40 protein-coding genes and 5 pseudogenes (1 of these 45 running past the window's edge) are annotated in these 57,671 nt (G+C 50.1%); 19 read left to right on the top strand and 26 right to left on the bottom strand.

Going from position 1 to position 57,671, the window contains the following annotated elements; translation table 11 throughout:
• On the top strand, positions 1-838 hold the 3' portion of the coding sequence (locus BZG72_RS12995) for a hypothetical protein (RefSeq protein WP_077666967.1). The gene continues 68 nt to the left of window position 1, outside the view; 838 of the gene's 906 nt are visible here — the last part of the coding sequence; its start codon lies beyond the left edge, outside the window; the stop codon is at positions 836-838.
• 316 nt (positions 839-1,154) lie between these two features.
• Positions 1,155-2,603, top strand: a complete 1,449-nt coding sequence (dgt, locus tag BZG72_RS12990; RefSeq protein ID WP_198930072.1) for a dGTPase — start codon at positions 1,155-1,157, stop codon at positions 2,601-2,603.
• A 44-nt stretch (positions 2,604-2,647) separates the two neighbouring features.
• Here dgt and BZG72_RS12985 read toward each other — a convergent pair whose 3' ends face one another.
• From BZG72_RS12985 to eutB, 5 genes are all read right to left on the bottom strand, one after another.
• A complete protein-coding gene (locus BZG72_RS12985; RefSeq protein ID WP_077666966.1) occupies positions 2,648-3,892 on the bottom strand; it encodes a dicarboxylate/amino acid:cation symporter in 1,245 nt (414 codons plus the stop codon).
• 248 nt (positions 3,893-4,140) lie between these two features.
• Entirely contained in the window at positions 4,141-4,545 is a 405-nt protein-coding gene (locus tag BZG72_RS12975) for a hypothetical protein (protein WP_046075156.1), read from the bottom strand.
• Between the two features lie 13 nt (positions 4,546-4,558).
• On the bottom strand, positions 4,559-6,466 hold the full coding sequence (locus BZG72_RS12970) for a S8 family serine peptidase (protein WP_198930071.1): 1,908 nt from the start codon (positions 6,464-6,466) through the stop codon (positions 4,559-4,561).
• A 266-nt stretch (positions 6,467-6,732) separates the two neighbouring features.
• Entirely contained in the window at positions 6,733-7,680 is a 948-nt protein-coding gene (locus BZG72_RS12965; protein WP_077666965.1) for a cyclodeaminase, read from the bottom strand.
• A 38-nt stretch (positions 7,681-7,718) separates the two neighbouring features.
• Positions 7,719-8,699 (bottom strand): hydroxyectoine utilization dehydratase EutB, encoded by a 981-nt coding sequence (eutB, locus tag BZG72_RS12960; protein WP_077578333.1) that lies wholly within the window; start codon positions 8,697-8,699, stop codon positions 7,719-7,721.
• Between the two features lie 166 nt (positions 8,700-8,865).
• On the opposite strand from eutB, the gene BZG72_RS12955 reads away from it, so the two are divergent.
• Positions 8,866-9,762 (top strand): sterol desaturase family protein, encoded by an 897-nt coding sequence (locus tag BZG72_RS12955; protein ID WP_077666964.1) that lies wholly within the window; start codon positions 8,866-8,868, stop codon positions 9,760-9,762.
• Positions 9,710-10,225 carry an inosine/xanthosine triphosphatase gene (gene yjjX, locus BZG72_RS12950; RefSeq protein ID WP_046075152.1) on the top strand — a complete coding sequence of 172 codons (516 nt, stop codon included), beginning with the start codon at positions 9,710-9,712 and terminating at the stop codon, positions 10,223-10,225. Before BZG72_RS12955 ends, yjjX begins: the two co-directional genes overlap by 53 nt.
• A gap of 40 nt (positions 10,226-10,265) precedes the next feature.
• Here yjjX and BZG72_RS12945 read toward each other — a convergent pair whose 3' ends face one another.
• The 3 genes from BZG72_RS12945 to sltY form a co-directional block, all read right to left on the bottom strand.
• The gene (locus tag BZG72_RS12945) at positions 10,266-10,910 is read right to left on the bottom strand and encodes a hypothetical protein (protein ID WP_046075151.1); all 645 of its coding nucleotides are present in this window, start codon (positions 10,908-10,910) and stop codon (positions 10,266-10,268) included.
• 128 nt (positions 10,911-11,038) lie between these two features.
• Positions 11,039-11,359 carry a trp operon repressor gene (trpR, locus tag BZG72_RS12940; protein WP_046075150.1) on the bottom strand — a complete coding sequence of 107 codons (321 nt, stop codon included), beginning with the start codon at positions 11,357-11,359 and terminating at the stop codon, positions 11,039-11,041.
• Positions 11,360-11,400: 41 nt separating this feature from the next.
• Positions 11,401-13,407 (bottom strand): murein transglycosylase, encoded by a 2,007-nt coding sequence (gene sltY / locus BZG72_RS12935; protein ID WP_077639200.1) that lies wholly within the window; start codon positions 13,405-13,407, stop codon positions 11,401-11,403.
• 225 nt (positions 13,408-13,632) lie between these two features.
• Here sltY and ettA point away from each other — a divergent pair, with 225 nt between their 5' ends.
• The 3 genes from ettA to BZG72_RS12920 all read left to right on the top strand — a co-directional run bounded on the left by ettA (position 13,633) and on the right by BZG72_RS12920 (position 16,968).
• Positions 13,633-15,300, top strand: coding sequence for an energy-dependent translational throttle protein EttA (ettA, locus tag BZG72_RS12930; protein ID WP_077458796.1), 1,668 nt, complete (start codon positions 13,633-13,635; stop codon positions 15,298-15,300).
• Between the two features lie 233 nt (positions 15,301-15,533).
• Positions 15,534-15,914 (top strand): PilZ domain-containing protein, encoded by a 381-nt coding sequence (locus BZG72_RS12925; RefSeq protein WP_046075147.1) that lies wholly within the window; start codon positions 15,534-15,536, stop codon positions 15,912-15,914.
• Between the two features lie 49 nt (positions 15,915-15,963).
• Positions 15,964-16,968 (top strand): M23 family metallopeptidase, encoded by a 1,005-nt coding sequence (locus BZG72_RS12920; RefSeq protein WP_046075146.1) that lies wholly within the window; start codon positions 15,964-15,966, stop codon positions 16,966-16,968.
• 94 nt (positions 16,969-17,062) lie between these two features.
• On the opposite strand, the gene radA is transcribed toward BZG72_RS12920, so the two are convergent.
• On the bottom strand, positions 17,063-18,439 hold the full coding sequence (radA, locus tag BZG72_RS12915) for a DNA repair protein RadA (RefSeq protein WP_046075145.1): 1,377 nt from the start codon (positions 18,437-18,439) through the stop codon (positions 17,063-17,065).
• Positions 18,440-18,562: 123 nt separating this feature from the next.
• Between radA and BZG72_RS12910 the strand changes: the two genes are divergently transcribed.
• Positions 18,563-20,920, top strand: coding sequence for a PilZ domain-containing protein (locus BZG72_RS12910; protein WP_046075144.1), 2,358 nt, complete (start codon positions 18,563-18,565; stop codon positions 20,918-20,920).
• A 125-nt stretch (positions 20,921-21,045) separates the two neighbouring features.
• Here the strand turns inward: BZG72_RS12910 and serB are convergent, their stop codons facing one another.
• Positions 21,046-22,017 carry a phosphoserine phosphatase gene (gene serB, locus BZG72_RS12905; RefSeq protein WP_077666963.1) on the bottom strand — a complete coding sequence of 324 codons (972 nt, stop codon included), beginning with the start codon at positions 22,015-22,017 and terminating at the stop codon, positions 21,046-21,048.
• Positions 22,018-22,147: 130 nt separating this feature from the next.
• Between serB and BZG72_RS12900 the strand changes: the two genes are divergently transcribed.
• Positions 22,148-22,732 (top strand): AhpA/YtjB family protein, encoded by a 585-nt coding sequence (locus BZG72_RS12900; protein WP_077578328.1) that lies wholly within the window; start codon positions 22,148-22,150, stop codon positions 22,730-22,732.
• A 110-nt stretch (positions 22,733-22,842) separates the two neighbouring features.
• On the opposite strand, the gene BZG72_RS12895 is transcribed toward BZG72_RS12900, so the two are convergent.
• The 8 genes from BZG72_RS12895 to prfC form a co-directional block, all read right to left on the bottom strand.
• A complete protein-coding gene (locus tag BZG72_RS12895) occupies positions 22,843-24,063 on the bottom strand; it encodes a phosphopentomutase (protein WP_077606454.1) in 1,221 nt (406 codons plus the stop codon).
• Between the two features lie 11 nt (positions 24,064-24,074).
• Positions 24,075-25,406: a thymidine phosphorylase gene (gene deoA / locus BZG72_RS12890; protein WP_077666962.1), complete on the bottom strand. Its 1,332-nt coding sequence runs from the start codon at positions 25,404-25,406 to the stop codon at positions 24,075-24,077.
• Between the two features lie 65 nt (positions 25,407-25,471).
• Positions 25,472-26,248, bottom strand: a complete 777-nt coding sequence (gene deoC, locus BZG72_RS12885; RefSeq protein ID WP_046075139.1) for a deoxyribose-phosphate aldolase — start codon at positions 26,246-26,248, stop codon at positions 25,472-25,474.
• Between the two features lie 366 nt (positions 26,249-26,614).
• The gene (locus tag BZG72_RS12880) at positions 26,615-26,785 is read right to left on the bottom strand and encodes a XapX domain-containing protein (RefSeq protein ID WP_046075138.1); all 171 of its coding nucleotides are present in this window, start codon (positions 26,783-26,785) and stop codon (positions 26,615-26,617) included.
• A 157-nt stretch (positions 26,786-26,942) separates the two neighbouring features.
• The gene (locus BZG72_RS12875; protein ID WP_046075137.1) at positions 26,943-28,229 is read right to left on the bottom strand and encodes a NupC/NupG family nucleoside CNT transporter; all 1,287 of its coding nucleotides are present in this window, start codon (positions 28,227-28,229) and stop codon (positions 26,943-26,945) included.
• 209 nt (positions 28,230-28,438) lie between these two features.
• Entirely contained in the window at positions 28,439-29,209 is a 771-nt protein-coding gene (locus tag BZG72_RS12870) for a TatD family hydrolase (RefSeq protein WP_046075136.1), read from the bottom strand.
• Complete coding sequence (locus BZG72_RS16250) at positions 29,202-29,348, bottom strand: hypothetical protein (protein ID WP_158075476.1); 147 nt, start codon at positions 29,346-29,348, stop codon at positions 29,202-29,204. Before BZG72_RS16250 ends, BZG72_RS12870 begins: the two co-directional genes overlap by 8 nt.
• 153 nt (positions 29,349-29,501) lie before the next feature.
• Positions 29,502-31,091 carry a peptide chain release factor 3 gene (prfC, locus tag BZG72_RS12865; protein ID WP_046075135.1) on the bottom strand — a complete coding sequence of 530 codons (1,590 nt, stop codon included), beginning with the start codon at positions 31,089-31,091 and terminating at the stop codon, positions 29,502-29,504.
• A gap of 416 nt (positions 31,092-31,507) precedes the next feature.
• Between prfC and pnp the strand changes: the two genes are divergently transcribed.
• Entirely contained in the window at positions 31,508-33,646 is a 2,139-nt protein-coding gene (gene pnp, locus BZG72_RS12860) for a polyribonucleotide nucleotidyltransferase (protein ID WP_046075134.1), read from the top strand.
• A gap of 68 nt (positions 33,647-33,714) precedes the next feature.
• Positions 33,715-34,593 (top strand): lipoprotein NlpI, encoded by an 879-nt coding sequence (gene nlpI / locus BZG72_RS12855; protein ID WP_046075133.1) that lies wholly within the window; start codon positions 33,715-33,717, stop codon positions 34,591-34,593.
• 87 nt (positions 34,594-34,680) lie between these two features.
• On the opposite strand, the gene BZG72_RS12850 is transcribed toward nlpI, so the two are convergent.
• Positions 34,681-36,789, bottom strand: a complete 2,109-nt coding sequence (locus BZG72_RS12850; protein ID WP_077666961.1) for a sensor domain-containing protein — start codon at positions 36,787-36,789, stop codon at positions 34,681-34,683.
• 334 nt (positions 36,790-37,123) lie between these two features.
• Between BZG72_RS12850 and BZG72_RS12845 the strand changes: the two genes are divergently transcribed.
• The 3 genes from BZG72_RS12845 to rimI are packed head-to-tail and all read left to right on the top strand — an operon-like array spanning position 37,124 to position 38,388.
• Positions 37,124-37,528 carry a GNAT family N-acetyltransferase gene (locus BZG72_RS12845; RefSeq protein ID WP_131825923.1) on the top strand — a complete coding sequence of 135 codons (405 nt, stop codon included), beginning with the start codon at positions 37,124-37,126 and terminating at the stop codon, positions 37,526-37,528.
• A gap of 13 nt (positions 37,529-37,541) precedes the next feature.
• Positions 37,542-37,934, top strand: a complete 393-nt coding sequence (locus BZG72_RS12840) for a DNA polymerase III subunit psi (RefSeq protein ID WP_046075130.1) — start codon at positions 37,542-37,544, stop codon at positions 37,932-37,934.
• Entirely contained in the window at positions 37,927-38,388 is a 462-nt protein-coding gene (gene rimI, locus BZG72_RS12835) for a ribosomal protein S18-alanine N-acetyltransferase (RefSeq protein ID WP_077666960.1), read from the top strand. The genes BZG72_RS12840 and rimI overlap by 8 nt, the downstream gene beginning before the upstream one ends.
• Here the strand turns inward: rimI and BZG72_RS12830 are convergent.
• From BZG72_RS12830 to BZG72_RS12805, 6 genes are all read right to left on the bottom strand, one after another.
• Complete coding sequence (locus tag BZG72_RS12830; protein ID WP_077666959.1) at positions 38,385-40,319, bottom strand: bifunctional diguanylate cyclase/phosphodiesterase; 1,935 nt, start codon at positions 40,317-40,319, stop codon at positions 38,385-38,387. The genes rimI and BZG72_RS12830 overlap by 4 nt on opposite strands.
• Positions 40,320-40,356: 37 nt before the next feature.
• Entirely contained in the window at positions 40,357-40,959 is a 603-nt protein-coding gene (locus BZG72_RS12825; RefSeq protein WP_077666958.1) for an OmpA family protein, read from the bottom strand.
• Positions 40,956-42,338, bottom strand: coding sequence for a TolC family outer membrane protein (locus tag BZG72_RS12820; protein WP_077666957.1), 1,383 nt, complete (start codon positions 42,336-42,338; stop codon positions 40,956-40,958). Before BZG72_RS12820 ends, BZG72_RS12825 begins: the two co-directional genes overlap by 4 nt.
• Positions 42,339-42,370: 32 nt before the next feature.
• Positions 42,371-43,765 (bottom strand): HlyD family type I secretion periplasmic adaptor subunit, encoded by a 1,395-nt coding sequence (locus BZG72_RS12815; RefSeq protein WP_241832552.1) that lies wholly within the window; start codon positions 43,763-43,765, stop codon positions 42,371-42,373.
• On the bottom strand, positions 43,765-45,927 hold the full coding sequence (locus BZG72_RS12810) for a type I secretion system permease/ATPase (RefSeq protein ID WP_077666956.1): 2,163 nt from the start codon (positions 45,925-45,927) through the stop codon (positions 43,765-43,767). The genes BZG72_RS12815 and BZG72_RS12810 overlap by 1 nt, the downstream gene beginning before the upstream one ends.
• Before the next feature lie 64 nt (positions 45,928-45,991).
• Complete coding sequence (locus BZG72_RS12805) at positions 45,992-52,453, bottom strand: Ig-like domain-containing protein (protein ID WP_077666955.1); 6,462 nt, start codon at positions 52,451-52,453, stop codon at positions 45,992-45,994.
• Between the two features lie 266 nt (positions 52,454-52,719).
• Between BZG72_RS12805 and BZG72_RS12800 the strand changes: the two are divergent.
• A pseudogene (locus BZG72_RS12800) lies at positions 52,720-53,667 on the top strand (IS30 family transposase); the annotation flags it as partial.
• Between the two features lie 98 nt (positions 53,668-53,765).
• Here the strand turns inward: BZG72_RS12800 and BZG72_RS12795 are convergent.
• Positions 53,766-54,515, bottom strand: coding sequence for a substrate-binding periplasmic protein (locus BZG72_RS12795; protein WP_077666954.1), 750 nt, complete (start codon positions 54,513-54,515; stop codon positions 53,766-53,768).
• A 217-nt stretch (positions 54,516-54,732) separates the two neighbouring features.
• Here BZG72_RS12795 and BZG72_RS12790 point away from each other — a divergent pair.
• The 4 pseudogenes from BZG72_RS12790 to BZG72_RS12775 form a co-directional block, all read left to right on the top strand.
• Positions 54,733-54,972: pseudogene (locus BZG72_RS12790) on the top strand (transposase); the annotation flags it as partial.
• Between the two features lie 33 nt (positions 54,973-55,005).
• Positions 55,006-55,936: pseudogene (locus BZG72_RS12785) on the top strand (IS5 family transposase).
• Between the two features lie 351 nt (positions 55,937-56,287).
• A pseudogene (locus tag BZG72_RS16465) lies at positions 56,288-56,500 on the top strand (transposase); the annotation flags it as partial.
• Positions 56,479-57,267: pseudogene (locus BZG72_RS12775) on the top strand (IS5 family transposase); the annotation flags it as partial. The pseudogenes BZG72_RS16465 and BZG72_RS12775, both read left to right, overlap by 22 nt.
• Positions 57,268-57,671 lie beyond the last annotated feature (404 nt).

Below are 57,671 nucleotides of genomic sequence, written 5' to 3'. Positions count from 1 at the left end.
TGGAGAGCTCGGTTCACTGACTAGTGAAGTCAAGATTAATGATTATGAAAAAGGCCTCACTAAAACCGAAGTCACTATTGGTAAAGGGTCTTATAAACTCAGCGACGATTACAGCTTTCTTTTTGATGTCGACAAAGACTTCATTAAAAATGAAGGTGAAGCAAGAAAAGAAGGTTGGGATACCCAATTTGGCTTAGCACAAGGTGCAGGAAGTGTCGGAAGTTTTGATGCAACCATGTATTATTTATTCCGCTACGACGCATCATGGAAAGCCAGTGATGAGTCCGACTCTTCAGATACTAAACAATATATTATTGCACCTTACTTCAGTAAAGATGTCACTCTGGGTGGAAAAGATTTTTCATTCGGTATCGAATTATGGGCGCAGCTTGGTAACGAAAATGATGATAGCTTGAAAAACAAAAGTGGCGTCGAAACTAACTTTTACCTATCCGGCGATCTGTCTAAGCACTGGAACCTCGAACTCGCTTGGTATAACTTCGATTACTACGACACAGAGGAGGAAGAGTACGACTATCAGATTGGTACCGAAAACTATCTAACTTACTCGCTACCACTTCCTGCTGGCTTCATGTTTAATATCGAGAACTATGTTGAGGCCTATCATACGCCAGACTCAGATACAACATTGGCCTATGCGCATATCCAGCCTGAATTAGAATTTAAAAAAGCGGTAAATGAACATTTCTCTTGGCATGCAGGTGTTTCCTATGAAGCATTTAACTGGGAATTCAAAGATGCCCAAGGAAATGAAAAAGACAAAGATATCTTCGATAATAACGAGTTCCAAGCTTATTTAGGCTTCACCATCAAGTAAACGCTATACACTGCAGGCAAATTCACTGCCTTTTGCCTGCAGTGCTTCTTTTCTCCTCTACCAACAACACATTTGATAAGTCAGTCAAACTATCGATTTTTACCAAGTGTGATATTTCTTCGAGACTCAATATTTCTCTCTCTCCTAATCATTAAATAAATACATTATAAGCACACCCAATAACCCGGAGGCTCACAATGAAAAAGTCCCTCTATGCATTAATCTATGTCGCCGCCGTCTTGCTATGCCAAGCGGCGGATTGACAGTCAGTGAAATCCGCCGCACTCTATCTTAAAAAGTGGACAAGCTGAGTGTCATGATGACTGTGAATTTTAAGCAAAAAATCCGTCCAGATCGGCCTTTTAGAACGCAAACAAACGGCGATTTGATGAAGCAGTTTGAAAGCGATCGTGGACGGATCATTAACTCTGCTGCCGTGCGCCGTTTGCAACAAAAAACCCAAGTTTTCCCTCTTGAACGCAATGCCGCCGTGCGTAGCCGTCTCACCCACTCTTTAGAGGTCCAGCAAGTCGGGCGCTATATCAGTCAACTGATTGCCGACAAACTGTCTACCTCGCAACTCGAACCGCCGCTCGACCGCTGCTTGGAGACCTTGGTTGAGATGGCTTGCCTCATGCACGACATAGGTAACCCACCGTTTGGACACTTTGGCGAACAAGCACTCAGTGATTGGCTCAGTGAGCAGGTCCCGTCTATCTACCGCCAACATTTTAATGACGAACTGCCTGAGGAGGTACAGCGCGATCTCTGTCATTTTGAAGGCAACGCACAAGGCATACGGCTGATCCATACCTTACAACAGCTGAACCTCACCTATTCGCAAGTCTCCGGCATTCTTAAATACACTCGGTGTGGTAGCGAGCCGAAACCTGCAGATGACGACGCGCGCGCTTACCTGAAAAAGAAGGTCGGTTATTTTCTCAGTGAACAAGCGTACATCGGCGATTTACAAGAAACGCTCGCCATCTCGCCCGGCTGTCGAGCCCCAGTCAGTTACATCATGGAAGCGGCCGACGATATTTCTTATGGCATTGCCGATTTAGAAGACGCCGTTGAAAAAGGTGTACTGACTCTCGCGGATCTGAAAGCGGTCCTAAAGGCAACCTTTGTACAGCTAACCCAGGCCAGTGAAGGGCATGACGCTAACACCATGGCAACCATGTTAGAGAACGCGGAAAAGCGCAGCCACGGTAGTGACAGTCAGTTTTTTGTCTTCTTGCGTGTGGAGGTCAATAAACGCCTGCCTCGCCATGCCGCCCAACGCTTTATCGACCATTTACCCGCTGTCATTGATGGCACCTTTAACCACGCGCTAATTGAAGACAACAGCGTCAATCATTTACTTGTACAAACGTTTAAAAACGTCGCCAAAGCGCATGCCTTTTGTCACCCTGAAGTGGAACGCCGCGAGCTACAAGGTTATCGCGTCATCCATGGTTTGATGAGCATCTATCGTCCACTCCTCACCTTGCCCAGTGAGGTGTTTACGGCTTTAGTCAACGGCGAGCCAGTCAAGTCACATGCGTCGATATACACCCAGCGGCTATTTAAAAAGCTGCCTGAGAAACATAAAAAAGCCTATCGCGACGCAGTACAAAAACAGGCACTGGCGGAGCAGATCCCTTCTTCTACCGCGCGCGAGTTCTATTTTCGTACCCGTCTGTTGATTGACTATATCAGCGGTATGACGGACCAATACGCGTTCGACGAATACCGGGCCTTTCATGTGATTGAAGAGGGCTAAAAAAACCGCTCCGTGGTTGGGAGCGGTTTTTTACTATATAGCCATTAGCCAAAGCGCTTTTGCCACTTATCAATCACCGTGGCACCTATCAAATCGCCTTGTACATTGACCGCAGTACGGAAGGTGTCGAGTGGGCGCTCAATGATCAGCAAAATAGCAATGGCTTCCAGTGGAATACCCGCTGCCAGCAACACCAACTGCATACCCGACATCGAGCCTGACGGCATGCCCGGCGCGCCTACCGACGAGACCATCGCCATAATGAAGATCATCACAATGCCGGTCGTCGACAGGTCAATCCCGAACAGTTGTGCCAAGAACACTGCAGCAATGCCTTCAAATAACGCGGTGCCATCCATGTTCATCACCGCGCCCAACGGCAAGACCATGCTCGCGGTCGACGGAGTGACCTTGAGCTCATCTTTGGCGGCCTGCATCGAGACGGGCAGTGTCGCAGCACTGGAAGAAGTGGCAAAGGCCATCGCCAGTGGCGCGGAAATGGCACGAAATAGGCTCACAAAGCCAATACCACCAGCGACGCGTGCAATAAGTGGCAATACAATCACTGCGTGGACCATCGTGAGTCCAAACACCAAGGCGGCGAAGCTAAATAGCTGGCCAAATAGATCGTTATCGCCTTGATGGGAGAACTGGAAAACAATCGCAAACACCGCAAACGGCGCCAGCTTGATAATCCCTGCCACCATGGTGTTAATGCCTTTATTCAGCCCACGAATGGTCTCGAATAATGGGTGCGACTCTGGCAGTGCGACAATCAGCGAAATGCCGAACAAAATGGTGAACACCACAATCGCCAAAAGGTTACCCTGAGTCACCGCGGCAAATGGATTCACCAACGCCATATTGATAAGTTTGGTGGCAATGGCTCCGGCACCCGCGGCCTCTTGGTTGATAAAGCTAATGCTCTCATCCACAGGCGGTGCATTGGTGAGCGGTTGCCATTCGGGCATCATCAGCGCTGCGCCAAGACCAATGGTGATCGCAATGGTGGTGGTAAAACCGTAAAACAAAAGTGTTGCACCACCTAAGCGCTTAAGGCGAACCACATTGCCAATATTACTGATCCCTTCCAGTAACGAGAGCAATACCATCACGCCGACCACGGCTTTGAGTAGACCGATATAACTGACCTTGGCAAGCATAAGCAACGGATACCAAGTGGTCTGTTCCGCGTTCTCAATGGGGCCGAATACCGTGCCCACCAGCCAAGCTAGTGCGGCCGCCACCGCAATTTGCAATGGCAAAGAATGTCTAAGGGTTTTCCACATTGTCTTTTCCCTACTGGCAGCATTGCAGCTGCATAATGATGATTTGTCTATTTTTTTGGCGCCAAGAAGCGATAAAGCATACCAAGCTGTCAGACTGGGCTCATGTAAAAATTATGAACAATCTGGAATATCTAGTAACAAAATGGTTGGTTGGAAAATTTGGCCACACTTTTCGCTACAAAATGGGGACAGACAATGATAAAAAGCCCGCCTAAAAAGACGGGCTTGTTGATAAGCACTGTTTTTGCTTATTGGGGACGCTGATTTTGCGGATTGAGCTCAAGGTTAACAGGGGTCTCTAACTCTTGGTTCAACGCTTTTTCTAACTCAGCAACATTGGTGCCTGGGGTCGCTTCCAGCAACGCCACGCCATCAAGGTAACTGACAAAGTCGAGGCCGTATTTTTGTGCGAGCTGGCTGGCGCTTGCCTCACTGACTTTGACCAAAATCGAGCCAGTGACCGTTAATGGTGTGCTTTGTGCCGATACAGCGACTTTATCGCCGACCATGACACCCATTTGCTCGCCACTCATATTACGCGCGTTGCTGTCGGTTTCGACGACCACATAATCTTTGCCATTTAGCTGTACCGTGCCTGCGCTTACACCAAGGCTGATACCCATGACGGCGAGGGCTATCATTAATTTTTTCATACTTCGTCTCCTATTAACCACGGTGACCAATGACACGCAGTGACCATTGCGTCAATTTACCATTCACGCTGTTATTCGCCATCGACTTCACCTCACCCCCTAGGCTGTATTGACGCGTCTTGCCGTCTGTATCTGTGACGTAGAGTGTCCATTGCCCTTGCGATACTTCACCATTGAACTTATGGCTGAGCATCAAGTGGTCAGTAAAGCCTTCTGGGTAGGTGCTATCTAGCGTATTCGATAGCATGCTATTGCGTGGAGACATCAATACACTCCGAGTCCCTGCGGGCGACTCTAACTCGATGAGCAGATCAGACATACGGCTGTGTTCGATCGAAGTCCGCACTTGTACCGCCTCGATAGTGAGGTTATCAGCGACTTGCACACTGTCTGCTGTCGCCACCGCCCCAGCATCTACAATCGCGAGTCCAGTTTCACCCTCTTGGTTGTGATAAGACCACGCCCAATCGGTGAACACTTGTGCAGGAAGTGGCTGATATGTCTTCGCGGCTTCGAGTGCCGCATTAACATCAATCAAACCAAATCCATAGGTTGGGCTATACCAGCGCCCCGCGGCATTTTGCTTCCAACCTTCTAGGCCAGTCACCGTGCGCTCGCCACCAAGTGCCGTTTGATAGGTTAAAAGCACATCGGCATCGTCTGCATCCACGCGTGTCGCGGTTGTCGCCAATAGGTGGCGAATATCGCGCTGCGACAGATTTGGATAGGCTGACATCATCAACGCAAATGCCCCTGAGGTATTTGGCGCTGCAGAAGACGTACCATTCATCACACTGTTGAAATCACAGGTGTTGTCTATCTCTGTCCCACCGTGTAGATCGTGTGACTCATAAGGAATACGATCGTCGCGGTTATAGCCCATGGTACAACCGGTCAAATCTGTGGTGATATGCGCCGGTTTATCGGTCCCATACTCGCCACCCGGCGCGGTCAAGAAGACGCTGCTGCCTACTGAGGAATAGGATGAACGCTCACCATCGGCATTCAACGCACTCACCGTCACGTTCCAGTAATTCGCATTGCTGGATGATTGGTTGCTGTTTTGCCACGGTAACCCATGGTTATCGTCCGCTGGACGGAAGCGCTCACGATTAAATGAGGTACGCTTATAACCATTTCCCGCTGATTTGATGAAAACTGCGCCAAGTCCGCCAAAGGCTTCCGTGCTCATTTTTTTGTACTGGGCGTTTTGACGGCCATCATAGCTCATCGGATCATCACTGTAAGGATAACTGCGGATACCAGAGCCGCCATAGCTTTGGTTGAATACGCGGACATCATCCGAATAGCCTTCGCGACCATGGCTGATTTCCCACGCATTCTGGCTTTGGTATTCGAGATAGTTATAGCCTTGCAGGTTGGCAAGCGGTGCAACCCCCATCCCACCAATACCATTATCACGAACCGCCGCGATAATCCCCGCGACCGACGTACCATGGGCAGTATTGCGACTGCTCCACCCCTCCGGTGTAGGATCATCATCACGCTCTACAAAGTCATAGGACTTTCCAGCGCGGACGTTAGCGGCCAGATCGGGATGCGCAATTTCTAACCCATCATCGACGACGGCGACGTTAACGTTTTGTCCAAGCACTTCTTGACGATGGGCTAACCATACGTTGAGGTCATTGCCAGGTTGGCCTCCTTCGCGAGCAAAGGCATTTTGACCACGGTTAAGCAAATGCCATTGTTCGGCCGTAAAGGGATCGTCACCGGGCAAGCAACGCTCTTCACTGGTGCGGCTGCCATCAATGCTATTATTGCCAACCAGTGAGACACAAGCTTGTGGGTCTGGATCGGTAGGAGGATCGACAGGATCTGGCACTTGGGCCATCGCCCATACCCCTGAGGTATGAAATAGTGCGCCGAGAATCAGCGCAAGAGAGCTGTGTTTGTGCATTTATCATTCCTTTTTACACTAACTAGACGTGTCTCAATTCTGAGAGACCCATCATTAGTAAAAAGAAACAACCTCAATAGAAACAGGCTATTACAAGAAACGTGATCTTATGCCTAATTATTAGAGCATAAGATCTAATTAGTTGAACAAAACCTGCAAAAATTAACCTCTTTGTTACATAGGCATGCAAGGAATGTGAAGTGGAAAACACTTATTATGTAATAAGTTATACCTTTTTGTTTTATAAGACAGCATCAATCACTGGGTCACCCCTCCGTCTTACACAATTCACTGACCACATAATTTGCAATCGCGGTATCCTGTACCCCTGTCCCTGTTAAATCACACACGGTGATCGCCGCATCACTTCGCGCAATGGGACGCCCCGATGCCACTGTGTTTCCTAGTTCTTCCACACATCGTGACAGTGCCAGCCCTTTAAGCTCACCCAGCACCTCCGACTGAGCACGTCTATCCACCAGCACCCAATCCGCATTGTGTAAAATATGAGGATCAAGCTCGCGCTTCTCTGCGCTATCCGAGCCCATTGCCGTGACATGGGCCCCCTGAGGAATATCTTGCCAATGCAAAATCGGCTGTTTAGCCGGCGTCGTGGTAACAATAATATCGGCCTGTTGACAAGCCTGCGCCACATCTTGGTGGGGGATCACTCGCACCCCCAGCTGAGCTTCAACCTCCGCTTGATACCGCTTTGCTTGTGCACTGTCTCGCGCCCAAACATGAACCGTGTCTATTTCTCTAACCAGTTTCAGCGCGGCCACTTGCAACCTTGCTTGCGTGCCCGCGCCTAATACAGTGACCGTTTTGGCATTATCACGCGCGCAATACTTGGCACTTAACGCCCCCGCGAGTGCCGTGCGTACATCCGTGAGATACCCTTCATCAAACAGCACGGCGTCCACTACACCGGTGGACGCCGAGAAAACCACCATTAAACCATTGAGGCTCGGCAAACCTATCGACGGATTGTCGAAAAAGCCGGGACTGACTTTAATCGCAAACCGCTCAGCACCTTGAATGTGAGCGGTTTTCACATCAACTTCGCCGTTGTGCTCGTGAATGGCCATGCTTAACACTGGTGGCATAGTTACCTCGCCACGCCCTAAAGCACTGAACGCATTTTCAATCACGCTGAGACTGTGCCGATTAAACGTGGCGACAGATTCGATTTGCTGACGGTGATATAACTGCATACGGGCTCCTTTGACACCCATCAAGATTCAACGACGAGCTAAGGACAAACCTGCTCACTTAATGCTGTGACCGCTGCTAGGGTGTCGGTTGACACATTGTTTCCACTGACCACGATCACCACTTTCTTGTCCTGCCAATCTAACTGGTGTTGACGCGCAGCGGCCAATCCCACTACCGCGGCACCTTCTACCCACCTATTTTCGCACTGCCACATATCGATCATCGCACGGGCGATATACGCTTCATCCACTTGATAATGTTGCGTCATCACTTGGGGCACCAGGGCAAAGGTATATTGGTTATTAAGGCCAATGCCTCCCCCGAGGCTATCTGCCAACGATTCAGATTCAGGCACAGCTACTGGCTTCCCCGCTATGATGCTTTCATGCATTGCAGCCCCGTCTCGAATGGAAATGCCAATCAGGTCGATATGTGGGGCGATGGTACGCGCCGCTAAGCCAATTCCTCCCACCAAGCCGCCCCCCGACAAGCCCGCAGCAATCACATCAACATCTGGCGCATCTTCGAGGATCTCAAGCCCAATGGTCCCTTGGCCGGCAATAATATCGGGATGGTCAAAGGGAGGGATATAGCACAAACCATCACGCGAAACGGCCTCAAGCGCGGCTTGTTCGGCTTCATCCTGCGAGCGACCCACTACCCACACTCGCGCGCCCATTGCTTTAACAGCGTCCACTTTATTGTCAGGCACCAACGAAGAGAGACATACGGTCGCCGGGATCCCAAGCTGCTTGGCCGCATAGGCAAGTGCACGGCCATGGTTGCCTGTCGAGCAGGTGATCACACCACGCTCACGCAGCGCCTTGGGCAACCGACTCAATGCATAGGTCGCGCCTCGTAACTTAAACGCGCCCGTCGGCTGGCTTGTTTCGAGCTTGAGCCAGATTTGGGCATGATAACGCTGAGACAGCATCGGGGAATAAACAAGCGGTGTGCGCGCCGCCACGGCTTGTATCGCTTGGCGGGCAAGGTATACATCATGCAAGCTCGGTGACACACTCCCTCCTCGTTCGCGTTGCTTGGTCAGTTAGCGCGGAGAAATACAGCACGGTTAGTAAACAGATTAGTTGCCCAATCGCTGAGGATCCAACCCACTATTTTCGCCGTTAAATGAAACGTTACACGTACTTATCGCGTAAACTACAAGCGGATAAGGAGTATTTATGAATTGGATTGAAGCGCACGAAGCCGGTTTTAGACTCAGCCTTTTCGTTGCCGTCCTTGCGGTGATGCTTGTCGCCGAGTGGCGCTGGCCAAAACGCAAACTGACTCGGACGCGGCGAGAACGCTGGTCCGGTAATATCTTACTGACTGTATTTAATACTCTCACGCTACGTGTACTCGCCCCGGTTTCTGCGGTGGGCGCGGCCAATCTTGCCGCCGCCTCTGGTTTTGGTATTTTTAATCAGTTTTCGCTCCCTGAATGGATCGCGGTTCTCGTCACATTAGTTGTGATGGATATGGCGATTTGGTACCAACACAAACTCTTCCACCAGATACCATGGTTGTGGCGGCTACACTTGGTGCATCATGCCGATATGGACATTGATGTCACGACAGGCGCGCGATTCCACACGGTGGAAATTTGGCTGTCGATGGCCATTAAGTGCGTGTTAGTCGCGCTACTGGGTGCACCTGTTGTCGCCGTGATCGTGTTTGAAACGCTACTCAGCGGGATGGCAATGTTCAATCACAGTAATGTGCGCCTCCCCAAGCGTCTAGACGCTTGGCTGCGTCGCGTTATCGTCACGCCAGATATGCACCGCGTGCATCACTCCACCCGGTTTCATGAGTGTAACGCTAACTACGGCTTTAATTTATCGTGCTGGGATCGCTGGTTTAATAGCTATGTGCCACAGCCACGTAAAGGGCATCAAGGCATGCGAATTGGTCTAAACGAAGTCGGCCAAGTGACGGACGCTAGTCGTGTTTGGGGAATGCTGCGTTTACCTCTCCGTTGGCGTATACTGCAGCGCGCCTATCAGAATAAAAAGGAGCACTGGGCGCATGAACCAGGTGATCGTCACATCCAAAAATCCCGCGAAACTATCCGCCGTTGAAGCCGCCTTTCGTGACGCTTTTCCCGATACCCTTTTCACCTTCACGGGCGTTTCCGTTGCCAGTGGTGTCGCAGAGCAACCAATGACCGCGCAAGAGACCTATGCCGGTGCCTGTAACCGCGTTCGTCACGCCAAAGCGGAGTATGACGGAGACTTTTACGTCGGAGTAGAGGCCGGCTTAGACGGCCAACATACCTTTGCTTGGATGGTGATAGATGATGGGACAACGCAAGGCGAGGCGTGCTCAGCCTCACTGCCTCTGCCGCAAGAGGCGTTAGACGCTCTCCATCAAGGCGAAGAGCTTGGCGATGTGATGGACAGAATGTTTGCCACTGAAAATGTAAAACAAAAAGGGGGCGCCATTGGCATGCTCACCGGGCATCGGCTTACACGTTCAAGCGTTTACCATCAAGCGCTAATCATGGCGCTGATTCCGTTTATGCACCCACACTTGTATCGCTAACACCAATAACAACGGCGCCCTGTGGCGCCGTTTCAGAACATTAGTCTAGCTCGTCGACCCAAGGCGTATCTGCCATTTTAGGATAACCTTCCAAATAGGTTATCTTTGCACCTGTCTCTTCTTTAATTTGCTTAGCAATATCGAGAATTGTTTTTTCTGTCCACTCTTCGGGCGTACCGACCATGGCACTTGCCATATCACGGCTAATTTGCATCAAACCACCTTCTTTCTTATTGAACGTGGCGTATGTGTCCAAATGATATCCATCCTGATATTGCCACAAACAAGCTGTAAGATTCAGATTCGACTGTCCTGAAATATCTCTAACAGCTTTAGCGGTCCAAACGGCACCATCGCAAGTGGCAACTTTCATACCCACAGAGCCTGTAGCTCCCGCCAAAGCAGCAAGTTGAGACCCCTGAAAAGGATTGGTTAGAGTGAAACGCCCAGGTTTCTCTGGCGGCTCTGAAAAATTAGGAATAGGGGTTGCTTCTGTTGCGCTATTAACATTTTTACCCAGCCCATCGCTTGCGGCTTCAGCGACAGTATAACGATCAGAATCTGTTTTGATATCGAAGATTCGGTAATACTCAACTGACTTGTTTTTCTCAAGTAAAGCGTTATTTACGCCACCACAACCAGCAAGTGCTGCGCACATACCAGCAACAACGAGTGTTTTTTTCATCTGACTCTCCATGTGTTAGTTGGATGCCCAATTATTCAAACTCACTCATGAATTACAAGTACATGCGTCTCACTATCAAACAACGGCGCCCTGTGGCGCCGTTGTTTGTCTATTTAAGGCTTTGTTGATTAGGTCGATGAGGTGGACTGTTCAGCTTCACGTTTCAATAAATCAGCCAGCCAGTTTTTGGTTTCGTCATCCATCCGCTTTAACTCATTAGAGCCGCGTGTCACGGTCGCGATCCCCACGCCTAGCAATTGACTCAACTGGCGCTGACTCATTCTCCCTTCTAACAACTCATGCAAGATATTAATCCGGGCCACCAAGGTATCTCGCTCATCGGGGGTCAGTAACGCTGTCAACAAGGCATCATCATTATCATCTTGTCCAGCACGGCGCACTAGCGCGATAACATCTTGCCAACCAGAAAATGCAGGCGATTGCGACATGGGTTCCTCTCGCTCTTTACGTGATGGTCGCGATTGTAACATTAATAACGCTGTGCCAACTCGTGGGCTCGCAAAAATTGCACGGGCTCACCTAAAAGTTGGCGATAGTAAATATCGAACATCAACACGTTCTGCACATAATGGCGCGTTTCATAAAACGGGATCGACTCGATAAAGGCAATGGCATCCATGTGCCCTTTCGAACGTGCCAGCCAACGACTCACTCGATGTGGTCCGGCATTGTATGCCGCAAAAGCGAGAACGCGATTGCTATCGAAGCGATCAAGCATCATTTTCAAGTAGCCACTGCCCAAGCGAATATTCACGCCAGGATCGCTAAGACTGGCCGGCCCTTGATAATCAAACCCTAATCGACGAGAGGTTTCACGTGCCGTACGCGGCATCAATTGCATTAATCCTCTTGCACCCACGTGAGAGACCGCACGAGTGAAAAAAGCGCTTTCTTGGCGTGATAGCGCCATCAATGTGGTTTTATCCACCCCGCGCTCGCGACTGAAAAATTCAAACCACCACTGATGGGCAAGCGGAAAACGCAACGACAAGTGATCCCACATTTTTCCAGCGATGGTGGCTTGTACCGCGAGATGATACCAATGCTGTTTATTGGCATAGGCGGCCAGTAGCGCAATTTGCTCATCACTGGCGCGCTGCAACACATAATACCACTCGCGCTTAGCCGCGTAGATTTTATCAAGCGCAATCAGCTCATCGACTCGCGCCAGCACATCATTGACAGGCATCAGTCCCGCCTCTTTCAACACGGCGGTACGCGAAGGGATATGAATCGGCTTTTCCAGGTGCTGAGCGGCAGCCACACTGTAAAAATTACGCTCACCCAACATGGTTTCAAACGCCTGGTTCGCCGCGTGACTGTCGCCAAGCTCTAATTGAATTCGCGCCTGCCAATATCGCCATTTTAATGACTGTTTCGCCTCATCACTGAGCAGTGAAAGCCATTGATTCAATACGTGCCAATCACCCTCCACCAGCGCCAAGCGAAACCGTCGCTCGAGCAGACCATCATCGTCGCTTTGTCTCAGCATACGATCGCGCCACGCAGCCAATGCAGGCTCATCGTCATTCATCAATTGGCCAATAAGATAATCGGCAATGGCTTGTCGTTCATCCTTATCGTAATGTTGCCCTTCTACGGTGCGGCGGAAATGACGAATGGCTTGTGCTTCGTCTTTGCGCGCCAGTCGCTCAAACGCGAGACGAGTAAGCGTTTGGTTAAAGGGGGTCACTTTGCTTCGCTTGGAAAAGTCAGCGACTTGATCAGGCTTGTCGTAAAGATCAATGATTTGCTTTCCCGTCGCTTGGTGGGTGTCGGGAAGTTGTCCTTGTAGGTAACGCATTAAACTGCGATTGCGCCCTTCAAAGGTCAGCAACATCCGCTGTAAGATTAAATCACCAGTGAGTTGCTTTTGCTCGGAGAGGTAATCAAACAAGGGGTCACATGCACTGTCGACCGATTGACCGGATAAGTACAGAGACTTGGCACCACTGCGCGCCAACGCACGGTTACCAGCTTGGCTGTGAGCATAGTAATACTGACATTGATAACGCTCTCCCCTTGGCACATCGGGTTGGAAAGCGACCAAGGTTGCCCAATCTTTTCGATCTGCTAATAGTGTGAGGTAATCGGCGCGCAAACTATTAGCAAAAGGCATAGTGGTGTAACGCTGAATAAAGTTGGTCACCGAGTCATGCGACTTTTCTGCAAGGTTGCGAGTAAAGTCACGATAATCTAAATATGGATAAAGTGGATAATCACGCAACTTGGCTTTGAGACGGCGAAATTGACGTAATTCACCACGCTCAATCGCATCAATGGCCGCCTCATATTGACGCTGTGCAGGCGTCATTTGCCCACTGTCTGGACTGGCCGACGCCAGCGTGAGAGAAGGAGAAAAAGCGGCCCCTAGAATAAGTCCTGGTAGCAGTGAACGGGAGAAGGCACGGACACCACGACGCGCTGCGTAAGATGCATTGCGCAAAGGCCCGGACAAAGCGATGAATCGTTCCATGTTAAAGGTCGCTCCTAATCAATTAACACCGTGACGAATGTGTCACATCCAAAATGTGTGACAACGAATAGACAACAATCCCATCAGCAAATTCCCTCGCGCTGTGGCAAATGGTTTGCCGCCCATGGGCTATATTACCCAGCGAATATGACAATCACTGTTAAACTTGGCAAAGTTAACGTTAGAATAGCGTCTTTTACACCACAACAATTAGCGTGAGCAGAAATGGCTGAGTACGTATATACCATGTCGCGGGTGAGCAAGATCGTGCCACCTAAGCGCCAAATTCTTAAAGATATTTCTTTGTGTTTCTTCCCAGGCGCCAAAATTGGGGTGCTAGGCCTCAACGGGGCCGGTAAATCGAGTCTATTGCGCATCATGGCCGGTATCGATACCGAGATTGAGGGTGAAGCCCGTGTGCAACCAGGCATTAAAATTGGCTACCTCCCACAAGAGCCTGCGCTAGACGAAGACAAAACCGTGCGTGAAACCGTTGAAGAAGCGGTCTCGGATGTGAAGGATGCATTGACGCGTCTCGACGCTGTCTATGCGGCCTATGCCGATCCTGACGCCGACTTCGACGCCTTGGCGCAAGAGCAAGGTGAGCTTGAAGCACTGATACAAGCCAAAGATGGCCATAACCTTGATAATGCGTTAGAGCGTGCGGCCGATGCCCTGCGTCTGCCCGAGTGGGATGCACAAATCAAAAACCTGTCTGGGGGCGAGCGCCGCCGTGTGGCGATTTGTCGTTTGCTACTCGAGAAGCCCGATATGCTGCTACTCGATGAGCCAACCAACCACTTGGATGCCGAATCAGTGGCATGGCTAGAGCGTTTCTTGGTCGACTATACCGGCACGGTTGTGGCGATTACGCACGATCGCTACTTCCTCGATAACGCTGCTGGTTGGATCCTTGAGCTTGACCGTGGTGAAGGCATCCCTTGGGAAGGCAACTACTCATCGTGGCTTGAGCAAAAAGATGTCCGCTTGAAGCAAGAAGCCTCACAAGAAAAAGCCCGCCAGAAAACCATTGAGAAAGAGCTTGAGTGGGTACGTCAAAACCCGAAAGGCCGTCAAGCCAAATCAAAAGCGCGTATGGCACGCTTTGAAGAGCTTAACACCTCCGATTACCAACGCCGTAACGAGACCAATGAACTATTTATCCCACCGGGCCCACGCCTTGGTGATAAAGTCATTGAAGTTAACAACCTAACCAAGTCGTTTGGTGATCGCGTCTTGATTGACGATCTGTCTTTTAGCGTTCCGAAAGGCGCTATCGTCGGTATCGTTGGCCCCAATGGTGCGGGTAAATCAACACTGTTCAAAATGCTCAGTGGTACCGAAACACCGGATGCGGGTACAGTAGAGGTCGGTGACACCGTGCAATTGGCCTCGGTGGATCAGTTCCGTGACAGTATGGACGACAACAAAACCGTTTACGATGAGATCTCGGAAGGTGCCGATATTATTCGCATCAATAACTTTGAGTTGCCTGCGCGTGCTTATGTCTCTCGCTTTAACTTCAAAGGAAGCGATCAACAAAAACGTATCGGCGATTTGTCCGGCGGTGAACGCAACCGCGTCCACCTGGCCAAGCTATTAAAAGCAGGCGGAAACGTACTGCTGCTCGATGAGCCAACCAACGATCTGGACGTTGAAACCCTACGCGCCTTGGAAGAAGCTCTGCTCGAGTTCCCAGGCTGCGCGATGGTTATCTCGCACGACCGCTGGTTCCTTGACCGTATCGCCACCCACATTCTTGACTATCGTGATGAAGGCCAAGTGAATTTCTTCGAAGGTAACTTTGCCGAATACACCGATTGGTTGAAGAAAACGCTGGGCGCACAAGCGGCTGAGCCACACCGCATCAAATACAAGCGCGTTGCCAAGTAACGCCGCACTCATGAGGGCAGCCAACGCTGCCCTTTTTCTTTCGGGGCGATGTAATAGGCGCCTTACGCCCTCGCAGTCATATGGCCAACTTCCCCACCCACAAACCGCATTCCATCCGTTTAATAACGCCAAGACATCAAAAAATGTTTCAGAATCGATACGCCCACACAGATTATTAGGTCGCCCGTCATGCATCGCCTACACTTTAAGCAAAGGAATGAGGAGATGCGATCATGCCAGAGCGTAGAAAATTTTCCCGCGTGATGTATCGTGCCCCCGCGATACTCAAGCAAAATGAACAGTCGTGGCACGCACATGTACTCGACCTTTCTTTGAAAGGGGTGCTTTTGTCTCGCCCAGATAATTGGCAAGCCAACCCACAACAGACAACGTTTTCGCTGATCTTTTATCTGCATGACTCTGACGTAGAATTAGACATGGACTGCATTCTCGTCAATAACTGCGAGAATTACCTCCATCTTTATATTGATCACATTGACATTGATAGTGCCAGTCATTTAAAAAGGCTTGTTGAACTTAACGTTGGCAACGATGAGCTCCTTCATCGCGAGCTAGCGCAGTTGACCGACCCTATGACGGAGCCCGAGTCTTAGTTCCGTGTCGTCATGGGCGGTACCAAACGCAGGCCAGCAGTAACCAGTCATGACAGATCACATCCACATCGCCATCTCACACCCAAACGGTGTGAAGCATTATACGCTTTGCCCTACCCGCAAAAAGGTAGTGCAGACGTTGGCGTTGGTATTGTTGGCCGTTCTCACCGTGACCTTCGCCAGCCTCTATTTACTCTCCGAGCGTTCTACTGAAGCTGAAGCCGCCGTTAACCGTTTACGTGAAGAGCGTGCTGCATTGAATAACGAAGTGGCCATGCTGCAACAAAAACGCGATGAGCTGTCACAAACCATCGAAAACAAAGATGTCGAGCTAACCGCTCTCACCCAACGCGTCGTGACGGTAGAAGATATGTTAGGGCTACAATCGGTCGCCAAAGATGCCTCGCTGACCCATCGGCTTGATGTGGCGGCGATCAATTCTGCCGTGCGCTATACCATGCTACAGCTCATCCCCAATGGTAAACCCATCCAGAGTTATCGGCGCTCCTCCGGTTATGGCTCACGGACGCATCCGGTCACTGGCAAAGAAAAATTCCACATGGGGTTAGACTTAACCGCAGACATCGGCACCCCGGTGTATGCCCCGGCCGATGGCGTGGTGGAGTATGTCAGACCCAGCCGTCGCAAAGGCTATGGCAACTTTGTAAAAATAGACCATGCCTTTGGCTTTATGACCCTCTACGCCCACCTTGATAAGTTCAACGTACGCAGTGGGCAATTCGTGAAAAAAGGGGACTTGATTGCTTGGTCAGGCAACACAGGTTTATCCACTGGCCCTCATTTGCATTACGAAGTGCGTTTTTTAGGACGGGCGCTTAACCCGCGCCGGTTTATTAAGTGGAGTGCTGAACAGTTTGATACCTTGCTCGAAAACGAGAAGCGCGTCAGTTGGGGACATTTAGTCGCGGTGGTGGAAAACTTGGTCGAAACACAGGTACAAGTCGCCAATATGCCAGACGCTGAGCCGCCACTGAGCACCGCGCAGCAGCGTGAGGCCGATGTGCAAACCACTCCGACGAAAGCCTCCATGTAATGGAGGCCATCGCGCGATGATAAAACCGAGCGTCTTTGTTCGGTTAACTGGCCGTATCATCGCCCACCACTTCGCTATTGGTACTTGCGCTCGACTACAAGTCTTCTAACACATCCAGGGCGTCGGAGAGTTTGCTAACGCCATAAACCGTCATCCCTTCAATACGCTGTTTCGGCAAGTTTGCTTTGGGCACGACTGCTTTTTTAAAGCCATGTTTTGCCGCTTCCATCAGACGTTCTTGCCCGCTAGGTACAGGGCGGATCTCCCCGGCTAAACCGACTTCACCAAAGACCACCAATTCTCTCGGCAGCGGGCGATCCCTAAAGCTCGATATCAGCGCTAACAGCAGGGCAAGATCGGCACTGGTTTCGGTGACTTTAACCCCACCAACCACATTAACAAACACATCTTGGTCAGACATTTGCAGCCCGCCGTGTTTGTGTAAAACGGCCAGAAGTAAGGCAAGACGGTTTTGCTCTAGCCCCACCGCCACCCGGCGTGGATTGGCCAATTGTGAATAATCGACCAAGGCTTGTAACTCTACCAATAGAGGGCGAGTGCCTTCCCACACCACCATTACCGAGCTACCGGAGGTTTGCTCCTCACCACGTGAAAGGAAAATAGCGGAGGGATTACTGACCTCTTTTAAACCCTGCCCTGTCATCGCGAACACGCCAAGCTCGTTGACCGCACCAAAGCGGTTTTTATGGCTGCGCAGCGTACGAAAACGGCTATCACTGGAGCCATCGAGCAAAATCGAACAATCAATACAGTGCTCCAGCACCTTGGGGCCAGCCAGTGTGCCATCTTTCGTCACATGCCCCACCATGAAAATCGCCACATTGTGTTGCTTGGCATAACGGGTCAAGGCTGCGGCAGACTCCCGCACCTGCGACACGCTACCGGGCGCGGATTGCACATCCGCGACATGCATCACCTGTATCGAGTCAATCACCATGATTTTCGGTTGTTCTTTTTTGGCCACCTGGCAGATGGTTTCTACGCCCGTTTCTGACAACAGCTTCAAGCGATCTTTGGCAAGCCCCAACCGATCAGCGCGCATCGCCACTTGCTGTAATGACTCTTCCCCTGTGATGTACAAGGTCGGCAAATGGTGTGCGAGCCCCACCATGGTTTGCAACAGCAAAGTACTTTTCCCCGCGCCTGGGTTACCACCAATCAAAATAGCGGCACCAGGGACGATCCCCCCGCCGAGCACACGATCCAGCTCTTTAAAACCACTGCTCAGGCGTGGCACTTCTTGTAAATCGATATCCTGCAGGGTTTGTACTTGTCCTTCTGCGCTACCTGCATACCCGGCATACTTTTCATTGCGCGCGACCTGGGGCGATGCTGCCAGTCTTACTTCTGTAATGGTATTCCACGCGCCACAGGCTGAGCACTGCCCTTGCCAACGGGGAAAATCCGCGCCACAGTCGTTACATACGTAGGCTCGTTTTGTTTTTGCCATTCGCTCTCCAAGACGTATGATGTCAGCTAATTCACAAAATGATTGCTATCTTATTAATTATTCCGACACTTTTTCCGACGCGTGCCGTTAATATACAAGGACAATACTTTACCAGACTTTGCCATGAAGCAGGATGATTACCAGGGACTGATTGAGCAACTGCTTCCGATGTCCCAAACCCCAAAATTTGAGGTGCTGCTCGATAAGCTAACCGCCAACGAGCCAAGCTCTGCCAAACTTCTGATCAAAATGGAGATCAGACGTTTGATGACGCCATGCAACCGTACCATCGACCTGCGTGGCAAAGTGGATGGTGAGTGTCATCAATACGAGCTCAACGGCAAAAAGCATTGGCTGGATGATGTCGCGATTAACCGCTATTACGAGCGTTTGCCTTTATACAACGGGCAAATGACTCAGGGGTTGTGGGAAGATTTGCACAATACCCCTAATAACTTTCGCGTCAAACACGAACAAGAAAAGCAGACGCAGCAACAAGGAAAAGGCCCAGTCAGTGATAGCGCCCAGGCGGCATTATTACCCGAGAAACTCACCTTTGGACGTTATTTAGCGCGTAGTGAAAGCCGCATCCATTTTGCTACCCAAGTATTAATAACACTGAATACCGGCTATGAGGTACATGGGGTCACCAGCGACTTGTCTAACTCAGGCTGCCGAGTACGTGTCCCCGCGGCATTCGATTACCCGCCTAGCGCTGAAGTCATCGTTCGGTTCACAGCACTGGCGCAAAAGTATCAAGACCCCGATCTGGAACAAGGGCTGAGTTATCGCATTATTGGCGTCGATCAAAACAAAGAGTCCACCAGCAGTGCTTGGCTACGCTTACGGCTTGACACCAGCAGTGACGCGATTAAGCAGGCCCTCGATGCAGAAATGGCCTCGCCCGACTTTCGTGGCAAACAAGATGGAGAGGACAAGCTACTCACTCTCAAGCTGCAAAGCTATGAACAATCCTTCTTGCATCACACCAGCGTGCTACCGCTCTACTTTGCGCAAGACAAGTTAGAGTACGTATTACAAACGCGGCAAAATCGAGAGCTATGGGATTACTGGCACGACAGCCGCAATCAACCTGTCATTAATCATATTTTCGATGCACAGCGCTTGTCACTGCTGCAAGTGGAAGGGGCATCAACCAGCCAGCTATTGTTATATTGCTTTTATGTAGAGAAAAACAAACAGCGTTTTTTCTATTCCGCTTCGCCCAGCGAAATGAGCGAAGATGAGCGCCACCTGTTCTGGCAACTGGGTGCCAAGCGCCATTCATGGCGGGTGTTTAAGGTGACCATGTCAGCCATAAACGCGGGTGACATTGAACGGCTACAAGATGTGTCGCCTGATTGGCTGAATACGCTCAAAACCCTGACTCATGTCGCGTTGGTGCAAGATGTGACTCATACCGAAAGCAAGGAGAGTTATTTAACCCACCCCAAACCGTCGTTATCCAGTCAAGCCTTGCGACGCTTTTTACACCAACGTAATCCAGTTTGTCTTGCCCAGCTCATCTCTTCTGACCGTCAACCACAACGTCGTGAACCACGTTATGCCTATCGCTCTGAGGTATCACTGGTGCATTCAGAACAGGGAGCGCTGAAGGGAAAACTGGTCGATTTTTCCTCGGGTGGGTTGAACCTGAAACTGGCGCAGCCTTTTCAAGGTGCGAAAGATGACTTGGTGTCTGTATCACTCGATGCGTTTGTCAATATTGACCCTCGTGCGCCTCTCGTCGATATGCCGTATCAAGTCATTCGAGTGAGCCCCAAACGAGACAATATCCAACTCAAGCTTACCACTGAAGCGCCCAACACCCGTCGTCGCCAGTACCTTCGCCGCTTGATTGAACACAACCTCGACAAACTGACCGTGCTGGATGAGCGTTTACCCGACCCTCCCTTGGTTTGGGCCATGCACCAATTATTGCTTACGCGCTTAACCGTACAACCCTACTTTATTCGGCGCGACAACGGTGTACTCTCGGTGCCCGCAGTGGGTATCAACCTGCCGCCCAGCCGTTTGCACCGCTTTCTCGAGCGCGCAGGCGGCGGTCGCCAACTGTCTTTTTATCCGGTGTTCGGAGACAAGATTCTCACCCGCACTCATGAAGTCACTCGCCCCTCGCAGCCTCTTAAAGAGCTGGTGCGCGAATACTTTGTCTGGATAGACATGCAAGATGATAAGGTGCGCGCCGTCCATACCTTTGCCGATAGTGAATTTGAATCAGACGACGCAAGGCGTAAGTTCATCCAGTTGGCGCAAAAAGGCGGCGCATTCGCGGTGCTACGCAATCGGATGACACCGCTAGCCCATGCTGAACAAGATATTGATGCCACGCAGTTATCCACGTTACTCAAACGCGATACCCACAAAGCACGCCAGCTAGAAGACGAATTTGTTGCCTTGTGTGCCTACGGTGAGTTGGTCGATGTGACCGATGAAGTGCTAATGCGCCTGGGACGATAACCGCAGGCGACATACGAATGAATCGGCACGATATCGACCGGGGCAACAGCAAAGAGAGGATGGCACCCAGTGGGTACCACACCGAGTGAGTGCCACACCAAGTGGGTGCCACACCCTTTACCCTATTAGCGTGGCTGCCAACTAATGCGATTTCGAATACTGGCAGAGAGCACGCACAACACACCCCCCAACCACGCATGTTTGACCGCAGCTTGCGCTTTCGCATTCACTTTGGGTTTCGCATGATACGCAATGCCGAGACCCGCAGCGTCCATCATCGCCAAGTCATTGGCGCCATCGCCTACAGCTAACGTGTTCTCTGGGGCGATATCGTACTTTTGTGCCAACATGGTTAACACATCCGCTTTTCGTTGCGCATCCACCACTGCCCCGTCTACCTCGCCGGTGAGTTGACCATCACGGCATCCAAGCTGGTTCGACACGGCATAATCCAAGCCTAATCGCTGTTGAAGATGATCAGAAAAATGGGTGAAACCGCCAGAGGAAATCGCCACATACCAGCCGTGGGCTTTTAAACTGGCCACTAAGCTCGCCATTTCTGGCATCAACGGCAACTGCGCTTTCACTGTCTCAAGTATCGCCGCGTCAGCGCCTTTCAACGCCGCCACGCGTTGACGTAAGCTTGCCTCAAAATCAAGTTCGCCCAACATGGCGCGCTCGGTGACCGCAGACACCGCGTCTCCAACCCCAGCGAGTGCCGCAATCTCATCAATACATTCTATTTCTATCGCGGTGGAGTCCATGTCAAACACCGCCAAACCAGGTCTGCTTAAATCCGGCAGGGCCTGTAAGTCCGCGCAGTCGAGCTTGAGCGCCTCAATCACGGTGCGATGTTCAGCCGTCAATTCACCGCGGATCAATAACACCTCATACGGCCCGACACGCCATCCATCGACGACCTCTAGCGCCTCCCCAGTAAAAAAACGGATATCGTCAAGCTGACGGGGGTCGATGGCTTTAGCAAACACAATCCACCCGCCATGCCGGTGGCGAGAGAAAAACGGCGTGGTGATGGAAGGAAAGCGACAGTAGAGTTGCGGTGAACGGTGAATTGCCAACGGTTTGGCCTTATCCATGGTCAATATTTTCCTTTCGGTTTCCAAGCAAGCTTGGTGAATGAATCAATCACAATGAGGCTGTGATACCATAAAAACCGTAGTAAGCTCCAGTGCTAATTGACTCTGTTTATCTGGCTTTGAGGAAGGTATGTTTTCAATTTCGCGCAAAACACTACGGCGGGTGACTTGGTGGAGTCTTTTGCTCATGACCATGGGGACTATTGCCGCTTTGATGCTTTACAGCACCACACTCAGCCAGCGTCAGTACCAAGCGCTATACCAGCAAACGGACCAATTAGCCCAGCTAATGACCCGCCAAGTGGGTGTGCAAGCCTATGATGCCTTAGTGGATAAGAATTATCAGCCTTTACAAGCCATGGCTGATGAGCTGGCAACCGAGCCGTTAATTCGCGATGCCAGTTTCTATCAGCTCAACGGCAGCCCTGTCGTGCGCTCAACCAACGCCTTACCGTTGGAAACAGCCGTTGGGTTGACCACTCCGCTGGGGTTGGAAAGCCAAGGACGACAGCAACTGATGACACCAATCAGCCGTGATGGCGACATTGTCGGTTTTCTCCGCCTCACCGTTGAGCATCACTCCGTTATCAATGAAGCCAAAAAGCAGCTGCAATCGAACATGACCGAATTTCGCTTCCTCATCGGCCTCGCACTCCTATTGGGGGCGCTATTGATGGCAATACTCACTCGTCGTTCTGCGCGTTTATCTTGGTAAAACGGCAAATTGGTAAAACGGCAAAGACACGGCGATCAGGGCAATAAACCGAGATAAAAAAAGAGATGGCCGTTCGCCATCTCTTTTTATCTAGGGAAGTGGTCAACGCGTTACAGGAACGACTTCCCGTAATCCATTGGTGATACATCAAAGTATTCCGCTAAGGACTGACCAATATCCGCGAACGTTTCGCGGCGACCGAGTGAGCCCGCTGGCACTTTTTTGCCGTAGACCAGTGCAGGGATATGCTCACGGGTGTGATCAGTACCAGGCCAAGTTGGATCGCAACCATGGTCAGCCGTTAGCAACAGCACATCGTCTTCTTCAAGCATGTCCATGATTTCGGGTAAGCGACGGTCAAAGTACTCCAGTGCCGCGGCATAACCGGCAACGTTGCGGCGGTGGCCGTACGCCGAGTCAAAGTCAACAAAGTTGGTGAAAACCAAGCTATTGTTGCCTGCTTCTTTGATCGCGTCTTTGGTTGCATCAAACAACGCTTCTAGGCCTGTGGCTTTGATTTTCTTGGTGATACCGCAATGCGCGTAAATGTCTGCAATCTTACCAATCGAGATCACATCACCGCCTTTTTCTTCCACCAGCTTTTGTAGCACGGTAGGAGAAGGTGGCTCGACAGACAAGTCACGGCGGTTGCCGGTACGCTCAAACTGACCTTTCGCTGGCCCGATGAAAGGACGGGCGATCACGCGACCGATGTTATAGTCTTCCAGTTCTTCGCGCACGATCTGGCACAGCTCATACAGGTTATCTAGCCCGTAGGTTTCCTCATGGCACGCGATTTGGAACACCGAGTCCGCCGAGGTATAGAAAATCGGCTTACCCGTTTTCATGTGCTCTTCGCCCAGATCGTCCAGCACTTGCGTGCCCGATGCATGGCAGTTACCGAGATAGCCAGGTACGCCCGCTCGTTCAACAATGCGATCAAGCAGCGCTTGCGGGAAGCTGTTGGTTAAGTCTGAGAAGTAGCCCCAGTCAAACAAGACAGGCACACCGGCAATTTCCCAGTGACCAGACGGTGTGTCTTTACCCGAAGACAGCTCTTTAGCATGTGCGTAAGCACCGATAATTTCTGCATGTGAATCCAAGCCTTCTGGGAAGTAACCTGACGACTCTTCACAGGCTTTACCCAAGCCCAATTTGGTCATGTTAGGCAAAGATAATGGGCCTTGACGATCCGCATTATCCGCTTCGCCTTTCGCACACGCTTGTGCAATGTGGCCCAAGGTGTTTGCACCTTGGTCACCGAATTTGACGGCGTCTTCAGTGGCGCCAATACCAAATGAGTCTAAAACTAATACAATTGCGCGTTTCATGATCGCCTCCATTAGACGTCTTGTAAGCTGATGCGACGATAAACGTCTGGCGTTGCACTCGGCGCCTCATCAGCGACTTTCACTGCGGCTCGCACCGCATTCGCCGCTTGTTGCCATTGCTCTTCAGTCTGAGCATGGAGCATGGCGAGCGGGGTGTGCTCATCCACTTGTTGCCCCAGACGAATCATTTCGTTCAACCCAACGGCATAATCAATTTTATCGCTGGCAACCCGACGGCCGCCACCTATTTCTATAATAGCCATGCCCAATGCCCGTGTATCCATGGCACTGGCAATACCTGATTGCTCGGCATAGACAGGCTTAATCACGGATGCAGTCGCGAGGTATTGATCCGGCGACTCAACAAAATCTGCCGGGCCACCTAGTCCTGCGATCATCTTGGCAAAACACTCGGCAGCACGACCGCTATCCAGTGCCTGATCCAGTTTTTGTTTTGCTTGATTCACATCGGTTGCCAATCCACTGACCACCAACATGTCGGCGCATAGCGCCATAGTCACATTGTACAAGCGTGGATTACGGTAACGACCGGTCAAAAAGTCGACGGCTTCTTTGACTTCTAAGGCGTTGCCGGCCGACGATGCTAATACTTGGTTCATGTCCGTCAACAACGCACTGGTTTTAGTGCCAGCACCGCTCGCCACACCCACAATCGATTTGGCCAGTGCCTCTGAGTCTTCATACGTCGGCATGAACGCACCCGATCCAACCTTGACGTCCATCACCAAAGCATCCAGGCCTGCGGCCAGCTTTTTCGACAGAATCGACGCGGTGATCAGAGATATGTTGTCGACCGTGGCCGTCACATCGCGTGTGGCATACACACGTTTATCCGCAGGCGCTAATGAGCCGGTTTGCCCAATGATCGCCACACCGGCATCGCGGGTCACATCACCAAACACTTGGTTGCTTGGCATGATGTTATAACCAGGAATTGACTCCAGTTTGTCCAACGTGCCGCCAGTGTGGCCCAAACCGCGACCTGAGATCATCGGCACATATCCCCCACAGGCAGCAACCATGGGCCCCAGCATCAGTGAGGTGACATCGCCCACCCCACCAGTTGAATGCTTATCAACCACAGGGCCATCAAATTGCATGTGAGACCAATCTAAGGTCATGCCAGAGTCGCGCATCGCACAGGTCAGTGCCACTCGCTCATCCATGGTCATGTCATTAAAGTAAATCGCCATCGCAAACGCGGCAATTTGCCCTTCTGAGACCGACTCATCGGCGACACCTTGAATAAACGCGTAGATTTCTTGTTTGCTCAACGCAAGGTTGTCGCGTTTTTTACGAATAATCTCTTGAGGTAAGATCATGCTTCCTCCTTACCGGCAAATGGGCAAGGCCTACCTTGCCCTGGGTATCGATTGACAATCGACAGTTAATAACCGCCTTCAGCTGCTTTTTCACCTTCGCCCAAGGTGTGCAGCAGATTTGCCAGTAAGCTAGAAGCACCAAAACGGTAGTGACGGCTATCAGCCCATTGTTCACCAAGAATACGGTCAGCCATTGCCAAGTATTGCTGTGCGTCTTCAGCGGTACGTACACCGCCCGCAGGTTTAAAGCCAACAGTCTCAGCCACGCCTTTATCGTTAATCACGTTGAGCATGATCTCCGCCGCTTCTGGGGTGGCATTCACCGCCACTTTCCCCGTGGAGGTTTTGATAAAGTCAGCGCCTGCATCAATGGCTATCTCAGAGGCGCGTTTGATCAGTGCTTCACTTTTCAGTTCACCGGTTTCGATGATCACTTTAAGCAATACATCACTGCCACACGCGGCTTTACATTGTTTGACCAGCTCAGCACCTACTTGTTCATCACCTGCAATCAGCGCGCGATACGGGAACACCACATCAACCTCATCGGCGCCGTAAGCGACGGCTGCCTTGGTTTCTGCCACCGCAATATCAATATCATCATTACCGTGAGGGAAGTTCGTCACGGTGGCGATACGCACCTCTGGCGTGCCTTGTTCGCGCAGTGTTTTTTTGGCGATAGGGATAAAGCGCGGATAGATGCAAATCGCTGCAGTATTACCAACGGCGGTTTTCGCGTTCTGACACAGGCTGATCACCTTTTCATCGGTATCATCATCGTTCAGTGTCGTCAGATCCATCAGTTTTAGTGCGCGTAGGGCCGCGGTTTGTAATTCGTTCATGGGTTATCTCCAGTCCTCATTCTTTTGCCAAACAGGTATAGGGTTGGCCACTGTATTAACAACCGGTTCTGTTTTCCGGTCATTGCTCAGCGGACTTGGCTCCATGAAGTTTGAGGCTGGACATCGCGCCGCCTTCAACCAACCATCCTTGTTGCCGCGTGCAAACACCTATGTGCTTGCGGTTCCGCCGTTGGACGTTTCCGATTGGGCTAGCCACACCTTGTTGCTAACCATGAGAGGAAAATAAGGATTGTGGCGCCAGCAAACTTTGACGGCGTTCACTTATTTTACCAACGCCGTTTCAGCAAAACTAGATTTTACCGTTTATGTTGAAAAATACACTGTTGCGCGGTGGAACCAATCTTTCTAACTGAAAAAACGCGCCACAATCCACTGATAGCCGACGCCGCCCAAATACACCCCGACGATGCCCATCACACCGGATAAAACAGGCGGTGCGGGTATGGGGAGTTTTATCGCGCTAAACAGTACGCCAACCAAAAAACCAGCCACCAAGGCGAGAAGGACTTCCTGCATATCGTTACCTTTTTTGTTCGCTCGTATCTACCTCTGAGTATACACCCCTAGAGGATGTGGGCTGAGCGTATCACGCCAATGGCTGCAATAAAAAAACGCCACACAGGCAGCCCGTGTGGCGTTTTGCTCAACATGATGTGCTATCGCGATAAGACGATTAGCCCGCCAAGGTTAAGGTAACAAATAGACCCGCAATGGTCGCCGCCATCAAGTTAGACAAGGTACCGGCGATCACCGCTTTCACACCGAAGCGTGCAATTTCTGGACGACGGTTTGGCGCGAGGCCACCCAAGCCACCTAGCAAGATAGCCACAGACGACAAGTTAGCAAAACCACACAGAGCAAAGGAGATAATCGCTTTGGTTTTCTCTGTCATTTCCATACCTGTTGCCGCAACAACTTGCGCACCTTCACCAAGGTATTGCGTGAAGTTCAGGTAAGCCACGAATTCGTTAACCACGATCTTCTGACCGATGAAAGAGCCTGCGACCACCGCTTCTTCCCATGGCACACCGATAAGGAATGCAAACGGGGCGAACAGGTAACCCAAGATCAGCTCCAGCGTGATGTCTGGGTAACCGAACCAGCCACCGATACCGCCTAGCATGCCGTTAATCAGGGCAATCAAACCAATGAACGCAAGTAGCATAGCACCAACGTTAAGCGCCAGTTGCATACCTGATGAAGCGCCGCCTGCGGCTGCATCAATCACGTTCGCTGGCTTCTCTGCGCCTTCAGCGGTCGCGTCAGCCATCTGCTCGACCGGCTCGTCGGTTTCAGGTTTGATGATTTTCGCAAACAGTAGACCACCTGGTGCGGCCATGAATGATGCCGCAATCAAGTACTCAAGCGGAACACCCATAGAGGCATAACCGGCCAGTACGCCACCAGCAACCGAGGCCAGACCACCACACATGACTGCGAACAGCTCTGACTGTGTCATGCGAGGTACGAATGGACGGATCACCAATGGCGCTTCGGTTTGTCCGACAAAGATGTTAGCGGTTGCTGACATAGACTCGGCACGTGAGGTACCCAGTGCTTTTTGTAGACCACCACCGAGCACGTTGATCACAACCTGCATAATACCCAGGTAGTAAAGCACGCTGATCAGTGATGAGAAGAAGACAATAACTGGCAGAACTTTCAGTGCGAAGACGAAACCGCCACCGCCGAACAGTTCAAACATTTTGTCAGAAACCAGCCCACCAAAGATGAAGCTGATCCCTTCGTCACCGTATGCGATGACGTTAGCAACGTATTGTGATGCGCCGTACAGAATGTCGCGTCCGACATCGACATACAGTACGAAAGCACCGAAAAAGAGTTGGATAGCGAATGCGCCACCCACGGTACGGAGGTTAATGGCTTTGCGGTTATCGGAAAGAAGAACAGCTATCCCTAGCAGTACAACCATCCCGATCACGCTCATCAGCAGGCTCATAGTATTGGCATCCTCAAAGTAAAAAGTTGGCGTCTCGACAAAGTGGAATTTGGTTTCCGGGAGAGATTATACGCATCGCAGTCACATTAAAGTAATATTCCAATCACAGTTCGCTGTAAAACTATTTTGTAATGCATCAATAAGTATGACTTTGATCTAGTTTTGTGAGCTTATGCAACCGCAAACGTTTGTCTTTTGCCCGTTCCCGCTCAATCAAAGCCAAACAATCTTTCAGCGTTGTCTGATGTTTCAGCCACCAGATGATCTCTGTCACAGCTTTTTAACGCTGCCACCACATCAGCAACCCGTGATACCTGAGAGGGTGTGTTCGGTTTTCCTTGAAATCCGGCCAAAGGCATGTCCGGGGCATCGGTTTCAAGGACGAGGTGCTCTAAAGGTAGCTGTGCAATGGCGCGGCGAGTCTTTTGCGCGCGAGAATAGGTGACGGTGCCGCCAACCCCGAGCATCAAACCCGCATCAATAAACTGTTTACCCTGCTGTTCACTGCCACTGAACGCATGTAACACCCCGCGTACGCCTGGGTAGGCTTTAACGGTGCGTAATAATTGGTTATGCGCTTTGCGGCTATGCAGAATAATGGGGAGATCATAGTGGCGTGCGAGCCAAAGCTGCCCCTCCAATAGCGCTTGCTGGCGCTGCTGAGCGGCATCCTGGTTCGCGACAAAAAAGTCGAGCCCGGCTTCTCCGACAGCGACACAGCGCGCAGGACGCGCGGCCAGTGCCTGATCAAGTTTATCTAGGCTGGTGTCAGTGTGAACATCGAGAAAACATGGGTGCAGCCCTAGCCCCGCGTAAACGCCTTGTAAGCGTTCAGTCAACGACAGCACTGCTGACCAGTTACTCTCGCTAACACCGGGGACCACCATCCGCATCACACCGCTTTCGCGTGCCGCCTGCCAGTATCGCTCCGGGGCGTCTCGAAACGGAGAAAAGTCAAAATGGCAATGGGTATCAATCATGCTGAGACGTTTGTGTGGGGGGCGTATTTTCTGAACGCTTGATAGGCACACAGCTTCGGCGGTTATCCTCGCCCAGCCCCATTCGCTGACACCAGGCATCGTAACCTGCCACCCAACGTTTAATACGCGCAATCATCATTATTGGCATCCTTGCTTTGTAAACCTTTTGCCATTAAAAAGCCGTCTGGTTACAGACGGCAGTATAGCATGGGGGCGAACTTGGAGAGCGTTATCTTTCCCTTATGCGTGTTTTTCGCCACACGGGGGTGACTCAGTCTTCGCCCTTTACCGATTAGTGTTCGCGGGTCGCTCTGAGATCAATATCCGGGAAGCGCTCTTGCGTAAGGTTCAGGTTAACCATGGTCGGCGCAATGTACGTCAAGTTGTCGCCACCATCCAAAGCCAAGTTCGCTTGGTTTTTACGCTGAAATTCGTCCAGCTTCTTCTCATCCTTGCACTCCACCCAACGCGCGGTGGCCACATTAATCGGCTCATACAAGGCATCCACGTTGTATTCAGCTTTCAAGCGAGCTACCACCATATCGAACTGGAGGACACCAACCGCTCCGACGATTAAGTCGTTCGATTGCAACGGACGGAACACCTGTACCGCACCTTCCTCAGACAGCTGAATCAAACCTTTAAGCAGCTGCTTTTGACGCAATGGATCTTTGAGGCGGATCCGACGGAAAAGCTCTGGGGCAAAATTCGGGATCCCCGCAAATTTCAGATCTTCTCCTTGCGTAAAGGTATCACCAATTTGAATGGTGCCATGGTTGTGCAAGCCAATAATGTCGCCAGCAAACGCATCTTCAGCCCGTGACCGATCCCCTGCCATAAAGGTCACCGCATCGGAAATATTCACTTGCTTACCTAAACGTACATGGCGCAGTTTCATTCCTTGCTGATACTTGCCGGAAACAATGCGCATAAACGCGATCCGGTCACGGTGACGTGGGTCCATATTGGCTTGAATTTTAAACACAAATCCCGAGAACTTCTCCTCGTCAGCCTTGACCTCACGGTCATGGGTCGGGCGCGCCATGGGCTTGGGTGCCCACTCAGTCAAGCCATCCAGCATATGATCCACACCGAAGTTACCCAGTGCGGTACCGAAGAAAACAGGCGTGAGTTCACCGCTTAAAAACAGCTCATGGTCGAACGCATGAGACGCACCCATCACTAGTTCCAGCTCGTCACGCAAATCTTGCGCAATGTCTGCACCGATCGCATCATCCAATTCAGGATTATCCAAGCCTTTGATGATACGTGCTTCCTGGATGGTATGGCCTTGGCCAGATTGATATAGAATGCTTTCGTCACGATGAATGTGATACACACCTTGGAAACCTTTCCCGCAACCAATCGGCCAAGATACCGGCGCACACGCAATATTGAGCTCACTTTCTACTTCATCAAGCAGCTCCATTGGGTCGCGGATATCACGGTCAAGTTTGTTCATGAAGGTGATGATCGGAGTATCACGTAAACGGGTGACTTCCATCAGCTTACGGGTACGATCCTCGACACCTTTCGCCGCATCAATCACCATTAAACACGAATCGACAGCAGTCAGTGTCCGGTACGTATCTTCCGAAAAGTCTTCGTGCCCTGGGGTATCAAGCAGGTTCACTAGGCAGTCGTTGTAAGGAAATTGCATCACCGAGGTGGTGACAGAGATACCACGCTCTTTTTCCATGTCCATCCAATCAGACTTCGCATGTTGGTTAGAGCCACGCCCTTTCACGGTGCCTGCCGTTTGAATGGCACGTCCGAATAACAGCACCTTCTCGGTGATGGTGGTTTTACCCGCATCTGGGTGCGAGATAATCGCAAACGTGCGGCGTTTATCAACTTCCTGTTGCAGCAGTGTATTTGACATAGCAGGTTATCTTCTTGTTGGCTTCAGGCGGCAATCAGGCGCCAGCTGAGGAGGTCATTCACAAAGGTGGCGTATTTTCGCTGATCTTGTAGTCAGCTTCAATTCACAAATCTGACTTCACCGTGTTATCTGCATCCTTTAGGGTCAATATTGCTTGCCAAACACATCACAAATGTTGCCATTTGACCGCCTCGTGGTGTCGTTATCGGCCAAGCACGTGTATAATTAGCGCCACTTTCAGCTGTAACACAGTCAACAACGTCGACCATAAGGTCGCGACTATTGACAGCATACCGCCCACGAAGGCCAAACACCCGCGCAGCGTGCTGTCATTAGTCGCGATGGTGAGCAGCTGAAAGCCAACACTTAGTGAGATAAACCAACGGGTTTATCCCTTAGCAACAAGGAAATAATCTGTGAATCCAATCGTAAAAACATTCCAATACGGCAATCATACAGTGACATTGGAAACAGGCGTGATGGCACGTCAGGCCAATGGTGCTGTCATGGTCAGCATGGACGATACCTCGGTATTCGTTTCTGTCGTCGGTAAAAAAGAAGCGGCTGAAGGCCAAAGTTTCTTCCCACTGACAGTCAACTACCAAGAGCGTACCTACGCCGCAGGTAAAATCCCAGGTGGTTTTTTCAAGCGCGAAGGCCGCCCTTCTGAGTCAGAAACACTGACCGCACGTCTGATTGACCGCCCTATCCGTCCGCTATTCCCGGACTCGTTCAAAAACGAAGTACAGGTCATCGCAACCGTCGTATCTGTTAACCCAGCGGTTAGCCCTGATATCGTTGCCATGCTGGGTACCTCGGCAGCACTGGCCATCTCAGGCATCCCATTCAACGGCCCTATCGGCTCTGCACGCGTCGGCTACATCAATGATGAACTCGTGCTTAACCCAAGCCCAGCAGAGCTAGACGAGAGTAAACTTGACCTCGTTGTGGCCGGGACTGAAGGTGCGGTGCTGATGGTAGAGTCTGAAGCTGACCGCCTAAGCGAAGAGCAAATGCTGCAAGCGGTAATGTTTGGTCATGAGCAACAGCAAACCGCGATCAACGCAATCAAAGAATTTGCCGCCGAAGTGGGAACGCCTACTTGGGATTGGCAAGCGCCGGAAGTTAACGCTGCGCTACAAACCCGTGTGGCTGAAATGGCACAAGGTCCACTGGCTCAGGCATACCAAATCACTGAAAAAATGGCCCGTTACGAGCAAATTGGTCAGGTGAAGCAGGAAGTGGTGGCAGCACTAGTCGGCGAAGACGAGACCTTGGATGAGCGTGAAATCCTAGGCATGCTTGGCGACCTGGAAAAGAAAGTCGTGCGTAGCCGTATCATTGCGGGTGAACCCCGTATTGATGGCCGTGAAAAAGACATGGTTCGTGCCCTCGACGTGCGTACGGGCGTATTACCACGTACTCACGGCAGCGCCTTGTTTACCCGTGGTGAAACACAAGCATTGGTCACCGCCACACTCGGTACTCAGCGTGACGCGCAAACCATCGACTCGATCATGGGTGAGCGCCAAGAAGGCTTCATGCTGCACTACAACTTCCCTCCTTACTGTGTCGGTGAAACCGGTTTTGTTGGCTCACCAAAGCGCCGCGAAATCGGCCATGGTCGCCTAGCGAAGCGCGGTATTGCAGCGGTTCTACCAAGCCAAGATGAATTCCCATACACACTGCGTGTGGTATCTGAGATCACAGAATCCAACGGCTCTTCCTCAATGGCTTCTGTCTGCGGCACCTCCTTGGCGCTGATGGATGCCGGTGTACCTGTGAAAAAATCAGTGGCCGGTATCGCCATGGGTCTGGTGAAAGAAGACAACGATTTCGTTGTGCTTTCTGACATCTTGGGTGATGAAGATCACTTAGGTGACATGGACTTTAAAGTGGCTGGGACGGATGACGGTGTCACTGCGTTGCAGATGGACATCAAAATCGAAGGGATCACTAAAGAGATCATGCAAATCGCATTGAACCAAGCTAAAGGCGCACGTTTACACATCCTGGATGTGATGGACCAAGCCATCGGCTCGGCACGCGACGATATCTCTGAGTTCGCGCCTCGTATCCACACCATGAGCATCAACCCAGATAAGATCCGCGATGTCATTGGTAAAGGTGGCGCCGTGATCCGTCAGCTTACCGAAGAAACTGGCACCACCATTGAAATCGACGACAACGGCACAGTGAAAATTGCGGCCACCGACGGTGAAGCTGCCAAAGATGCCATTTCACGCATCGAAGCACTCACTGCAGAAGTCGAAGTGGGCCGTATCTATACCGGTAAGGTTCAGCGTATCGTTGACTTCGGTGCCTTCGTCTCAGTAATTGGCGGCAAAGATGGTCTGGTTCACATTTCTCAAATCGCTGATCAACGCGTTGAGAAGGTGTCTGATTATCTCGAAATCGGCCAAGAAGTGGACGTGAAAGTGCTGGAAGTTGACCGTCAAGGTCGTATCCGCTTGAGCATGAAAGAAGCGGCGGCAGAAAAAGCCCCCGCTGCTGATGCTGCGCCAGCAGAAGAAGCACCAAGCACTGACGCTTAGAGTCATATCGTCATTCATGATATAAAGGGGGCTGAGGCCCCCTTTTTTTTACACGGAGATGCGCCTTCATGACCTTTTTTATTCAGCCACGGGCGGTGTTTTACAAGCCTCTGGCGATACTGGCGCTGTTACTATTAACAGGCTGCACCAGCCAGTGGACATTTCCTCCTATGGCCGTCCCTTTACAGCCTACCCTGCAGCAGGAAGTGCACCTAGCACGGATTGATCAGCTGCTTGCGCGCAATGATTTGAGTGACGACGCACGCGCCCAATTGCATTATGAGCGTGGACTGATGCACGACAGCTTGGGGATGCGCGATTTGGCACGATTGGACTTTAACCAGTCTCTCTCACTAAAGCCGGATCAACCTGATGTGTTCAATATTCTTGGGGTCTATTTTACTCAAAACGGCCACTATGATGCTGCCTACGAGGCCTTTGACTCAACGTTAGAGCTGGATAATAGCCACAGCTATGCCGCGCGTAATCGTGGGATCGCCTTGTACTACGGCGGTCGCTATCGCCTGGCCCATCAAGACTTACTCCATCACTACCAAGAAGATCGCGACGATCCTTATCGCCTCATTTGGCTTTATTTGGTGGAACGCGATTGGAAGGGGGAAACCAAGGCACAACAAGCGCTGGCAACGCGAAAAGCGAATGCAGAAGCTTCGGGTTGGGGCTGGCAGCTTGTCGATATGTACCTCGGTAAGCTCAGTGAACGTGAGCTGCTGGAGCAACTTGCCTCGCAAGGTGAAGACAATGAACTGCTAGCAGAACGTTTATGTGAAGCTTACTTTTACCTTGCTAAACGCTATCAATTCCAGGGCGACAACGATCGCGCCGTGGCATTGTATAAGCTTGCCATGTCGGGCAACGTGTATGAGTTTGTCGAACACCGCTATGCGTTACTTGAGCTCAACCGACTCGCCTACCGTCGACCATAGCGCCTCACTCGATAGCGCCTCAAGCATAAAAATAGAGCAGGTTCACTGCTCTATTTTTGATCATGAGTAATACCAACAGGTATCCGGTTAGCTTGTCTGCGCACTGGGCGCCAAGGCCTGTGGTGGTTGCTTGTGGGGCTTACTTTTCAGCAATAGCTTTTCAAACTCATGCTTAGGCATGGGCGAGTGAAAATAATACCCTTGAATCGTGTCACAGTGCAGGTTAGTGAGCACTGACGCCTGCTGACGGGTTTCGACCCCCTCTGCCACCACGGTCATTTCCATGGCTCGGCCGAGATGAATAATGCTTTCCACCAGCGTCACCTGTTTACTCAAGGCATCCATATCGTGAATAAACGCACGGTCAATCTTAAGCTCATCAAGCGGAAAACGGGCAAGGTAAGACAAGGATGAGTAGCCGGTGCCAAAATCGTCAATCGAGAGGGCAAAGCCCAGTGATTTTATCGYATTGAGCATATTCAGCGCATGCTCATCGTTTTTCATCACCGCGCTTTCCGTTAACTCAAAAGTAATATCTTCTGGTTTCGCCCCCGTGGCTTTAATCAGCTTTTCCATGTGCTCAGTTAGCTTGGGGCTGCTAAATTGCTCTGGCGATAAGTTAATCGCTACCCGTCCCGGCAATATGCCTTGTTGACGCCAGCGACGCACGTTTTGGAAGACCTCGCGCATCACATGACGGCCGAGCGCTTCAATCAGTCCGCAGCGCTCTGCGACCGGAATAAAACGCCCAGGACTGATATAGCCCTCAACTGGGTGTTTCCAACGCACTAAGGCTTCAGCACCGTTGATACGATAATCACTGGCACTGACTTTAGGTTGATACCACACTTCCAGGCCGTTATTTTGTAAGGCCTTTTGTAGCTCGATTTCCAACCACAGGCGCATCCGTGCCTCTTTACTCATGCTGTCATGATAGGCGACCACACGGTTTCGACCTTGCTCTTTAGCCTCATACATCGCGGTATCCGCATTTTGCAGCAGCTGGCGGGCGTCTTTACCATCGTCGGGATAACGCACCATCCCCACTGAACACGCCAAGTACTTACTAAAATAATGCAATTCAAAAGGCTCGCTAATGGCCCCGACCACTTTGTCAGCCAACTGATCAGGCGCATCTTCCGTTGCAGGCTTAGGAAGCAACACCGCAAACTCGTCACCGCCTAAGTGGCCAATGATAGTATCTGCCGAGAGCAAGGCGCGTAAGCGCTGAGCAATATCCTGAAGCACACGATCGCCGACATGGTGTCCGAGAGAATCATTGATATTTTTAAAATTATCGACATCAAGGTACAACATGGCCAATGGCGTTTGTGCCTTTATCAGCCTATCCAGCTCTCGACTGAACCCGTAGCGGTTATAAAGACCTGTTAATGCATCCGTATAAGCGGATTGTTGCTCACCAACTTTGCTGACATCCTCTTTTTCGGTGGGCTTTAGGCGCTTAACCGACGAGTCAGTGATTGTCGGCTGTAGACGCAGCATATGCGCTTTTTTGCCCAAAAGATGGATCGGTGATTGGCACACGGTCAGCGGCGCGCTGTTTTTTGCACTCACCACCGACACACCTTGCCCATGGGGCGCACGCAATAGGCTGTCAATAGTGGTGGTCGTTGCCTCTGCCACCACAAGATAGTCTGATAAAGGTTCACCCATCAGCGCGTCGATACTACCGACGCCCAGTAGCCCAGCCGCCGCAGGGTTCGCTGATAATATACAGCCATCTTCAACCACGCAGCAGCCGTCATCGATAAGTTGACTAAGATGGTGGTATTTTTCCTCCGCCTCTTCGAGCGCACTGGCTAATACTTGGCGTTCGGATGTATCTGCGGCATGAAAGATCACGCAGGGCTTACCACTTTCATCAGCGACATTTGGTAATGGTGCAACACTGAAGTGAAAGCTAGCACTATGGTAGTTGTCAGTAAGAAGCACCTCTCCCTCGGCGCATTCACCCCGTCTGGCTTTGTCATAATGCGGTTTGACCGACTGATAAAACGCCTCGCCTAGGGTATCGATATCGGATAACCCCTTTAACGACGGCAAGGCCAAGCCAGACAGCTCGCTGTAGCGTTGGTTGGCGTAAAGATAGCAATCATTGCTGTCGAGAATGGCAAAAAGAAACGGACTGTTATCGGTTAAGCAGTAGAACCAATCATTTAACGACGATATTGGCATGAAAAGCTCACATCTGGGAATCACTCTCGACCATCTCATTGGCGAGACAAGCGTCTCATATATTAGACACTTTTAACTTTGTTGTCAGTAGCACTTTATGAGGCACGCGTCATGGGTTCAAGCTTTTATCACTATATACCGCATATTTTACTGTAAAAATAGATAAAGGACTCAAAATCAGCAAACAGGGGAGACTGTGTCGCCATATTGCACAATTTGCTGACTATTTATGCATTTAGCTGCGTAAGCATCAAACACAAACGACAGTCACCTCTTGCACGGGATCGGGAATCCGTTATTCTGGCTACACCATTTAATAACCACTACCTCTGTGATGATGATTCGTACAGAAGCGCCCGCCGACCTGGTTCGACTAGACGGTTGGTGGCGAGAGACGCTAATGCGCCCCATGCAAGCCGATCAGCTCCAACAGCTGCGCGAAACGGGGCAGATCTCGCTTTCTCTCCTTGCAACTGATGATATGGGAGAGATATTAGGGCACATTGCCATCACCGACGCTCAAACCGCCAATAACACCCAAGAAATTACGTTATGGCATAGCCCAGATGCAGACTTGGTGATGCCACTGTTAGACGAGGCTGAGTCTACTTTGTTTGAACTGGGCTATAGCCTGTTAAAAATTGCGCCCAGTGACGTTGCCGAAAAGGCAGAATTTGCCCCCTTAGACCCGGATGATACTTGGTGGTATAAACAACTCGCCGCCGCGACTTCAACGTAAGAGTCACCAAACCATGTTAACGGATATCCAACGTTTACAAGCCATGGATCTCGATGTGTGGCAATTGCGACACCCAGAAATCTACGGTCGAGAGCAAGAGGTGATTCAGTTGCCTGACCACTGCCAATTATTGTTGGTCTGCGATCACGTACTCACTGATCAAGACGCATGGCTATTTGGCAATATTCTCAAAAGTATCAAACTAAGCGCTGATCAAGCTCGTCAACTCCCCCATGCCGCCTTGGCTGCGTTGGGTGATCATCATCTTAGCTGGTGTTGGTATATTGACTCGCCCGAGATCATTGTCGATGGCGTCAAGAGCTTGTATTCACTTCCTTTAGCGCAGATGCACGATAACCCGATGGCTAAGCGCGATCTTTGGCGTCAGATTTGTCAGTATGAGTGATTACCAGATTACCCCACTCGATGATGACGATATTGAGAGGATCAGCGCTATCGAGCAGCGCGCTCACCTCTTTCCATGGTCTGCGTCACAATTGGCGGTTTCGCCTCGCCAGTTTGACTATCACTACGTGCTGCGCTTGGCCACTACGCCCTCAACCATCATCGGTTATTTTTATGCACGCTGTATCGCGGATGAGGGTGAGCTGTTGAATATCGCTATCGATCCTGATTATCAGGGGCAAGGATGGGGATGGGAGCTTTTAAACGGGATGATAACGACACTACGTCATGCTGGGGCGGACAGTATTTGGCTAGAAGTACGAGAGAGTAACATACCTGCCAAAGCACTTTATCAAAAGCATGGTTTCCGAGTGGTTCACCGCCGGCAACAGTATTACCGCTGTGCCGACGGTCATCGTGAAGATGCTTGGATAATGGAAAAGCGACTGACTTAGTCGCGACGCTCGTGCTCATTATCAAGGCGAAGGGGGGGAAGAATGTATCCCTGGTACCCTTGACAGCCCAACTGATGAAAATACTGATGCTGCTCTGACTGCTCGATTCCCGTGGCAATCACCTTTATTTCCCGAGACGCGGCAATATTCACCAACATATGAATAAACACATCGTCAACATCACTCGACGGCTGACCAAAACCAATATCGAGCTTCACGTAGTCTGGGTCGACATGTTTAATATAATCAACGTTATCCATATCACGCCCAAAGTGGTCCACGCCGACCTCAAAGCCTTGATCACGAATGAGTTGAAACAACGCCTGGCAAGCTTCTGGGTCTTGATGCACTGCCCTTTCTGCCACCTCAAATGTCAATTTATTGGCCAAGTAGGTTTTCAACAAAAAGTTTTGCAGCCAATCATGGAAGGCTTGGCTTTTAACACTTTCTAACGTCAGGTTGACCGCTAACTTATCCGTAACAGGGTTGGCTTTTACGTATTCATCGACCCGAGCCAACACATGCCTATCAAACTCTTCACCCAGTGCGTACATCGAGATACGGTTCAACAATTGCCCCGCACCCAGCCAACTCTCATCAACCCAAAGGTGCGCATACACCTCTTGGTGCCAGTTATGTTGATTATCGCGATGGCGAACCGGCTGGGCATAAAGCGCGAGTGGATTTTTATTCAGCGCATCAAGTAATATCTGCCGCCATTGCTCTCGAGTACGACTATCAGCTTGTTCGTCAGAGGGCCAGAAATAGACGTCACCTTGGCGCTTAGCCTGTTGTAAGGCATTATCCGCTTTGGCCATCAGGCTGGCCGTATCATCCGTACGGGTTTGCGCCAAACCAAGATGAAACCCTTGGTTAACAGGCAAAGCAATATGCTCAAGCTCTTGGTTTATGGCGCGCAATAGTTGCCTCAAGTAGCGACGCACTATGCTCTCTTCATCAATCGTCAGCAGTATCGCGATCTCGTTATGACTTAGACGCGCCACTAATTGATGGCTTTGTGCCAGCTCCCCTTGTGTTAACGCTTCTCCCAGCAAGCGCCAACACTGATCACGATATTGGTAACCATAACGTGCGCGCAGTCGCGATAACCAAGAAACTTCGATGAGCACAAGCGTACAACCCACGCCGTCTTTTATGTAACTTTGCAACTGATGCTGGAAGTAGCCTCGGTTAGGTAATCTTGAGACAGGATCAACCATCAATTTATCGCGCAAGCGTGCCAATTCTTCTTGCTGCGATTGCTGGACTTTGGCAACTTGCTGACCGGCAAGGTTAAACGCACTTTGTAAGGCCGCCAAATCATTAACACGCGTCCTAGCCCGCGCGGGATGAAAATCACCATGACCCAATGCTTTCAACCGTTTTCGTAGCTCACCCAGCGGTGCAGTCACGCTAAGGAACATGACCGACGCCCCTAAGCTTATCAGTACACTCACTGCCATTAACGCTAGGACCAGCTGTAAAAGCCGGCTCCACAGGGTCTCAATGTTTCGCTGTGGCCCTATCGCTATGGTCAATTGTGCTAACTGAGTCCAACCATTAGTCACTGAGACTGAGCGGGTACGGGTTGTGAGCCCCGTCAGTTGTGTAAACCATCCCGGTGCGTCCAGGCTCGGTGAGTCAGACTCCCACACTTGACGGTCTCCCGAGAGCATAGGTTTGACAATAATCTTCTCCACCTGAGGCATCGTGATAAAGTGAGAAACCAGTTTATTGAGCCTTTGCGTATCACCCTGTTCAAGCACCACAGGTAACGCCTCTGCGAGTGACTGGCTTAACAAACGTGAGTGTTGCTGCTGCTCTCGCTCTATCTGTTCGACACCAAAATGAAAGACCACTGCCGTGGTCACCAAAAGGATGACCACGGCAGCGGTGATGACAAACGAGAGCACACGTTGATGGAGCGTCATTCCACGCCTCTTTTCATGTTTAGGTTATCTCGCTGAACTATTGCTCTTCTGACGAATATATAGTCCATCGTTTCTCTGTTACCCCATGTTCGCCTGACACAGACGCTATCACACGGCGATTTTGTTCATTCGCTCGGTCACTCTCGTCATCAATCAGCGGTTGGGTTTCCCCAAATCCCTGCGCATCTACGCGGTTTTTATCAATATAGAACTGTGTCACTAACACATTGGCAATGGCTTCCGCTCGGCGTTGAGACAGCTGCATATTGTAAGACGCATTGCCCACCTTGCTCGCATGACCCTCTATCGTCACGGTTGCTTGGGGATAGCGACGCATAAAGTCAGCAAGACGGCGAATATCTGCATACTGATCTTCGCGAACTTGAGCAGACGCAGTCGCAAACTGAACGTTGAGTTCAAACGACTCCTGCTCGATTCGCTGACTTGGGCAACCCTCATTGTTCACCTTGGCTTGTTCAACACTGTCACCACATTGATCGCGAGCGGCAATCACGCCGTCTTTATCGCTATCCGTTAAATCACGAGTTTGCGTCACAGTTTCTTCCATGGGTTCAACAGTTTGCGGGGCACAGCCGCCAAGCAATAGCCCAGTAATTAAAACGATGCCTAGCTGTTTCATTGTTCTCGCTCCTGATCCTTGAAAGACTCTGTATCCCAACTTGCAGGCACATCGACCCGTAAGGAGGCTAAAAGCTGCCCTGTTGCGTTCAAAATACGATACTGCGCATAACGTTCGTCCGCTTCTTTGCTCAGGTACTCGCGGCGTGTTTCAAACAGCTCATTTTGCGAGTCAAGTACATCCAGCAAAGTACGCGAATTCAGACGAAACTCCTCCCGATAAGCATTGCGGGTGTCCGTCGCCGCCTCGACATGTTGACGCATAAAATCGCGTTGCTGCTCAAGATAGGTGCGGGCATTCCAAGCCAGCTTCGCGCCTTCAATCACCTCACGATGCGCCATTTCATTGATTTCACGCGCCTCAATGGTTTGATAGGCCGTTTGTCGTTCACGCGCTCGGTCAGCGCCACCGTTGAACAAGTTGTAACGCATACGCACCATTGCCTGGATATTGTTGTTCTCTCCGCCAACATCTGGCGGGCCGGCACCGTCTTCTCCCCCCACATTATCGTTCCAGTTAGCGTCTACTTCTAAATTGAACTCAGGCAAGTAAGCCGCTCGCGAGCCGTCACGAGCCGCATTCGCCGCCGCAATATCCGCTTGTGCCGAGCGTAGCCTTGGGTGTGCCTCCAGTGCGCGCGCTAACAACGCATCTAATGACGAAGGCAACATGGATTCATCTGGTCTCGGTAGGTGAAGATCTTCAGGGGCTACACCCACCATTTTAGTGAACGCACTGCGCGCGTCCGCTAAATTATTACGTGCAGACATTAAATTAGCGTTAGCTCGCGCTAAACGCCCTGTGACCTGCGATAAATCACTGGCTTTAGCAAATCCATCTTCGTTACTCTCTTTAATGGCATCGTAAATATCTTGGTGGTTCTCCAAGTTTTTCTCCGCCAGTGTGACCACCTCATCGGCGACAAGCACATCTAGGTATACTTTTGCCACCTCTAACGCCTTGTCTTCAGCGGTCGCTATCAGTGCCCACTGTTCAGCAGTGGCTTCATTCTCAGTTCGAGAGACCTCATTTTGTGTGCGAAAGCCATCAAAAAGTACCTGACGCAACGACACGCCCAGCTCACGGCGCGTCAGCTCAACGTCGCCGTCAGTACCGCGACGTGTTCCAGGTGTATCCGTCCATTCTCGCCCAATGCCGGCAGTGGCTTCAAGCGTCGGGTAGTATCCAGCTTTCGCCTGCTCAATAGATTGCTCACGCGCCTTGTAGCGCGCAAAGGCTTCGCGAATTTGCGGATGAGAATCTAAAGAGCTCGCCACCGCCTGCTCTAAGGTTTGCGAAATGGCGACCGGAGAGGCCAAGCTCACGACAACCGAAAATGTTACCATCCGATATTTATGTCTTAGATGCGAAATAGGCATCTTGTTTCTCCTTGAGTTATGTTGTGGCTATTCTAGCGCTCACGTAGTGCATTTTCTTTAGCACGTAATATAGGATTAAGAATATAATCTAGCACAGTGCGTTTACCTGTAATTATGTCTACTGACGCCAGCATGCCAGGTATAATCGGCATAGGCGTACCATCTTCCCTGGTTAAGTGTGATGATTCCGTTCTTATCCGTACTAAATAAAAGCTATTCCCTTCTTCATCCTGTGTGGTATCCGCACTGATGTGCTCGACGGTGCCGTCCAGGCCGCCGTAACGAGTAAAGTCATAGGCGGTTAATTTCACCACCGCTGGCAGGCCAGGATGAAGAAAGGCGATATCTTTTGGCAAAATTTTCACTTCGACGAGCAGCTGATCTTCTGCTGGCACAATTTCAATCACATCTTCGCCCGGATCCACAACCCCACCGAGGGTATTAATATGTATTGTTTTCACCGTGCCATCAACCGGAGAGGTGATAACCGCTTTATTCACCTTGTCTTGAGCGCCTACTTTCGCTTCTGTTAATCGTGATAAACGTGCTTCTGTTTCACTCAGTTTAGCCCGTGTTTCACTGATAAATTGCAAAGCCGCTTCTCGGCGTTTTAATATCGCTTCATTCAATGAGGCTTTTACCTTTGGCCGCGAAAGCTTTAAGTTGGTCAGCTCACCGTCCATATCATTGATCTGTCTTTCTAGTTTGAGAAGTTCCACTTCTGAGACAATCTTCTTTTCCACTAAAGGACGTGTGATATTGATCTCACGCTGCATAATTGACATCGAGTTGCTCAAGGTTTTTATTTTAGAGGCAACCTCTTCCAGCTCTTGTTTTTTTTGTACAACTTGACGAGCTTGGATTTCTAATTGGTTACTGAGACTCTCAAGTCGACTGCGGTATTCCGATTTTTGTCGTGCAACCAAATTCGGTTTTCTGCTGGTTAATTCATTAGGAAACGTCATAGGCCGCATGGTGATATCGATTTGTTGTTGCCACGGCTGACTGGCCGGTTGTAGCGTGACACTATCAAGCTCATGGTACATCCGCGTCACCGACGCGCGCAGGCTATCGACCTCTTGCTCTTGTTGAGCAAGGTCAGAGCGAAAGCGTGTGTCATCAATACGCGCTAAAGGCATCCCTTTTTCAACCAGTTGACCTTCATCCACATACATGGCTTGTAAGATGCCACCATCTAGGCTCTGAATAAGCTGAACATGAGACGGCGGAATAACCTTGCCATTGCCGCGCGTCACACGATCAAGCTCAGCAAAAGCGGCCCAAACAATAAAACTGACGATAAGGAGCAAAGCCACCCAAACGACGGCTCTGTACTTGAACGGCGTGTCTGTCATCATGGCGCCATAAACGTCATCAACCATGTCGAGATCGGTGGGTTGACTCGTTTTTTTAACCATTTTGCCCATTACACACTCCCTTTATTGAGCTTGCTCAATACCTTATCGCGCGGGCCATCCATTACAATTCGACCTTTATCCATCACAATCACACGCTGCGCCATGTTAAGGAGGGTCATATTGTGTGTCACCATGACCAAGGTGCGCGACTTCGCAGCGACTTCCATCGCTTTAATAAACTGGTTTTCGGCATGTGCATCTAGGCTGGCCGTCGGCTCATCCATGACGAGCATGGGGGGTTCGTTAAGTAATGCTCGCGCCAAAGAAACCGCTTGCCGTTGGCCACGAGACAGTCTTTCACCGCGCTCCCCGACTTGTTTGTCTAAGCCTTCATGATCTTGCGCAGTGAACAAACTCACGCCTGACAGCTGAACCGCACGCATCAGTTGGTGTTCGGTCACTTGGCGTGTTCCAAACATGATGTTTTCGCGAATAGTGCCGTGGAACAGCGTCACATCCTGCGCCAAATAGCCCACGTTGCGACGAAGGTCTGAAGGGTGTATTTGGCGACTATCCACACCATCAAACCGTAAGCTACCTTGGTTAGGTTGAAAAAGCCCCGCTAACAGCTTCAGTAAGGTTGTTTTTCCTGAGCCATTCTTCCCCAAGATGGCAATCACCTCTCCCGGTTGAATCCGAAAGTTAAGCGGATATAGGGCAGGCTTTTCTGTCTCTGGATAGTTAAAAGCCAGATTATCCGCACTGAGCTCGCCTTTTAAGCGCTTGCGACTGACCAAGTGTCCTTTGTCAGCAAATTCGTCCTCTTGCTCCATCATCGCATTTAGCTGCCGCAGTGACGTACTGGTTTGATTCCAACGATTGAGCAAGCTGGCCATTTGCGCCATCGGTGACACCGCCCGGCTGGAAAGCATCACTGCAGCGATGATCCCGCCCATGGAGATATCCCCGTCCGCCACCCGGTATACCCCCAGGATCACCACCGCAATTGCCATCATTTGGGTGATAAAGGTAGCAATGTAAGAGACATTATTGGTGATTTGTTTGACTTTAAAGTTCCAATTGGCTGTATGCGCGGTCATTTGTTGCCAACTACGCTGCACAATCCCTTCCGCACCACTGGCTTTAACGCCCTCTAGTGCCGAGAGACTTTCGATCAAATGGCCATGGCGCTCGGACGCGTACTTGTTACTCTCTTCAATGGCCGCACGTAGTTTAGGCTGCACCGAGACGGTATACCCTAAGATTAATAGACCCGCCACGACAGGGACGATCGCAAGATCCCCGGCCACCAAATAGATAATGGCAACAAAAAAGACGGCAAACGGGAGGTCCACCAAGGTCGTGATAGTAGCTGACGTCAGCATATCGCGCACTGAGTCGAATTCACCCAACTGCTTTGCGGTTGCACCGACACTACTTCCTCGATTGACAAGCGGTGTGCCCATCAGCCGCGCGAACAGGCGAGAGGAGACGATAATGTCGACCTTCTTACCCGCCATATCAATCATATATGAACGAAGCTTGCGCATTAAAAAGTCAAAACAATAAGCAAGCGTCGCGCCACTGGCTAACACCCACAAGGACTCAAACGCCAAATTAGGGACGACTTTGTCGTAGACGTTCATCACGAACAACGGCGAGACCAGCGCGAATAGGTTCACTAGCACAGAGGCTAATAACGCATCGCGATAGATAGGTGCTGCGTCTTTGACCGTTTGCCAAAACCAGTGGATTTTATTGTCGTGAAGGTGCAAGTCGACCGATTGATCGCCGCGATATTGCCGCTTGATCAAAAAGCAGTAACCCACATACATCGCCTCAAGGGCTTCAAGCTGCATGGTTTGTTCGCCACCATTTTCTGGTAACTGAATCAGGGCAGTACCTGCCTCATTATCAATCTCACGCAGCACACAGGCTTTTTGGTTCGCTAACAGTAACACGCAAGGGAGTAATAACGGCCCCAAGTTATCCAGGTTACGGCGTGACAAACGGGCGGCAAGACCCGCTCGGCCCGCCGCTTGCGGAAACATATCCGGAGTGAGTAACGCATTAGTCATCGGCAAGCCCGCGACTAACGCGTCGCCCGAACAGGGTGTACCATAGTGTTCAGTAAGCAATACCAAGCAATCCAACAAGGGATCGTCAACGAATTGTTCTCCTGCTGAGATTTGCCACTGCAATGATTGACTATCATCTAATTTGTTAGACACACATCTCTCTCTTTTTGTTTATAAAAACAGGTAGCGGCGCTGTGCCGCTACCTGAGAGACCGCCTTACCAGTCAGAGTTATCAACTTTAATATCTAAAACTGAATTTTCTCCTATCGACAGCTCTGCATTTTCACTGCCTTTCGTCAACCTAAGTTCTCCTTTCTCTCCATTTATTAAAGTATTAATAACCACTTCTTCCTGACTACCGCTAGTGACGACATTCAGACCTTCAACATCAATCTGCTGATCCTTATCACTATCACCATCGGCATCAATACCGATAGTGAGCGTGCCCTCTGCCTCACCACTGTCTGTGGTTTGCCATGAAATCGATACCTGACCTTCTTTGACAAGCTGCGTTAAGTCACCGACAAACTCAAGGGTATCTTGGGTATCTCCTTGATTATCAAAATCAATGATAACATCGGTTTCTGACCCATCAACGTCGGTAGAAGATGGCATATCCTCCAGAGACCACTGGAATTTATCGCTACCAGTACCACCGATTAATGTGTCTTCACCTCGCCCACCAATGAGTGTGTCATCACCGCCTTGGCCGTAGAGAATATCATTACCCTCTCCACCCTCTAAGATATCGTCGCCACCTCGGATATCACCATCGACATTAAATAACGCGTGGTTATCTTTAATGTACTGATACAGCTCTAAATCCGAGGGTGCCGCTCCATTCTTCATCTCTAAGAATGTAGTTAGCGCGTCTACGCCAGAGCCTTCTGGTAACGATTCTGGCCGCGTCAGACCGTTTTCAGCCCAAGGGAGATTATCGGTGTTAATCGCATCACCAAATAATATATCATCACCAGCGCCGCCTTTAAGCTCATCATCACCTACCTCTAGCGGCGCTATAACCGTCTCACCTCCTTCAAGCGCAGCTTTTAAGTCATCTGCAGTATAAACTACCTCAACGTTATCAGCTGGTGTGTAATTGAGATCATTTATATTCGCTGTTGATTCAAGATACAACTCACCTTGGTACTCAATTCGTAACTGGTAACGACCTTCAGCTAGATATGCCTCCATAGAACCATCGGACTCAATGAGTCCCTCGCGCACAAGAACGCCGCTCTCTGTGTATACCCACCAACGAAGTTCCCCGTATTTAGGTATCTCAGCGTTGAAAGATAGTTTCCCGCCAACATCAAAACTAAAGGTATCACTAATCCAAAAAGGATGCTTAATATCAAGATGCTGATAATCAGTCAAGCTAAGCACTCCATTTCCAGCGTCTATGGTGTCCTTATGGCTACTAAAATCAAGCCCATTGATGTTCCCATTTTCAAAATTAAACACCGTTTGTGGCTGTGTAGAACTACTATCGAAGTTCATCAATATCTCTGTAGCTATGTCATCGCCGATGCCTATAGCTCGAACCTCAGATTGTTTTTCTAGTTGCTTATAAGCATTGATTGCGTCAGCCACCTCAACGCCCTCAGTTACATCTCCTGATTGTAAGCCGCTGCTTGTTGAGTAGGTGGGTCGACCATCAGTTAAGAAGAACGTTAAGTTTTTCGTATTTACTCCTGACTGATTATTAAACCATTCGGTTGTTGTAGTAAACGCAGCCTCGTAGTTAGTACCCTCATTTGACTGTATTCCGTCAATTGCGTTTAGTATACGCGCATTAAATTCCTGGTCTGTAAGCCCAGTAAAGTCATCTACATCAATTTCTACCTCTGCGTATTTATTAAAATCGACCAACGCGAGATTAATATTACCAGAGTGGCCCGATATATCTTTCAGCATCGATTTTAATGACGCTTTTAGCACATCGATTTTTGATGTGATACTTCCTTTCTCCAACGGGTCTTGCATGCTTCCGGATGAATCAACAATTAATGCTATGTTGTAATTCGTACCAGGCGTGAAGCTATTGTCTACACCACCTTTATCACCGAGCACGACATCGTCACCATCTCGGCCTTCCAATGAATTATCCTGGTTCGGGTTAGATGACGATATAACAGTTGAACCGGGCTCTCCTGATGCATATTTCGGTTCATCGACAGCGTTACCGTCACTATCAACTTCTTGAGCTCCAACTGTAACTGAAATATCTGAAGCCCCACCTTCAGGAAGCTCAACAACCACAGAGAAGCTATCATCACTACTCTGCTGTGGTTGCAGCGCATCCAAGGGTACTTCCCAATCACCGGATGCTAGTTGTTCCCCGACTGGGACACTGCCTCCTTCAGGCATACCAGAAATAATCACCGATACTATCTGCTCAGAACCGTCGTCATCATTTAAATCTACATCCACGTTAAGCTGAACCAGATCTGCTACTTTATTGAGTTGACCATTACTAATCTCATACTTTCCATCTGCGAAGTAAATGCTCTCAACACTATTTACATCATGGTAACTCGAATCATTTAATCCAATAAACCGAACCCACTCGCTATTATTGAGAAGGCCTAACTTATACTCGCTTCGGTCGCCAGGTAAATAAATAGTGTCTTCTCCACTACCACCCATGTATACCCTGATTGCAGAAGACTCATCATTTCGTGAGATAAAGACGTCATCACCGCCATTCCCTTGCCATGTATATGAGCCTGTCACAGACTCATCAATAATGAGATCATTCCCCTCACCTGTGGATCTATTGGGTGAACCATTATTAGTAACCCTCTCTATTTGGTCAAAGTCACTCGCCACATTACTGTTTAGTAACAAGTCAGCAGGATGATAATCATTAGGTAGTTCAGACAAAGAAACGTCTATTGATAACCCATCGGACACCCCAATAGATAACATTGCAGATTCTTCATCACTAGCAGACTTACCGCTCTTATCTTCTACGTCCGCTTTCACGGTGATTTCGCCATCAACCAAACCTGAGTCAGCCAAATTCACATCAACGCTAAACGTACCATCCTTCATCACAATGGTCGCAAATTGTGTATTGTTTCCTTGAGTGTCAGTCACCGTCAAGAAAACTAATTGCGCCTCTTCAACGTTATTAGTTGTGCCGGACAACCTCACCGAATCCGCTTCATCACCGTTGATTTCACCATCCCCAATAGAGACAAGATCGATGGTCGGAATGTCGGCGCCACTATCGAGAATCGCTTTCTCAGTATCACTAGCTGTAGTGCCTCGAACTTTAGCAATAGCAGTGAACTCTCCATCATTAAAATCGCTCAAGTCCACTTTAGCAACGAAAACACCGTTGTCATCTACTTTGGCCAAGAATGTTTTAGACTTCCCAACACTATCGGTGATTTCAAAGTCCACCCAACTACCAGGCTCCACGTTAGTGGTTGAGCCCATCAGACGCACTGAATCAGCCTTTATATCACCTGGATTAGTATTGTTAATAGGGTAAAGATTTATAGTTGGGTCGTTAGCCTCAACTGTATGTGTGGAGGTAGCGGTGCTGTCAACGGTGTTGCCCGCTGCATCTGTCGAACTCACCACCACGTCGAACTCGGTGTCCGCCTCAAGGTCGCTGCCGGCCACGTCCACGCTCCACTCGCCGTTTTCATCCACGGTGGTGGTGTAGTCTTCACCGTTGATGATCATCGCAACGGTATCCCCTTGGGCGATGTCGCCGCCGCTCGCGCTGCCGGTGACCGTGATGGTTGCACCCGCTTCTTGCGCGTTGATCACGTCATCGCTGGTAATGTTGTTCACGCTCACTGTGCCGGCATCCGCGTATGTATCCAGCGTCGCGGTGTCATCCACGCTGCCCTGGTTTCCGGCTTCATCGGTCACCGTCATGGTCACCGTCAAATCGCCATCGGCCAGCTCGCTCAGATCTTGGCCTGTGACGGTCACGTTGCCTTCACCATCCACGCTGATGTTGTTCTCGCCCACGGTGACGCTGCCACCCTGGCCGTCGGTGATCACGATGCTGTTGATGGTCGCGTCAGCTTCCACCGTGCCGCTGAACGTCACGGAGGTTTGTTCGCTCTCGTTGATCAGGTCATCGGCATCGTCAAACGCGATGCTGTTGCTGCTATCGCCACCTTCACCTGGGGCTACTGTATCTAATATCGCGGTATCCTCCTCTCGATCATTGTTTCCATAACCATCACTCACAGTCATGGTCACGGTCAACTCGCCCTCGGCCAGACCACTGACATCTTGTCCACTGACCATAACGTTGCCATTCGCATCTACACTAATGTCGCTGTCCACCACAGTGACACTACCTCCTTGGCTATCGGTAATGATAATACTTTCAACTGTTATCCCGTCTTCTACGGCACCTGTGAAAGTCACATCACGTTGTTCACTCGCGTTTATTAGGCTATCGACATCATCAAACGCTATCCAACTACAACCACCATCACCCCCTTCGCCCGGAGCTACGGTATCCAGCGTAGAGGTGTCATCTACGCTACCCTGGTTACCTGCGTCATCGGTCACCGTCATAGTCACAGTCAATTCACCATCTTGTAAACAAGTTCTACTTAAATCTTGTCCACTGACCATAACGTTGCCATTCGCATCTACACTAATGTCGCTATCAGCCACGATGACACTGCCACCTTGGCTATCGGTAATGATAATACTTTCAATCGTTCCCCCGTCTTCCACAGTTCCGCTCAACGTTACGTCGGTATGTTCAGCCTTATTAATAAAGCCATCACCACCATCGTTGAATTGGATGCTGTTGCTACTATCACTACCTTCGCCTGGGGCCACAGTATCCAACGTCGCGGTTTCTTCGTCGCTCGCTGGGTTGCCCGCGGTATCTGTCACCTCCGCTTTCACGGTGATGTCGCCATCTACCAGACCCGCTTCGCTGAGATCTTCCGTGGTGCTGAACGTACCGTCCCCTTCAACGGTCGCCTCGAACTCGGCGGTGTTGCCTTGGCTGTCGGTCACGGTCAAGGTCACTGTCTGACCGGCTTCGACGTGGTCAGTGGTACCGTCCAACGTCACCGCATCCGCTTCGCTCGCGCTGAGGTTGCCATCGCCGACCGCATTCAAGTCGATAGTCGGTAGGTCATTGCCATTGCCCGCATCCAACGTCGCGGTGTCATCCACGCTGCCCTGATTTCCGGCTTCATCAGTCACCGTCATGGTCACCGTCAGCTCGCCATCGGCCAGGCTGCTCACGTCTTGGCCTGTGACGGTCACGTTGCCATCACCATCCACGCTGATGTCGTTCGCATCCACGGTGATGTCGGCCGTGTTGGCGTCGCCGTCGCTGATCACGATGCTGTCTATCGTCGCACCGTCTTCCACCGTGCCGCTGAAGGTCACGGAGGTTTGTTCGCTCTCGTTGATCAGGCCATCGGCATCGTCGAACGCGATGCTGTTGCTGCCATCCACGCTGATGTCGTTCGCATCCACGGTGATGTCGGCCGTGTTGGCGTCGCCGTCGCTGATCACGATGCTGTCTATCGTCGCACCGTCTTCCACCGTGCCGCTGAAGGTCACGGAGGTTTGTTCGCTCTCGTTGATCAGGCCATCGGCATCGTCGAACGCGATGCTGTTGCTGCTATCGCCACCTTCGCCTGGGGCCACCGTATCCAGCGTCGCGGTGTCATCCAMGCTGCCCTGGTTTCCGGCTTCATCGGTCACCGTCACTGTCACCGTCAGCTCGCCATCGGCCAGGCTGCTCACGTCTTGGCCTATGACGGTCACGTTGCCATCACCATCCACGCTGATGTCGTTCGCATCCACGGTGATGTCGGCCGTGTTGGCGTCGCCGTCGCTGATCACGATGCTGTCTATCGTCGCACCGTCTTCCACCGTGCCGCTGAAGGTCACGGAGGTTTGTTCGCTCTCGTTGATCAGGCCATCGGCATCGTCGAACGCGATGCTGTTGCTGCCATCCACGCTGATGTCGTTCGCATCCACGGTGATGTCGGCCGTGTTGGCGTCGCCGTCGCTGATCACGATGCTGTCTATCGTCGCACCGTCTTCCACCGTGCCGCTGAAGGTCACGGAGGTTTGTTCGCTCTCGTTGATCAGGCCATCGGCATCGTCGAACGCGATGCTGTTGCTGCTATCGCCACCTTCGCCTGGGGCTGATAAATCTGGTGTGCTGGGTGCAGTGGTGTTAGTCCCCCCCCTCACTTCTCCTTCTGCCTCGCTACCAATCGCGCCTACGTTGTTGGCAATCGACTCACTATCAAATCCCGCTCCAGCAATGGTCTCGCTTCCATCACGCGCAACATTGACATAACTCCATGAACCACTGCCCGCTGTATCGTCGCCACCAGCGGCCGTCGCTTGGTCATCGTCGATGGTGATCTCGCTTTCATCATCAAGGATTTGTTGCTGAATCTCGGCTATTTCATCTTGAACATCTTGCGGCAACCCATCTAACAGTGCACCTGGCTGGCCTCCTTCAGGATCAATCGCTAATAACGTTCCGTCGCTGAGTACAACGACAGCCTCACTGCTATCAGGCAGGGTCAGCTCGGTACCTGGCGGAAAGGACATGCCTTCGGTCACTGTCATTGGTGCGCCATTTACGAGCAGCTCGCCATTTCCTTGGACATTTTCGACATTTACGTTGCGAGTAAGCGAGATAGATTTCATAGTTCGGACTCTTTAACTTGTACAAAAAGGAAAATAGTTTAACGCTAAGCCTAGCATGATCTCAGCGGAATGGTTTTATGTATTCAGGATACCAGAGATGTTCAAATACTGTTCGACTCAATATTGAGACAACATGAAGTGGAGCCCGAAATTTGGACAGCCCTGAATTCAGATAATAAGTGCAACACTCATGGTTAAACTGGCGAGAGGAAGTCAACTGTTGATAGTGGTACGCTTCTCATCGCCAAAATCAAAACGTGATTACCATGAGCTACCAGCAGTTGACCGAAGGACAACGATACCAGATTTCTGTCCTTTTGGACCGTGGCTGTTCACAAACAGTCATTGCCGAAACCCTTTGTAAGTCAAAATCAACAATATCGAGAGAGCTAAGTAGGAACCGATTACCAGACGGCCGTTACGAGCCCGCTCAAGCTCAACAGCTAGCGACAAGTCGACGTATCCATGCCGCCAAAAGGCGCATCCCTTCTATGACAATCGGCTTTGTTAACCTCTGCCTAAACGTTGATTGGAGCCCAGAGCAGATTAGCCATGTGAGCACGAGGTTGGGCATGCCTGTCAGCCATGAATGGATTTACCAATATGTGGCAACGGATAAAGCGGCTGGCGGCAAATTATATAAATCATTGCGCCAAGAGCACAAACGCTATCGTAAGGGCAAAACAAGCAAGCGCTGTGTGATACTAGACCCCGTCTCTATCGATGAGCGGCCAGCCATTGTTGATACTCGCGAGCGTTTTGGTGACTGGGAAATCGATACTGTTTTGGGGAAACACGGCACAGGCGCGCTTGTCACTATTGCTGAACGAACCAGTCGCTTTTACTTGGCAAAAAAGGGGAGCAGCAAAAACGCTGATGTCGTCTGTGATGCCACCATTGAGCTACTTCGACCGTACGCCGCGCATGAGCACTCAATCACAGCAGATAATGGTTCAGAATTTGTCGGACACAAGGCAATAGCCGAGGCATTAGAGACAGAAATTTACTTTGCTCACCCTTATTCGCCCCGGGAGCGAGGTTTAAACGAAAACACTAACGGGCTGCTCAGGCAGTATATTCCCAAGGGCACTAACCTTCGTGAAATCACTGAAGAAGAGGTGATGCAAGCTGTGGCACGTTTGAATTCTCGACCAAGAAAATGCCTTGGTTTTAGGCAGCCTAGCGTTATCTTTAACAAGTTATGTCAGGCTGCAGATGAGAGTGTGCACTTCGCGGTTGAATCCGCGTGCCGGCGATGGTTGAAAAATAAACACTCATGCGCTTGCCCTGCTTTCAGCAGTGGAACTGAAAGCTAATTGGGTATATAACTATCGATAATTTCTTGGTAAGTCCCGTCTCTGCGCATCGACTGTAGTGCATCATTTATCTTTTTTGCATGCTTTTCATTACTGAAACCAATATAGTAATTCACAGTTTCCGAGAATATTCGATGATAGGTAAATGTCGTGTTTATATTACTAAGCTCTCCACTTTCAATCAGCTTATTGGTCAGCCATAGGAAAATATTCTTATCAATAATTATGGCGTCTACTCGACCGGACAAGAACATTTTTACTTGAGCAATCTGGCTAACATGCTCTCGATATTTTGGGTTATTGCGAACTACCTCGGCAAATTCGTCACCTAGGACAGCTTGGGCGTTATTCCAAGCTACTGACGAGATATGACCGAGGTCGGCAATTGAATCAATAATGATATAGTCACTTGTTCGAGTAACTACAAGGTTTTCAAAGCTACTAAACACTTCAGTGTAAAACATCCCCTTTTCATCATTAGGGACACTGACACCTGCATCTATAGTACCGTTTACATAAGAATAAATCATCCGCCTATTTACCATACAAAACTCCTCGATCTTATAATTTGCGCGTTGGAAGGCTTCGCGAGCTAGGTCAACCTCTATACCATCATCACAGCTTTTTGTAACGAAAGGTGGTTTACTTTTACCGTAGGCTATCGTAAGGGTCTCGGCCGTAACCATAATAGGGGTACCAAGTAGAAAGATAGGAAAAATAAATTTGATCAATAATTTATCTCTCATTTTGATGACACTTCCTTTTTATAAGCGTTGTTTACTAAAAGTAGTTAATGTCATCCATTTTCGCCATACCCATAGCCGTTGTTGATCAAATCATTCAGCTAACGTACTGATCAAATTAAAATTGTAATCGGCGTTTTTGGGCGTTGTTTCCTAAATCATTGAACTTATCATTCGAGCCGCGATCAGATCATCAAAACCTCAAAACAGGTCACAGATGATGAGCAAAGCCAAATACAAAATCAGCAATTGGAAGCAATACAAACAAGCATTGATTAACCGTGGTTCGATTACCTTTTGGGTTGATGACGCCGCTATCCAGACTTGGCACTGCAAAGAACACCATGGCAAACGAGGTAGAGGCTTTACGTTTACCGATGGTGCCATTGAAACAGCGCTGATGGTTAAAGCCATTGAAACAGCGCTGATGGTTAAAGGTATTTTCAAGCTCCCTCTTCGCNCCTAAATCAGTGAACTTATCATCCGAGCCGCGATCAGATCATCAAAGCTTCAAAACAGGTCACAGAGCAATTGGAAGCAATACAAACAAGCATTGATTAACCGTGGTTCGATTACCTTTTGGGTTGATGACGCCGCTATCCAGACTTGGCACTGCAAAGAACACCATGGCAAACGAGGTAGAGGCTTTACGTTTACCGATGGTGCCATTGAAACAGCGCTGATGGTTAAAGGTATTTTCAAGCTCCCTCTTCGCGCCCAGCAAGGCTTTCTCGACTCGATATTTGGCCTGATGGATGTGCCGCTAAAGTCATCGTCATACAGCTGTATTAGCAAACGGGCAAAGACAGTGGAAGTTCACTATCGATTACCCAGTCGTGGGCCCGTTGCTCACGTCGTCATTGATGCCACCGGTTTAAAAGTGTTCGGCGAAGGGGAGTGGAAAATGCGCAAACATGGCCAGGAAAAACGCCGTGTTTGGCGCAAGCTGCACCTTGCGATTGACGACAGTACACATGAAGTGATTTCTGCCGTCGTTAGCTTAGCGTCTGCTGGCGACAATGAAGCCCTACCAACGCTGTTCAACCCGTTACGCAGAAAAATTGCCCAAGACAGTGCTGACTGACGGCGCTTATGATACCAAGGCGTGCCATCAAGTGCTCAGGAGAAAAGGCATTAAGCCGACCATTCTACCGCGCAGCAATGCGGGCTATTGGGAGGACGACCATCCTCGCAATGCAGCCGTCAACGACTTGAAATCGGGCAATTTGGAAGACTGGAAACGAGAAGAAGGCTATCACCAACGCTCTCTGTCAGAAACCGGCATGTCTCGATACAAAACGTTAACCATCCCTAAACTAACCCAGCCCAATTACGATGCACAAGTTGGCGAAGCATTAGCCAACGTGAAAGTGATGAACAAAGTCATAAGACTCGGTATGCCTGTTAGCTATCGAGTTGATTGATGGGAGAAATTCCCATTGGGATCAGTGCGTTAGGTGAATGATTTGATCAACAACGCCTGCCCAAGTTGGAGAAGTATTGGCCAACGTGAAAGCGATAAACAAAGTCATAAGGCTTGGTATGTCTATTAGTTACCGAGTTGATTGATGGTAGAAATCCCTATGGGATCAGTGCATTAAGTGAATAATCTGATCAACAACGCCGTATTGTTTAAGCAAGTATTATGAACATGATATATACTCCTTGATAAAAAGGGAAGATTAGGTGACTGGATCAGCGTTGTTTCCTAAATCATTGAACTTATCATCCGAGCCGCGATCAGATCATCAAAGCTTCAAAACAGGTCACAGATGATGAGCAAAGCCAAGTACAAAATCAGCAATTGGAAGCAATACAAACAAGCATTGATTAACCGTGGTTCGATTACCTTTTGGGTTGATGACGCCGCTATCCAGACTTGGCACTGCAAAGAACACCATGGCAAACGAGGTAGAGGCTTTACGTTTACCGATGGTGCCATTGAAACAGCGCTGATGGTTAAAGGTATTTTCAAGCTCCCTCTTCGCGTTCGATTACCTTTTGGGTTGATGACGCCGCTATCCAGACTTGGCACTGCAAAGAACACCATGGCAAACGAGGTAGAGGCTTTACGTTTACCGATGGTGCCATTGAAACAGCGCTGATGGTTAAAGGTATTTTCAAGCTCCCTCTTCGCGCCCAGCAAGGCTTTCTCGACTCGATATTTGGCCTGATGGATGTGCCGCTGAAGTCGCCGTCATATAGTTGTATCAGCAAACGAGCAAAGATCGTTGAGGTTCACTATCGATTACCCAGTCGTGGGCCCGTTGCTCACGTCGTCATTGATGCCACCGGTTTAAAAGTGTTCGGCGAAGGGGAGTGGAAAATGCGCAAACATGGCCAGGAAAAACGCCGTGTTTGGCGCAAGCTGCATCTCGCGATTGATGACAGTACACATGAAGTGGTCAGTGCTGACGGCGCTTATGATACCAAGGCATGTCATCAAGTGCTCAGGAGAAAAGGCATCAAACCGACCATTCCACCGCACAATAATGCGGGGTACTGGGAGGACGGCCACCCTCGCAATGCAGCCGTTAGCGCCTTAAAGTCGAATAATTTGGAAGACTTGAAACGAGAAGAAAATTACCACCAACGCTCTCTGTCAGAAACTGGGATGTATCGATACAAAAAATTACTCAGTCCACAACTGACACTGCGTGATTACAATGCACAAGTTGGCGAAGCATTGGCCAACGTGAAAGCGATGAACAAAGTCATAAGACTCGGTATGCCTGTTAGTTACCGAGTTGATTAATGGAATTAATCCTAATGGGATCAGTGCGTTAGGTGGATAATTTTATCAACAACGCCTACATTATATTATCCACTTTGGAGCGCGGTCATGTATAGATATTGCGGGAAATTTAAAGTGGCTATTATTGTGAGAGAATTAATAACGTTTGCGAAAAAAGCGATTCTTAAATCAAGGAGTTAAAAAAATCTACATTCTATGAAACCAGAAAACACATAACTCATTGATCAAGAGACTAAACTTATGATGGAAAATGTTTCGATTAAAAAGAAATTACCTGCGGTGATGATTTTTTTTGCGTTGATATCAATGATCATGGCTGGCGCTGTTGCTTATACAAATATTAAAGTTAATACTGAAGAAATTATAGAGAATAACATTACTGAAGAAATTATAGAGAATAACAT

This window comes from Salinivibrio sp. PR6 (genome assembly GCF_001995955.1).
In the GTDB taxonomy this organism is placed as follows: domain Bacteria; phylum Pseudomonadota; class Gammaproteobacteria; order Enterobacterales; family Vibrionaceae; genus Salinivibrio; species Salinivibrio siamensis.
The sequence above is the reverse complement of the archived record's forward strand: the minus strand, read 5'-3'. Positions and strand labels throughout refer to the sequence as shown.

What these genes read in the sequence shown, in the direction of transcription:
- sltY (WP_077639200.1), bottom strand. Translation starts at nt 13,407, where the DNA reads ATGGAACGATTCATCGCTTTGTCCGGGCCTTTGCGCAATGCATCTTAC.
- deoC (WP_046075139.1), bottom strand. Translation starts at nt 26,248, where the DNA reads ATGAACGAATTACAAACCGCGGCCCTACGCGCACTAAAACTGATGGAT.
- BZG72_RS12970 (WP_198930071.1), bottom strand. Translation starts at nt 6,466, where the DNA reads ATGCACAAACACAGCTCTCTTGCGCTGATTCTCGGCGCACTATTTCAT.
- prfC (WP_046075135.1), bottom strand. Translation starts at nt 31,091, where the DNA reads ATGTCAAATACACTGCTGCAACAGGAAGTTGATAAACGCCGCACGTTT.
- BZG72_RS12965 (WP_077666965.1), bottom strand. Translation starts at nt 7,680, where the DNA reads ATGCAGTTATATCACCGTCAGCAAATCGAATCTGTCGCCACGTTTAAT.
- trpR (WP_046075150.1), bottom strand. Translation starts at nt 11,359, where the DNA reads ATGTCGCAATCGCCTGCATTTTCTGGTTGGCAAGATGTTATCGCGCTA.
- BZG72_RS12985 (WP_077666966.1), bottom strand. Translation starts at nt 3,892, where the DNA reads ATGTGGAAAACCCTTAGACATTCTTTGCCATTGCAAATTGCGGTGGCG.
- BZG72_RS12815 (WP_241832552.1), bottom strand. Translation starts at nt 43,765, where the DNA reads ATGGGCAAAATGGTTAAAAAAACGAGTCAACCCACCGATCTCGACATG.
- BZG72_RS12845 (WP_131825923.1), top strand. Translation starts at nt 37,124, where the DNA reads ATGATGATTCGTACAGAAGCGCCCGCCGACCTGGTTCGACTAGACGGT.
- BZG72_RS12880 (WP_046075138.1), bottom strand. Translation starts at nt 26,785, where the DNA reads ATGCAGGAAGTCCTTCTCGCCTTGGTGGCTGGTTTTTTGGTTGGCGTA.
- BZG72_RS12925 (WP_046075147.1), top strand. Translation starts at nt 15,534, where the DNA reads ATGCCAGAGCGTAGAAAATTTTCCCGCGTGATGTATCGTGCCCCCGCG.
- BZG72_RS12830 (WP_077666959.1), bottom strand. Translation starts at nt 40,319, where the DNA reads ATGACGCTCCATCAACGTGTGCTCTCGTTTGTCATCACCGCTGCCGTG.
- BZG72_RS12875 (WP_046075137.1), bottom strand. Translation starts at nt 28,229, where the DNA reads ATGAGCCTGCTGATGAGCGTGATCGGGATGGTTGTACTGCTAGGGATA.
- BZG72_RS12840 (WP_046075130.1), top strand. Translation starts at nt 37,542, where the DNA reads ATGTTAACGGATATCCAACGTTTACAAGCCATGGATCTCGATGTGTGG.
- radA (WP_046075145.1), bottom strand. Translation starts at nt 18,439, where the DNA reads ATGGCAAAAACAAAACGAGCCTACGTATGTAACGACTGTGGCGCGGAT.
- BZG72_RS12975 (WP_046075156.1), bottom strand. Translation starts at nt 4,545, where the DNA reads ATGAAAAAATTAATGATAGCCCTCGCCGTCATGGGTATCAGCCTTGGT.
- BZG72_RS12945 (WP_046075151.1), bottom strand. Translation starts at nt 10,910, where the DNA reads ATGAAAAAAACACTCGTTGTTGCTGGTATGTGCGCAGCACTTGCTGGT.
- BZG72_RS16250 (WP_158075476.1), bottom strand. Translation starts at nt 29,348, where the DNA reads ATGATGATTGCGCGTATTAAACGTTGGGTGGCAGGTTACGATGCCTGG.
- BZG72_RS12900 (WP_077578328.1), top strand. Translation starts at nt 22,148, where the DNA reads ATGTTTTCAATTTCGCGCAAAACACTACGGCGGGTGACTTGGTGGAGT.
- deoA (WP_077666962.1), bottom strand. Translation starts at nt 25,406, where the DNA reads ATGATCTTACCTCAAGAGATTATTCGTAAAAAACGCGACAACCTTGCG.
- ettA (WP_077458796.1), top strand. Translation starts at nt 13,633, where the DNA reads ATGGCTGAGTACGTATATACCATGTCGCGGGTGAGCAAGATCGTGCCA.
- BZG72_RS12895 (WP_077606454.1), bottom strand. Translation starts at nt 24,063, where the DNA reads ATGAAACGCGCAATTGTATTAGTTTTAGACTCATTTGGTATTGGCGCC.
- rimI (WP_077666960.1), top strand. Translation starts at nt 37,927, where the DNA reads ATGAGTGATTACCAGATTACCCCACTCGATGATGACGATATTGAGAGG.
- BZG72_RS12870 (WP_046075136.1), bottom strand. Translation starts at nt 29,209, where the DNA reads ATGATTGATACCCATTGCCATTTTGACTTTTCTCCGTTTCGAGACGCC.
- BZG72_RS12795 (WP_077666954.1), bottom strand. Translation starts at nt 54,515, where the DNA reads ATGAGAGATAAATTATTGATCAAATTTATTTTTCCTATCTTTCTACTT.
- BZG72_RS12825 (WP_077666958.1), bottom strand. Translation starts at nt 40,959, where the DNA reads ATGAAACAGCTAGGCATCGTTTTAATTACTGGGCTATTGCTTGGCGGC.
- nlpI (WP_046075133.1), top strand. Translation starts at nt 33,715, where the DNA reads ATGACCTTTTTTATTCAGCCACGGGCGGTGTTTTACAAGCCTCTGGCG.
- BZG72_RS12910 (WP_046075144.1), top strand. Translation starts at nt 18,563, where the DNA reads ATGAAGCAGGATGATTACCAGGGACTGATTGAGCAACTGCTTCCGATG.
- serB (WP_077666963.1), bottom strand. Translation starts at nt 22,017, where the DNA reads ATGGATAAGGCCAAACCGTTGGCAATTCACCGTTCACCGCAACTCTAC.
- BZG72_RS12820 (WP_077666957.1), bottom strand. Translation starts at nt 42,338, where the DNA reads ATGCCTATTTCGCATCTAAGACATAAATATCGGATGGTAACATTTTCG.
- BZG72_RS12955 (WP_077666964.1), top strand. Translation starts at nt 8,866, where the DNA reads ATGAATTGGATTGAAGCGCACGAAGCCGGTTTTAGACTCAGCCTTTTC.
- dgt (WP_198930072.1), top strand. Translation starts at nt 1,155, where the DNA reads ATGATGACTGTGAATTTTAAGCAAAAAATCCGTCCAGATCGGCCTTTT.
- yjjX (WP_046075152.1), top strand. Translation starts at nt 9,710, where the DNA reads ATGAACCAGGTGATCGTCACATCCAAAAATCCCGCGAAACTATCCGCC.
- BZG72_RS12920 (WP_046075146.1), top strand. Translation starts at nt 15,964, where the DNA reads ATGACAGATCACATCCACATCGCCATCTCACACCCAAACGGTGTGAAG.